The following is a 56995-nucleotide window of genomic DNA, read 5'->3' on the forward strand; positions in this document are numbered from 1 at the left end:
CCTTGTCGACCAGCTCACGATGAATCCCGAGGATCTGAACGTGCTGCAGAAAGAAGATCACCTGGCTCGTTTCGGAGGCCATACGCTCACACATGTGAACCTCAAACGCGTTAGCGTGGAGCGGCTGAAGCGGGAGATCACCGGGTCAGCACAAGCGCTGGAACATCATGTCGGGTACAGACCGACGACATTTGCCTACCCATACGGCTTTGCGGCAGCGGCGGGAGAACGCGAATTCGATGCCGTTAGGGCGGCAGGCTTTTCCGTCGGCGTGACGACCATGCCGGGCCTGCTCGACCCCACGTCGCTCAACCGCCCGACCGGCCTCCCCCGCGTTTCGCTGAATGGCCTTTATCAGCGCAAGCGCTACGTCGGAGCGCTGCTCTCGGGCATTCCCTTCAAATTCTCGGGATCCGGGTGAAGGTGGTCGCAGCCGTGCTTCTCAAGCCGCCCGAGCCGACACGCTAAGGTCGACCGCGGCAAAGGCGCGCCGCAGGACTTCGGGGCTGGCGCCCGGCTTCGTCGCGTCGGTGGAAAGGATCTGCCGGTATCGTCGCGCTCCCGGAAGCCCATGGAAGAGCCCGACCATATGGCGGGTCACGTGGGACAGGCGCCCGCCGGAGGCTATGTGCTGTCCTGCATAGTCGGCCATCGCCTCAATGACGGCTTCGAAGTCGGCCGGGACTGCACCCGCGTTGTAAACCTCGCTATCGATCGAAGCCAGGAGAGCCGGCGTGTGATATGCCGCGCGGCCGAGCATGACACCATCCACGCACTTCAGATGTCCGGATGCCTCATCCAGCGTTTGAACGCCACCATTAATGCCAATGAACCGATCGGGGTGCGCCGCTTTCAGCCGATAAACGCGATCGTAGTCAAGCGGCGGGATATCCCGGTTCTCGCGCGGGCTCAGCCCCATGAGCCAGGCCTTGCGGGCGTGAACCCACAACGCTTCGACCTCGGCTGAGAAGACGCTTTCAGCCAGGCGGTCCAACGCTTCCTCCGGATCCTGCTCGTCTACACCGATCCGGCATTTGACCGTGACCGGGACCGATACGGCCTGCCGCATAGCCGCGACGCACTCTCCCACCACGTCCGGCGTCTTCATCAGGCAAGCACCGAAAGTTCCTGACTGCACACGATCGGAGGGACAGCCGACATTGAGGTTTATCTCGTCATAACCGAAATCGGCGGCAATGCGTGCGGCCTCCGCGAGTTTCCGAGGCTCGCTTCCGCCAAGCTGCAGTGCTACCGGGTGCTCGGCTCCGCTGAACCCGATCAGCTTGTCGCGGTTGCCATGGATCACAGCATCAGCAACCACCATCTCCGTATAAAGCAGCGTACGCCGAGTAAGCTGGCGGTGAAAGAACCGACAATGGCGGTCCGTCCAGTCCATCATGGGCGCAATGGCTAATATTTTCTCTTTGTTTTTCAATGTTTTATGATACATTCTAGCCAGATCACATCATGAACAAACGCGCACTGGTTTGGACCAACTGCACGGGTTTGTAGCTCGTTTGATCTCTCTGTGCACGGAAATCGCACGGAGTAAAAGGATGCAAGGGCCATGGCAATTTGGCCCTGAGAAAGCGTCGCCATAGACTTTTTCCTAATCTGCGGATTTGCATGCTCGGATTAGATTTCTAATATTTCCAGCGCTCAAGAAGCGTTCTCATACCCTCGGTAATAGATGCATGGTGGGGAACGGCACTGCGAAGAAAGATGAAATGCGCCTGTAACTTCCAGTCCTTCAGTTGAAGTTCGCCTTGGCAAATTCGGCCAAGCGGATCTGCGCAGAAGATGAAGAGATCTTCCTTATCGCTTTGTGCGAACCACCGTAGCGCACCTTCTCCGCGGATGAGCGTCAGGCCATACTCCTCGCGTAGTTCGGGATCATCGTAGAGCCTCAACGAGCCCTTTATCATTTGGTCAACTGTCGACTCTCCCAGTTCATACCCAGGCCCGTAATACTTTATTGCCGTGACCTTTATGGCCGACTCATCTGGTCCGGGGTTCGGACGCCCCGTTTCCGCAGGGCTGAATTCCGGCCTGAACCAGAGGTCACGCTCGGGCGCTTGAAGGTCCGGTATCCAATACTGGATACCGACCGAGCTTCGATCCGGATCGCAATTGAGATGCGTTGAGAACGGTCGTGGGTGTATATACGCCCACGGTATCCGAAACTTCAAAGGGCCAAGGTGACGGGCGACCGGGTGCGAGGGGTCGATGAGGCGCTTGCGCGCCCGCTCCTTCTGCATGTCCGGTCCGGTGCAAGGCAGTCGGTAGACATCCGCGGACGTCTCCACCTCCTGAGCGTACGACATAAACACGCCGAATAGCAGGAAGAAGGATGCGAGCGCTGATTTCGTCAGTTCTGTCCGAGCCACCAGGTGTCCCCAAGTATAGGAGGCTTGTTACAGCCGTCAGATCGCCGCCGATTGCACCAGCTTGTACCCCATTTGCTCTTTCTGTGCACGGAAGTCGCACATTTGAAGGACTGAACGAGGCAATGGCTACGACTGTTCGAACTAAGGAGGGAAACTGGAGGATACAAGTCCGACGGAGTCCGGTTATGAGGGCTCACAACACCCGATGCTTCGTTTGCTCGAACAAGGCATACCAAAACTGGCAGCATAAGCGCAGGAAAACAGCACAGCCAGCATTCCGTAACAAACATGCTTTATGAAGGGTGCAGTTATGGCCATGCGGTGTGTGTGGATCGGACCTGAGAGGAATGTCTTGTTGGCACGCGAAATCGAACTGAAGCTAGAGCTCACGCCGGCAGCGGCCGATGCACTGATCAAATCGGATCAGTTCCCCGCCGCGCCCTCCGTTCTTCGACAGCGCACGGTCTACTTCGACACCCCCGCCCGTGACTTGTCAGGGGCTGGCTTCCAGATCAGAATCCGCGAAGCGGGCGGACTACGCATCCAGACAGTGAAGGCGACCGGAACCGAAACAGCCGGACTGTTTGCCCGTCCGGAATGGGAGCAGCCGATCGAGGACGATAGCCCGGTCATCGACGACACGACACCACTCAGGGCGTTGCTGGGTGCGAAGGCGCATGAGATCGGACCCGCCTTCGAGGTCCATGTCGAACGGCGGACCTGGAATGTCACGCAGAACGGAACCGTGATCGAGCTGGTGCTGGACCGTGGCGAAATCGTCGCCGGCGAACGGCGCACGCCGGTGTGCGAGATCGAACTGGAGTTGAAGAGCGGATCGCCCTCGGACTTGTTCGCTTTTGCCCGTCGAATTGACGCTATCGTGCCGCTGAAACTTGGGGTACTCAACAAGTCCGAGCGTGGCTACCGGCTGCTTGGGCCGGCCATTCGCACAGTCAAAGCCGAACCGATTGCCCTTTCCTTGGATATGACGGCCGCGGCCGCGTTCCGTCACATCGCGGGTGCCTGCCTGCGCCAGTTCCGGCTGAACGAGGTGCTGCTCGATTTCAACAACGCCGAGGCTCTGCATCAGGCGCGTGTCGCGCTGCGCCGGCTACGCTCGGCCTTTACGATCCACAAGCCGATGCTGGAGGACGGCAGGTTCGACCATTTGCGGCAGGAGTTGCGATGGCTGGCCAGCGCGTTGGGCGAGGCGCGCGACCTCGACGTACTGATTGCGCGCAGTAACGGCGAGGAGGTTCGTGCCAAGCTGGAGGCGGCGCGGGCCGACGCTTACGATCAGGCCCGGATGGCACTGGCTTCGCCACGGGCCCGCTCGCTCATGTTCGATCTCTCGGAATGGCTCGCACTCGGCGAATGGCTGATGCTCCCATCGGGCGAAGAGGTTCGCGAGCAGCCGGCGCGGGACTTCGCGGCCATGGCGCTCGACCGTTTCCGCCGCAGGGTGAAGAGGAGCGGTGGGGACCTGGCCGACATCGATGACTCCGCCCGCCACGAGCTGCGCAAGGACGCCAAAAAGCTACGCTATGCGACCGAGTTCTTTGCCGCGCTCTTCGACCGCAAGCGTCAAAAGCGACGGCACAAGAAATTCCTCAGCGCGCTCGAAGCCTTGCAAGACCATCTCGGCGCGTTGAACGATCTTGCGACAGCTCCCGAACTTCTGGCACGGCTCGGTCTTGACAATGATCCTGCTGCGGCAGCGCTGCTTGAGCCAGGCAAAAACAGGGCGGAGCTGATCGAGGAAGCGGCCGAAGCTCACGACATGTTTGTCGACGCCAAGCGTTTCTGGCGCTGAGCGAGTCACGGGACGTGCTCGTGACCATCCGCGATCAGCACCTTGTGACCCGATTTTCGTGGCAGTCGACCAGGTCGAGACCGCGGAGGAGGTTTTCTGCGACAGCTAGTTTGTCGCTTTCGACAGTTGGACCTTTTTCGATTGCGGATCGTTGAAGGCAAATGCAGGTACTTTTGCTCCACAACCCCACCGCGGGCATGGCTGATCACCGCAAGGACGAACTCATCGCAGCGCTCGCGGCGAAAGGCATGGAGGTTTCCTATTGCTCTACCAAGGATGATGATTTTCCTGATTGTCTTTCACGGAATGTCGATATGGTGGTGATCGCCGGGGGGGACGGAACGGTAGCGAAAGCCGTCACGAATCTACCCGATCGCACCCACCCTCTGGGAGTTATCCCGCTGGGGGGGTCCAACAACGTCGCCACAAGCCTCGGCTTTGATCGCGGGGAAATGCTGGACGGCGACTGGCCCAAGGGCACGACGGCTAAGAAGTTTCATATTGGATGTGTACGCGGACCGTGGGGCGAAAAGAGCTGTCTCGAGGGCGTGGGTTTCGGTGCGTTGGCGGCGTCGCTCGACACCAAGGCACCGCCTGCGAACAGTGCGCGTGAGAAACTCTTGAACGGGCGCCGTCTGTTCGCCAACGCACTGGCCCAAATTGAACCGATCGATGTCGACGTGATTGTTGATGGCGATGTGGTGGCTGGGCGTTGGCTCATGGCGGAAGCACTGACCATGAGCCATTCCGGCCCTCGCCTTCCGTTGGCTCCGCAAGCCAAAGGACTAGAAGGACAGTTTTCTGTCCTCCTGCTGGAAGCAGATCGAAGAGCGGATATGCTTGAATGGCTCAATAAACCGGAACGGGCCGAGCCGCCAGCGCGTGTAATGGCGGGACGCAGCGTCTCGTTCTGTCTGGATCATAAGACCCCCTTGAGGATCGACGACAGCACCAAAAAGGCCAAAGGACATCGGATTGAACTCGAGATCGAGGACGAACCACTGCGTATTCTGGTGCCGAATGGTTTGCAGAGATGAGGTGACCCTAGCATGCCGAATCTCCACGAGGCCGACACCGCTCCGCCGCCCGACCGAGCCGTGCTGGACGAGATCGAACAGCTCGCGGTCGAGCTAGCGCAACTTGCCGCAGCTGAAATCCAGGGGGCGCTGGGGACGCTGCTGACGGTTCGCTACAAGGGCCTAGATGAGGGACTTGAAACGCTGCGCGATCCCGTTTCCGAGATCGATCAGCGCGTCGAAAGGATCATGCGCATGCGGCTCAACGAGCGTTTCCCAGATCACGACTTTATAGGCGAAGAGTATGACGACCGGCCGGGCCGTGACCATGATTTCGTCTGGGCAGTCGACCCCATCGACGGCACTACGAACTTCGTCAACGGGTTTCCGCTCTTCGCTGCGGCCATAGGTGTTCTCCACAGGGGCAAACCGGTTGTGGGAGCGACATGGTGCTCAACCAGCCACGCTCTTCGACCGGGTATTTACCACGCACAAACCGGCGGCACCCTTCGGTTCGACCAGGAGGTCGTGGAACCGACCGTTAACCCAACCGTCCGCAGACGGTTGGTGGGCCTCCCGCAAATTCCGTCACAGATCGGGCCTCGCGACAGCCGAAAGACCGGCTCGGCAGCAATCGAACTCGCATTCGTTGCCGCCGGAATGCTTGAGGCCTGCCGCATCGATACTCCCAACATCTGGGATGTGGCTTCAGGGGTCGCGCTTGTCGAAGCCGCTGGCGGTTTAGTGGCTACCCGCATGGAATCGGGTTGGCAGTCCTTCGACCGGTTCGTGGCTTCCGAGCAGGAAGGCAGATCCGACCTGCGGCTTTGGAAGCAGCCTATTCTTGCCGGTCGGCTCGACCGCGAGGCTCTGATCGCGGCAGTGGGGATTTGAAGCGCCAGATCAATCATGTCCTGGCGGATCAGCAGGACCCGCCACCAGGATTGCTTCATCGAAATGGATGGGCTGTTAGGGATCGATCGGCGCCCCGGTGTCCAGCGCCAACAGGCTTTCGAGCTGCGCTGCCGCGCCCAGAAGATGCGCCTCGCCGCGCGGGCGGGCGACGATCTGCAGGCCCACGGGCAGGCCTTCGCGCGTGAATCCGCAGGGCAACGATAGCGCGGGCGCGGTGGTTAGGGAGATTGCATAGGCAATAGTCAGCCAGTCGATGTAATTGTCGAAGGTGACGCCAGCGCATTCGCTCACATAGCGCTGATCCACCGGATAGGGCGGGACGATGGTGGCCGGCGTCATAAGGAGATCGTAATCCTCGAAGAAGGCCAGCGTACGGGCGATGATCCGCCGCCGCTCCGTTTCCGCCTGCACGATTTCGGCGACGGAGAGTTTCAGGCCCTTCTCGATATTCCAGATCATCTCCGGCTTCAGGAGATCGGGGTAGTCTTGAAGCTTCTGCCCGTGGGCGGCAGCGAAATTTACCGCACGCAACGTCTGGAAAGCATGCTGTGCCTCGCTCAGGTCGGGATGCGCCTCTTCCACTGCCACGCCAAGCTCGGTGAAGCGCCAGGCGGCGCGCCGGCAGATTTCCGCGACTTCCGGATCCACCGGCGTGATGCCCAGATCGGCGCTAAAGGCGACCTTCCTCAAGCGCGCCGGCTTTCGTGCCGCCTCCAGAAAGCTGACGCTCGTGCGCGGCAGCGACACGGGGTCGGACGGGTGCTCTCCGCACATGGCGTCGAGCAGCAGGGCGAGATCTTCCACCGTGCGCGCCATCGGGCCTTCGACGCTCAAAATATCGTCGACCCTGCTGCCCGGGTCTTTCGCCACACGGCCCGGACTTGGCCGCAGGCCGACGATACCGCAAAAGCTCGCCGGATTGCGTAACGAGCCGCCGAGGTCGGATCCATGCGCCACCCACGCCATGCCGGTGGCGAGCGAGACGGCAGCACCGCCGCTGGACCCTGCAGCCGAGCGGCCGGTGTTCCGTGGGTTGCGCGTGGCGCCAAAGACCTCGTTGAAGGTGTTGGCGCCGGCGCCGAATTCGGGTGTGTTGGATTTGGCATAGACGATGCCGCCCTGCCCTTCCAGATTCTGTACCAGAATGTCGGAGCGCTCCGGCACATAGTCCCGGAAGATGGGCGAGCCATAGGTGGTGCGCACGCCCTCCACCTCTGTCAGGTCCTTGATGGGAACTGGAAGGCCGGCAAGGATCCCGCGCTGATCCACCGGCAGTTCCATCAGCCGCGAGGCATTCGCCCGTGCGCGGTCGAAGCATTGTGTCGGCAACGCGTTGACGACTGGGTCAACCTCGGCGATCCGCGTCTCCAGCGCTTCGATCAGATCTAGCGGCGTCACCGCGCCGGTTTTCAGCTTATCGATGATTGCGACGGCTGACTGTCTCACGAGGTCCATTGTTTCTCTCTCTTTACCGCAGCGCGTTGACGAGGAATTGCGACAGTTCAGGAAAGGCGGCGATGATGGCCACGCCGATGAGGCTGGTCACCAAGAATGGCAGAGCCCCCCAGGCGATACGCTCCAGCGGCAGCCGGGTGATGTTCGCCGCCACGTAGAGGTTGATCCCCACCGGCGGGGTGAACAGGCCGATCGCCAGATTGACCATGACCAGGACCCCGAACCATACCGGGTCCCATCCCATCTCGCGCACCACGGGCAGGAAGATCGGCAGCGAGATGAACATGATGGTGATGGCATCCATGAACATGCCGGCGATCAGGAGCACAAGCAAGATGACGAGCAGGATCACCCATTGGTTGTCGCTGAGGCCGATCAGGAGTGAAGAGTACTGGCCGATGAGATCGTCCACCGTGACGACCCAGCCGAACAGACTCGCATAGGCGACCACCAGCATAACAACGGCGGAAGATGCGCTGGCCTGGACCACGGACTGATAGAGGCCTTGGAGGGTGAGCGTGCGATATGCGAGGCCGCCGACGATGAGCGCATAGACGGTAGCGACGATCGCCGCTTCCGTGGGCGTGAAGGCACCTGAGTAGATCCCGCCGAGAATGACCACCGGCGTCAGAAGCCCCCAAAACGCATCCCGGAAACTGCGCCAAAGGCGCGGGCCATAGGGCAATTCCGCATGGGGCTGCGGCATCAGCCTGTCGAGGCTGGGGGAGCCCGGTCCCACCGCGGCCTTCCCGGCGAAAGGCAGCGTGAGAAACATGAGGAGCCCCATGAAAAGGCCCGGAATGATTGCGGCGATGAAGAGCTGTGAGATCGATGTCTCGGCGATCACACCATAGATGACGAGGCCGATCGACGGCGGGATGACGATGGAAAGCGCCGCGCCCGTGCAGACGAGACCGGCGGCGAAGCCGCGTGAATAACCATCTTCCTCCATGCCCTTAATGATGAGCGGCCCGATCGCCGCGACCGACGCCGGACCGGAGCCGCTGACGGCACCCCAGAACAGGCACACAACCGTACCGACGATGCCCATTCCGCCCGGCAGTGCACCGATAAGCACGCGGAAAAAGCGGATCATGCGCTCGGCTATGCCGAGAGATCCCATCAGCGTTCCGGCCAGGATGAAGAAGGGAATGGCAAGCAGGGAGAATTTGGAAATGCCGGTGGCGATGAGATCGCCCGCCAGATCGAGGCCGAAGCCGAGTACCCACATGGAATAGATGGCCGAAAGGCCGAGCGCGAAGGCAACCGGCAGGCGCAGCGCGAGCAGGATGAAGAACAGGATCAGCATCTGTGTGCCGGCGCCAATCTCAGGCATGGGTCGCCTCCTCCGCGTCCAGTTCCCGCCACGTGTCGCGGGCATGCTGGACATACCGGATGAGCACCAGAGCAAAGGCGAATGGCAGGCCCACGCTGTAATACCAAGCCGGGACCTGGAGCGCGTAGGAACGCGTGCCGCTCGTGACCTGATTGACGAAAAGTTGCCAGCAAAACCAGGTCGAGAGTGCGAGCAGGATGACGGCAAGCGCAGCGGACAGGAGGAGAAGCAGCTTGCGCGCCGGCCGCGGCAGAAGTTCATAGATCAAGGTGACCGCCAGATGGTCACCTGTTCGCGCGGCGATCGCGGCACCAAGGATCGTCAGGAGCAGGAATGCCCTTACCAGCAGCTCCTCGGTGGCAGCGAACGAATAGTCGGTGAGGTAGCGCACGGCAACATTGACGAAGCCAAGTCCCGTCATGGCAAGGAAGAGCACTGCGCAGATGATCTTCTCCGCGTCGCGCAGCACGAACCGCATGGCGCCGCCCCCTCAGGATGAATGCGTGAAAGGGACCGGCCACACCCGGTCCCTCTGTGTCAAATACGAGAGCTTAGTTGGATGCGTTGATCGCATTCTGGAACGACGCGACGAGATCCTCGCCCACCTTGGCCGCCCATGTATCGAAGGCCGGCTTCGTGGCCTCGCGGAATGCCTGCAGTTCTTCCGCCGTTGGCTCATAGACTTCCATGCCCTGCTCGCGCAGGAACTCGATTCCCTTCGCCGTGTCCTCGCGGGTGATCTTCTTCTGGTAGGCCATCGCCTCGGTCGCGGCTTCCTGCACCCCGGCTTGCGTCTCCTCGTCCCAGGACTCCCAAAGCTTGCGGCTTACGCCGAGGAAGACGGGATCGTAGGAATAGTGCCAGGTGGTGAGGTATTTCTGCACCTCGTGGACGCGCTGCGGAATGATCACGGCACCGATCGGGTTCTCCTGTCCGTCGACAACGCCCTGCTGCAAGGCTGTGAAGGTTTCGGTCCACTGCATCTGTTGCGGATTGGCGCCGAGCGCGTTCATCACGTCGATATACATTGGGCCGGCAACGCGCATCTTTAGGCCTCGCATGTCCGCCGGCGTCTTGATCGGATGGACGTTGTTGGTGACCTCGCGGAAACCGTTTTCGCCCCAAGCCAGAACGATGATGTCGTTTTCAGCCATGATCTCTTCCATCCGGTCTCCCGGCGCGCCATCCGTGGTGGCATCGACCTCCTCATACGAGGCGTAGAGATAGGGCAGCGAGAAGGCGGCCATCTCCGGCACCAGCGGGGTGACGTTGATGGCGGAGGTGACGACGAAATCAAGTGCACCGCGGCCCACCATTTCCGCCTGCTTCATCTGATCGCCGCCGGAAAGCTGGGCGTTCGGGAAAACACGCACCTCAAGTTCACCGTCCGTGGCCGCGCTCAGAAGCTCGTTGAACTTTTCCGCACCCTTGTGCCACGTCGTCGTGTCACCGGTATTATGCGACAGGCGGAATGTCTCCGCATGTGCCGCGCCCAGCGCGGCGGCTCCCGCCAACATGGCGCCCAGAGCGACCGCGCCCAGCTTCCGAATGTTCATTCTGAATTCCTCCCTAATCGTGTCGAAATCGACGCGGGAATGACCTCCTCACCCCCACTGCCGACCATAGGTTCATATGGTGGATTGTCAATCTCCCCATAGACCTATGACGTTAACAGCACACTCCGCTTATGCCAAGGCAGTGGGCGTTCGCCTTTACTTCCTCACTGCCGAATGGTAGATTTTTAATTCCATCATATGGACCTTACGTTTTATGCTCGAGCCCAATGGATCACAGAGTGTGGACCGCGCGCTTGGTCTCTTGGCCATGGTGGGCAGGCACGCTGAACGTGGCGCGGGGCTTTCCGATCTCGTCGAGGAAAGCGGGCTCAACAAAGCCACGGCGCGCAGGCTTCTTCTGGCGCTGATACGCTCCGGTCTGGTGCAGCAGGACCATGCAACGCGGCGCTACTATCTGGGCGAAGAAGCCTATGTGCTCGGCAGCCTCGCCTCCCGGCGCTTCGGCCTGTTGCAGGTATCGATGGAAAGCCTCGTCCGCCTCTCCCGGAAAACTGAGGATTCGAGTTTCGTCTCCATCCGCCGCGACACCTTCTCCGTCTGCCTTTACCGCGAGGAAGGCACCTATCCCGTCCGCACCCATGCGCTGCAGGCCGGATTCGAGCATCCGCTAGGCTGCGGCGCCGGCTCGCTCGCCATGTTGGCCGCGCTGGACGACGACGAAGTGGAGGCCATCCTGGCGGCCAATGCGAAGTTCCTGGAGGAGCACTACGCAATGTTGCCGCCTGAGCGCATTCGCCAGGATGTGGCCGCGACAAGGGCCAGGGGCTATGCGCTCAATCCGGGTCTCATCATCCGCAACTCGTGGGGCATGGGTGCCGTCGTGCGCTATCCCGATGGACGGGTGGCAGGCGCTCTTTCGATAGCCGCCATAGATAGCCGCATGCAGGAGCCGCGACAGCGCGAGCTGGCAGTCCATCTCCTCGAGGAGACGGCACGGGTCGAGGAAAGGCTGGCGCAGATGTTCTCATTCAAATATTCGCCGCGCGAGAACGGCGCAGCGGTGGCCAGATAGGAGGCAATCATGTCAAAAGCACAGATCGTCGGCTGGGCGCATGCGCCTTTCGGAAAATCCGAACTGGAGGACACCGAAGCGCTGATGGCGTCCGTGGCTGCGCCGGCGCTCGACCATGCGGGCCTCGGAGCCGACAATGTCGACGGCATCTTCGTCGGCGTGATGAACAACGGCTTTTCCCGGCAGGACTTTCAGGGCGCGCTCGTGGCCATGGGAAATGAAGCACTCGGCCATGTGCCTGCCGTGCGGCTGGAAAATGCGTGTGCCACCGGCTCGGCCGCGATTTACACGGCGATGGACTTCATCGAATCCGGGCGTGGACGCATAGCGCTTGTTGTAGGTGCAGAGAAGATGACGGCCACACCCACTGCGGAAGTCGGCGACATACTGCTCGGCGCCAGTTACCGAAAGGAAGAGGCGGATGTGGATGGCGGGTTTGCCGGGCTCTTCGGTCGTATCGCGCAGAACTACTTTCAGCGTTACGGCGACCGGTCGGAAGAGCTCGCCATGATCGCGGCCAAGAACCACGCGAACGGCCTGGCGAACCCTTACGCCCACATGCGCAAGGATTTCGGCTTCGACTTCTGCAACACCGTCTCCGAGAAAAACCCTTACGTGGCCGAGCCGCTGCGGCGCACGGATTGCTCACTAATATCGGACGGGGCGGCCGCGCTCGTGCTGGCGGATGCCGAGACGGCGGCCACCCTGGAGCGCGCCATCGCCTTCCGTGCGCGAAAACACGTCAATGACGTTCTGGCCATGAGCCACCGGGAGGACGCCATTGCTTTCGAAGGCGCACGCCGCGCCTGGGCTGCCGCACTGGAGGAAGCGGGCGCTTCCCTCGACGACCTTTCCTTCGTCGAGACGCATGACTGTTTCACCATCGCCGAACTGATCGAGTACGAGGCGATGGGGCTAGCCAAACCGGGGGATGGCTATCGCGTGGTGCGCGAAGGCCTGACGCGGAAGGACGGCAAGCTGCCGGTGAATCCGTCTGGCGGGCTCAAGGCCAAGGGCCATCCTATCGGGGCGACCGGCGTCTCCATGCATATCATGGCATGCATGCAGCTAATGAACGAGGCCGGCGAAATGCAGATTCCCGATGCCGGTCTAGCCGGCGTGTTCAACATGGGCGGCACAGCAGTCGCCAACTACGTCTCGCTCATGGAGCGCGCGAAATAATGACAGGCACGCCTGCCGGCGGTGTGGTGCCCTTCACCACACGCGTCATGAACCTCTCACACTTCCTGACGCAGGCGGCACGCCGCCGCCCCGACGACATCGGTTTCGTCTGGGGCGAGACGACATGGACGTGGGCGCAGATGGAGGCCCGCGTCAACGCGATGGCCGCGGCGCTACGCGGCAGGTTCGGCGTCAGTGAGGGCGACCGCATCCTGGTGCAGTCGGTAAACTGTAACCAGATGTTCGAGTCCATGTTCGCCTGCTTCCGACTTGGTGCGGTCTGGGTGCCAACCAATTACCGCCAGTCGCCCGACGAGGTGGCTTATCTGGCGAAGGCCAGCGGCGCGCGCGGCGTGATTTGCGGCGCGCGTTTCGCTGGCCATGCGGATGCCTGCAGGACCGCCGCCGGGCTCGACTTCACCATCTCCATCGGCGAGGCCGCATTCGGGGAGGACTACGACCACCTGGTCGAGGCATATGAAGGCGCGGTGGTGGAGAGCATAGCGGTGGAGCGCGATGATCCATGTTGGTTCTTCTTCACCTCCGGCACGACAGGCAGGCCCAAGGCGGCGGTGCTGACCCACGGGCAGATGGCGTTTGTGGTTACCAATCATCTATGCGATCTGATGCCCGGCACCACACGTGAGGATGCCTCGATCGTCGTTGCCCCGCTTTCGCATGGCGCCGGCATTCACCAGCTCGCCCAGGTGGCACACGGAGTGAAGACGATCCTGCCGCCGGCCGAAAAACTGGAGCCGTCGACGGTCTGGGAACTCGTAGAGAAGTGGCGCGTCACCAACGCCTTTACTGTTCCGACGATCCTCAAGTTTCTGGTCGAGGACCCGGCGGTCGAGCGGTTCGACCATTCCTCGCTGCGCTACATCATCTATGCCGGCGCGCCCATGTATCGCGCTGATCAGAAGCGGGCGCTGGAAAGGCTGGGCAAGGTGCTGGTGCAGTATTTCGGGCTGGGCGAGGTTACCGGCAACATTACGGTGCTGCCCCCTGCCCTGCACCATCTGGAAGACGGGCCGGAGGCGCGCATCGGCACCTGCGGATTGGAGCGCACCGGAATGCAGGTGCAGATCCAAAACGATGCGGGAGAGGAAGTGGCCACCGGCGAAACGGGCGAGATTTGCGTCATCGGCCCGGCGGTCTTCGCCGGCTATTACGATAACCCCGAAGCCGATGCGAAAGCCTTCCGCAACGGGTGGTTCCGCACCGGCGATCTCGGCCACATGGACGAGAACGGGTTCGTCTACATCACCGGCCGCTCCTCCGACATGTATATCTCCGGGGGCTCGAACATCTATCCGCGCGAGATCGAGGAAAAGATCCTCCTGCATCCCGACATCAGCGAAGCCGCCGTTATCGGCGTGCCCGATCCTGTATGGGGAGAAGTCGGCATTGCCGTCTGCGTCACCCACGCCGGAGCCGACACGGCGGGCATCGACCTGCCCTCGTGGCTGGACGGCAGGATGGCTCGCTACAAGATCCCAAAGCGCTTCGTCTTCTGGGACGAGATGCCCAAATCCGCGTACGGCAAAATAGCCAAGAAGATGATGCGCGAGGAGCTGGAGCGCCGCGGGGAATTCAGCCAGAGGCAGCCGGCATGAGCGAGGACGCGAAAGAAAAGGCTGTCCTTGTCACCGGTGGTGCGTCGGGCATCGGATTTGAGACCGCACGCATTTTGGTCGAGCGCGGCTGGTCAGTTTACCTCTTGGACCTGAAGCAGGAAGAGCTCGACGAAGCGTGCGGAACGCTGGCGCTTCCGCGGGAGTGCGGTCTTGCCTGCAGTGTGACTGACGAGGGGCGGGCGTGGAGCGCGCGATCGGTGAGATGGCCGCAGCGAAGCATCTCGCAGGCGTGGTGAATTGTGCCGGGACCGGCATGGACCGGCCACTGCTGGATACCAGCGTCCAAGATTTCCGGCGTATACTCGACGTCAACCTGGCTGGTTCCTTCATCGTCTCGCGCGCGGCCGCACGGCTCTGGCTCGATCGGGACATGCCCGGCTCGATCGTCAATATCAGCTCTATATCGGGGATGATCGGCAATAAGGGCCGCAGCGCCTATGGTGCCTCCAAAGGCGGTCTGAACAATCTGACCATGGTGCTGGCGAATGAACTGGGCCCGAACGGCATCCGCGTCAATGCGGTGGCGCCCGGCCCCATCGATACCCCGCTCGCACGCGCCGTCCACACCGACGATGTGCGCCGGCAATGGAAAGAGCGCGTCCCGCAACGGCGCTACGGCACGCCGCGGGAGGTGGCGGGCGTCATAGCCTTCCTGCTTGCGGAAGATGCAAGCTACATCAATGGTCAGATCCTGGCCGTGGATGGCGGCTTCGTCAGCGCCGGAATTTCGGTGTGACGACGGCCCTGCCGATGCATTGGGCTGCCAATGAAAACTGGGCATCTTCTCATTGGAGAAGTTGTGCTGCCTTGTCGGTAATGCGGGCTCCCGTTGCGCCCGACTTCTATGTCGGACGGGTTAATCGGCATACGTTGAAAGCTCCCTTGCGAGCATAGCCCGCGACAACGTCATGTCTCATCTATTGTCGAACTTCCGTTTCATCGCGGGCTCGCGCCTGACGGGCCTGCTGAATTGTCGAGACGATCACATAGATCACGATGCCCAAAGTGGCGAGCAACAGGATGGCGCTGATAGGTCTCGTGAAAAACATGGAGAAATCGCCACGGCCCATCAGGAGCGCCCGACGTAGATGGTCCTCGATCATTGGGCCAAGAATGAGGCCTAGGAGAACCGGAGCCGCCGGAAAGTCGAGTTTGGCCAGCACGTATCCAACGACGCTGAACAGCGCCAGAAGTCCGATATCGAAGGTCCGATTGTTGATGCTGAAGACCCCGATACAAATGAACAGGAGAATGGAGGGGTATAGTAGCTTGTAGGGAATAGTCAGGACGCGCGCCCAAACTCCGATGAGCGGGATGTTGAGCGCTAGAAGAAGAACGTTACCAATCCAGAGACTTGCCACCAGACCCCAGAACAACTCTGGCTCGTCGACGATTACCCCTGGGCCGGGGGTAATTCCAAAGATCAGAAGAGCGCCGAGCATCATCGCCATGATGGCATCACCAGGCACGCCCAGCGTTAGGGTGGGTATCAGACCGGCTATCGAGGCCGAATTGTTCGCCGATTCCGGACCGGCCACGCCCTCCAGCGCCCCTTTTCCGAACCGGGAAGAATCGCGCGCCACGGATTTCTCTGCCGAATAAGCCACAAAGGTAGCGATCGTTGGGCCGCTGCCGGGAAGTGCGCCGAAAGTAAAGCCAATGCCGAATCCCCGCAGCACCGCGCCCCACATGCGAGCGAAGGAGCGAACCGCAGCGGTCAGGTCGGCCATGGCGAAGCGTGTATGCACCAGCGTCGACCTGCCCTTCTGCTCAAGATTGAATACGATCTCCGTGACAGCAAAAAATCCCATCGCCAAGATAACGAAGTTGATGCCGTCGGCCAGGTTCCAATTGTCGAAGGTGAACCGCTGCACGCCCGAAGTCAGATCGGTACCCACAGTGCCGATCCCAAGACCAAGCAGCACCATCGCAATTCCCTTTATGAAGCTGCCCTGCGACAGACCGGCTGCCGCGGTCAGCCCCAGGATCAACATGGAGAAATATTCGGGGGAACTAAATCTCAGGCCGAACTCTGCGACCATGGGAGCAAACGTCATCACGAGAATAATCGCGAGACTTCCTCCTACGAAAGAGGACAGCGCGCTGATGACGAGCGCCAGACCACCTTGGCCATTCCGTGCAAGGGGATAGCCATCCAGACACACGACTGCCGACGCCGCATGTCCTGGCGTATTGAGAAGGATGGAAGTGATGGCACTTCCATACATGGAGCCATAATAGATGCCGGCCAACATGATCAGCGCGGCGACGGGGTCAAGGCCGAAGGTGACGGGGAGTAGAATAGCGATTGTCGCCATCGGTCCAATCCCCGGCAGAACACCGATTAAGGTCCCGACCGTCACCCCGACGAGGCAATAAAGCAAGTTCGCCGGTGAAAGGGCGACGCTGAATCCGAGCGAAAGGTTTGCGAATAAATCCATGACTACGGCCACAATTGTAGCGGCAGCTTAAGGACGTACCAGAAGAGGTAGCCGACGAACGCCGACAGTACGGCCGCTAAGACAGCTGTCGGCAACCAACCCAGGCGTTCATCTCCCGCAAAACGCGAGATCGTAACGAGGAGAACCGTGGATAGGATAAGCCCGAATTTATCGATTGAAATGGCGAAGGCACCCAGTGCCGTGATTACAAGCAAGAGTGGGCGAACGCTTGCAACAGAAATGGTGCCGACAGCCGGATGTTTGGAAGTACACGCCTGCCCGAGGAAAACAGCGCTAACCAGGCACATCAAGATCCCGATTACCATCGGGAAGAACCCCGGCCCCATTGCGCTTACCGTTCCCAGTCGCAAGCCGGTGGCGTGAGCGATCATGAAACCGCCCAGGCTCAGAAAAATCAGTCCGGACAGAAGAGGTTTGGAAAGTGACATGCTTCTGCTTTCTCGACCTTCAAAACGAGGCGCTGTGAGCGGGAGCTAATTCTCCCCGCGCACAGCATTGAGGCAGCAAGGAACTATTGCAGTTCCACTCCGGCTGATTTGACGACGCCCTGCCATTTCTCGATTTCGTCCGCGACGAATGTTTCGAAATCGGACCCGACGAGCTCTCCGGGTTCCACGTTCAATTTCTTGAACGTCGTTGCGATTTCCTCTGACCCCAGGAGCTTGGTCAGCGCCGCATCCAGAGATGTCCGAGCGTCTTCGGGCAACCCGGCCGGACCGTAGAGACCGAACCAGGAGGCAGCCGCGTATCCCGGGACGCCTGCTTCAGCAATCGTTGGCACATCAGGCAGGGAAGAAACGCGTTCAGCGGTGGTGACGCCGAGGATGCGCAACTTCCCGGATTGTACATGCGGGACGACTGTCGGCAATGAATCGAACATTACCGGTATATGGCCGCCCAAGAGATCGGTCATGGCTGGAGCCGCACCCGGATAGGGCACGTGCAGCATGTCGATGCCGGTCATCGACTTGAAGAGTTCACCGGAAAGATGATTGGAGCCGCCAACACCGGAAGATCCAAAATTGAGGCCGTCCGGATCCTCCTTTGCGAGTTCGATCAGTTCCGCGACCGAGTTTGCCGGAACATCGGGATGCACCACCAAGGCATTCGGCACGAGCGCTATGAGTGCGACCTCGCTAAAGTCTTCCATCGTGTCGTAAGGCAGGTTGTCGCGGAGGCCCGGATTGATAACGTGATGGGTCGCCGTGAGCAGTAGCTGCGAGCCGTCGGCATTTGCGTGAGCAACATAGTTGGAGCCCACGGTTCCGCCGGCCCCGGGCCGGTTCTCAACGATTACCGTTGCCCCGAGTTCCTCACCCAGCGGGCCGGCCAGTTCACGGGCCAGAATGTCGGTTGTTCCTCCCGCCGGAAACGGTACGGTGATGTGGATCTGGTCGACCGGATAGGACTGTGCCTGGGCGGACGCTGCCAAACCCAGCGCCAGCAAGCCGGTTGCGGCCAATGTTTTGAAACCATTCATTTGATATCCTCCCTGGAATCCGTTTATGCGGTCGTTGCGCTGACTGCAGTGGATGCGTCAGCTAGTCTTCTGCGTAGTTCTCTGCGCAGAATTTTACCCACCTCGTTACGCGGCAAGGAATCGGTGACGATGACGCGCTTTGGGATCATGTAATTGGGCAAGTAGTTGCGGCAGTGATCTGTCACCTCGTGCTGGATGACCTCTCGTCCGCTTTCCGGAACGACAAAGGCGACGACCACCTCGCCCCATTCCTCATCCTGTTCACCTACCACGCCTGCTTCAGCCACACCCGGCAGCCGACGAATGCATTCTTCGATGTCATTGGGATAGATGTTCTCGCCGCCGCTGATGATCATGTCCTGCTTGCGGTCGACGAGGTAGAGGAATCCATCCTCATCAAATCTACCCATATCACCGAGGCTAAACCAGTCGCCGCGATGCGCCGCGGCGGTGCGTTCGTCGTCGCGCCAGTAACCCGAGAAGAGGCCGGGACCGCGTATGAATACCTCTCCGACTTTGCCGGCGGGCAGATGTTCTCCTTCTTTTCCGAACACTGCTACCTCGACATCGAGGACCGGCCGTCCGACAGAACGTTCCCGCACTGCCAACTCGTCCGGAGTTATAGTCGTGACAATCCTCGTCTCGGTAGCGCCGTAGAACTCGGTCAATGCCGGACCGAATTTCTCGAGAACACGCTCCTTTGTCGTGCTAGGCAGAGGGGCTCCGCCCGAAATAAGACACCTCATCTTGGAAAGGTCGCGCCGATCCAGATCGGGTTCGCGCACGATACGCTGCAGCATTGTGGGAACGAGGAATGAATTGGTGGCGCTGTATTTTTCAGCTAGCTCCAGGTAGGTTTGCGGTTCGAATTTCCGTGGAACGACCGAGGTTCCGCCCAGATAAATGGCAAGGGAGGCGAAGTCGCGGGGCGCGGAGTGCCAATAGGGGCCCGCGTTGATCGTGACGTCTTTGTCTGTCAGACCATACTCCAGCGCCTTGTAAAGAAACCCACCGACAATCGCTCTATGGGAAACCAGCGCCCCCTTCGGCGTTCCCGTCGTTCCAGACGTGTAGCCGACATAAAGCACGTCTTCGGGCGAGATTGAGACGTCCGGCGGAATAGGTTTGGCGGTTTCGAGCAGTTCCTCGAGCGCCCATCCGCGATCCGTGGGCCCACCCATCACGACGATACGCCCATCGATTTGCTTGCGGGTTTTAGCTGCAAGTCCATCGTAAACGGGCAAAAATTCCCGGTCGACGAAAAATGCGCTGACCTCGGCATGGCTCAGGCGAAAATCGATATCGGCCACCTTGAGCGCCGTATTCAATGGCACAAACCAGGCACCAATGCTGCCAATGGCAAAGTAAGCCGCGAGATAATCGGCGCTGTTGCGGGCGAGCATTCCTACCCTGTCGCCTTTTTGAATTCCCAGATGCTTCATTCCGTCAGCGATCCGGTAGACCCGTTGCGCGAACGCCTTGTGCGAAATCTCCCCTACCCGCTCACAGGCTACAGCCGTTCGATCAGCAAAGCGTTGTGAGGTGAAGAGAAGGCTGCGGCCGAGAATCATGCGGCCTCCCGGACGGGGAATTCGACCTGCGCCTCACCCTGCGCTACCTTTTCACCGCCTTGGTTCAGCACTTCGATCTCCAGAACGGCCCAGCGCGACTCATCCGTCGTTTTCATGGACTTGACGGTGGCAAACGGTTGAATTGTGTCGCCGGGCTTTACGGGGATAAGCCAGCGCGTCTCAAGACGGCGTTGAATGGCTCCCCACTCGTGCGCCCAGTCGGTTATCATGCGCGTTATCAACCCGAAGTTGGTCATGCCATGCATGATGATGCCGCCGAATTGGGTCCTGCCGAAGCTGCCCTTCATGTATTCGTCATCCAGATGCAATGGATTGTAGTCGAGCGAGGCGTCGCAAAACTCGCGGATCGTTTCCCTCGTGACGGCGAATTGCGAGCCTTCTACGCGGCTTCCAACATCGATTGCGCTAAAGAGGTCGTTCATTCCCTGCTCCTCAATTGGGTCGAATGGTCCAGCCGCGGCCCGAGCAGATGACCTCGCCGTGCTGATTGAAAAAAACGTTGTCATGGATGACGAAAAGGCGGTCTCGCTTGATAAACTTATCGAGCGCGCGCGCCTGCAACGAGATCGTGTCCCCTGGGCGAGCCGGGATGTTGTAGGTCCAGGATTGTCCGGCATTGATCGTTCCGGGACTGCGCATCCAGTCAGTCGTCGGCGTGCACGAAAACATGAGCAGGATGTGGATGGAGGGCGGCGCGATGAGTCCGCCATAAACGCTTTCTTTCGCGTACTCCTCATCGAAGTAGAGCGGGTGCATATCCCCGACCGCCCTGCAGTACTTCTGAATAGCCTCCAACGTCAGCACGTACGGAACCGTTTCACGCGGTTCGCCGGGCACGATCGCATCCCAACTCTTGCGCTCCGCCGCGTCCCGCCAGAAATCCGTCTCAAACTCCATTGCAAGTTCCTATTTACATTGTTCATTGAGTGAACATAATAGCCACTATTGAAACGTAGCCGAATCTAACAATGTAGGCAACAAGGATTTTGAGGGACTAGTAATCATGAACGAGAAAGCGGGCCCGGATATCGAACACGACCCCCAGAGCTTTGTGCGCTCCCTTGCACGTGGCTTGGCGGTGATTGAGGCCTTGGGGCGTCCACCGGGTCGGCACACGCTTGCAGAACTCGCCGCGGCCAGTTCGCTGAATCGCGCGGTGGCGCGTCGCATTTTGCTGACGCTTGTAGAGCTCGGCTACTGCACCGTCGACGGGCGATACTATCAACTTACGCCGCTGACGCTGAGCCTGGGCTTATCCTACGCCCGCAGCCTTCCCTTTTGGGGCTACGCACAGCAGGTGCTTGAGGAGGTCCGCGCTGAAATAAACGAATCCTGCGCGATGGCGGTGCTCAACGTTCCAGACATCGTCTACATTTTGAGGCTTCCCGCTCGTCGAATCCTACCGACCAACCTCGCCATTGGCAGCCGCCTGCCAGCTTTTGCCGTTTCCCTGGGTCGAGTAATGCTGGCTCATCTTAGCGACGCCGAACTGGAGGAATATCTGCGTAACTCTGAACGCCAAGCCTTCACCCCGAGTACACTGACCGGCGACGCCGAATTGCGCGCCGAGCTCGCACGGGTGAAGGAGCAGGGATACGCCTGGATCGATGCGGAACTCGATCCCGCCATTTCAGGCATCGCGGTGCCTGTACGCGACCAACGCAACAGGGTCATGGCGGCACTAAGCGCAAATTTCGTCGCTGGTTCTATCGACGAGGAACGCGCCAAGGCAGAAATCCTGGCACATCTCAGGCGCGCCGCGGCCGACATCAGGGCCAATATGCCGCCTTCATAATGCGCGTCGTTCAAGAAATCAGTTGCGCGCCAGCAATGACAACAAGGCAATCGAGGCAGTGGTAATGGCTGAAAACAAGCCTGAGGAACAACGCAAAGAAAATAGTGCAAGTGCGGTATTTGCGAATGCCCGCAATCGGTTTCCCGATTTGGTCGGTGTAAAAACGGAACGTGCGGTGAAGGGAAAAGCGCGCTGCACTTTGGAGCAGCGCGATGGCAATTCGAACGCATTCGAAAGTATACATGGAGGCGCGGTGGCAAGCCTTATTGACGTGGCGGCAACCGCGGCCGCACGGTCAATGGCCGTGGACATTGCGCGTGTGGCAACATTGAGCCTGACGATCACCTATATGCTCCCTGCGAGGGGACCCGTGGCGGCAGAGGCTGTCGTTCTTAGTTCCGGGAAGCGAATTGCAAATACGAGAGTAGATGTGTCGACAAGCGATGGAACCTTAGTCGCCACGGCGCTGGCGAACATACGATTGCAATGCACTAAACCCGAAGACCCGCCGGCACCTCGCGTTCGATGCGATTGAGAAGCGGGTGCACTCCTGATGGCCGCGGCGCTGGCATGTTTCTGGCAAGAAAGGCGCGGACTTGGGAATTTCCAACTGACCGTGCCACCAACAGACGGTTCTGCGACGAAGTCTGATCTCGGTCGCGCAAAGCGCGCTCCCGCAAGATGGCTCTGTAGGATGGCTCGCAAAGATTTGTCATAAAGCGCAGCGGAAAGGCTTTTCGCCTCTATGGCTTTAGTTCAAGCCGCCGCGTTGGGGGCATTGAAGATTTCCTTGGAGATAATGGAAGGCCGGCAACAGCATGATGCTTGTCCATGCCCCCGACTGGAATCATCGCCAGTCGGAGGCATTGGTGCGGTGGCTATGTTAAGCGGACGGACATGCCGCCGTCGGCAATCATAGGGCTTCCCGTGATGAAGCTCGCCCGATCGGAAAGCAGGAACAGGGCCGCCTGCGCAATCTCCTTTGCGGTCGCCATCCGCTTCATTGGATGCAGGTTCGCGATGAACTCTAGCGCGGCCGGATTCCCTTCTCCTCCGCTTGGCGTGATCGTACCTCCCGGCAACAGCGCGTTGACACGGATACCCTCGGCGGCATGGTCGGACGCCAGCGACTGCACAAGGCCTATCAGTCCAGCCTTAGATGCTGCATAGGCCCCCATTCCCGGCATTCCGCCATTGCTGAAGCCGACGAAGGACGAGGTGAAGACAATCGAGCCTCGCCCTTGCTTCCTGATGACCGGTATCTGCGCCTTGGCAGCCAGGAAGGCGCCTGTGAGGTTGACCGAGATGACATCGCTCCAGTTGCCGATCTTCATGTCAGGGATCGGACCCATCTCCCCCACGATGCCGGCGTTGTTGAACGCACCGTCCAGCCCGCCGAACTCTTTTTTGGCGAGATCGACAAGGGCATCGGCATAGCCATCATCCGTTACGTCGCCGGCTAGGTATACGGCTCTGCCATTGTCACGGTTGATCGTCCCCGCGAGGGTTTCGAGTTCCGCCGACCGACGTGAGCCAAGGACCACATTGGCGCCTTCGGCCGCGAACAGCAAAGCCGCGGCTGCGCCGATACCACTGCTCGCCCCGGTGATGATGATCGACTTGCTTTCCAGTTCCATGACGTCGTTTCTCCTAAACGTTGTGTCATGGTTGCCTAGCGGCTGCACAGACAGCGCGGCCACCCGATTCACGTGGCGCCAACGTGCCGCCGAACCTGATCCGCTGAAAATTAGGCGCAAGACCGAACATTCCTTCTTCCACACAGCTGCAACCATCGGCACCGCCCGCACCCCGCACCATAGGCATGTCCTAGCGGGAGCGACCGCTAAAGATCAGGATAATTTTGGATGATAGTCTCAAAACCAAGGACGAGGCGCTGATGAAGCGGCTTGTTGAAAGTTGGGATTCCCTTTTACGGCGAAAGATGCAGGTCATGGAGCGGATGTCAGCGGACGGCGCCGGTAGAAGTTCAATCGAACTGTTTGCCGACGATATCCGACTCCATCAGATGCCGTTCCACAGCGCGCAGATGGCGATACATGGCCTGCCTGGGCCGTCGAGATCGCGCAGCTCAATAGCTGCTATGATGCGGTCGTGTTCCGGGAAAGAGTGATGATCGGCCGGCGCTCACGCTTCGGCCTCGTCGGCCGGCTGGAAATAGAGTAATACGCAGGAGCCAGGAGCTGATAATGTCCGAGACCGCCTACAACAACGCCACCCAGTCCTATGTAATTGCACCACCCGCCATGGCGGTGTTGCCAGTGGAGGGATGCGACCGGCTTTTCCCAGTCAACCGCATTTTCTGCATTGGCCGCAACTATGCAGCCCACGCGGTGGAAATGGGTCACGACCCGGACAAGGAGCCGCCTTTCTTCTTCTTAAAGCATCCGAGCAATCTCTCTGTCGGAGAAGACTTCCCCTATCCAACCCAGACGAACGACGTGCATCACGAAATCGAGATGGTGGTGGCTCTCGCCAAGGGCGGGACAGACATCAGCGTCGAAGACGCGCTCGACCACGTCTTTGGCTATGGCGTGGGACTGGACATGACGCGGCGCGACTTGCAGGGCGAGGCCAAGAAACTAGGGCGTCCTTGGGAGGTTGGAAAATCCTTCGAGAAATCGGCACCTTGCGGCCCGCTTGTCCCGGCGTCCCGCATCGGCCATCCGGCCGGAGGCGCCGTGACGCTGGACGTCAACAGCGAAAGACGCCAGAGCGGTGATCTCAACCAGATGCTCTGGAAAGTGCCTGAGATGATCACCATCCTGTCGCAATATTTCGAATTGCAGCCAGGCGACTTGATCATGAGCGGTACGCCGGCCGGTGTCGGGCCGATCGAACGCGGCGACGTGATACACGGAAAGGTGACAGGTGTTGGCGAAATCACCGTCAAGGTGGTGTAGACCTGTGGACGCGGTGGCATTCCGGTACGCTCTATGCCGAAGCTAGAATATAGAGGCGGAAATGCCGTTGATGGCAGCGCTCACGGAGCGCGTGCCGCTGCGATTCATACCCAGCCCATCAGTTCCTGACATGACGCCGCAGAACGCGTACAGCAGTGTAGCGTATAAACTCCGCAAATGAACCGGCGAGCAGGCCCCAGAAGGGGTCTATCCACACGGTGACACCCGCCGTGACCGCGATCACTGGCCAGCAGGACGGCTTGCAGTCAAACAGGCGTTTTGTGAACGCGAGTTCGCCGGAGGCCATCAGGAGCAGCGCGCCCAGCCCCGCCGCCGGTATCGCGGCAAGCGTGGCCAGCCCGAGTCCTCCTGGCAGAATAGCGAAAAACAAGAGGGCCAGACCCAAGACGAACGGCGCTGTGCCGCTGCGGGCACCAAACCTATAGTGCGCTGCCAGCCCTCCGGCTCCGTGGCACATGGGCAGCGCACCGAAAGGCGTCAGCAACAGGTTGGCAAGACCGCTTGTCACCGACAACCGCGCGGGCGTGACATGGGCGGCACGATCACCGAAATAATCGCCGGCGATCAGAGCAGTGAGCAGAACGGCATTGGTGAGGGTGAGCGAAAGCTGCGGTAGCACGAATTGCGAGACAGCGCGCTCCAGTTCCGCCGGAGTCGGCAACGACGGGACAGAGAATGTCGCCGACGCCGATCCCAACTCCATACCCGGCGCATTGAACAGCTGCGCCAACACAATCGCCAGCACGAGTGCAATCAAGGCGGCAGGATAGCGCGGCGCCAGCAGCAGCCCCAGAAGCAGACTGAGGGTCAGCACCGCGACGTCCGGTGCCGTGGCCATCAAGTCAACGCTTACCAAGGCGAGCGCCAGACCGAGCCCCAGTTGCAGTCCGGCCAGAACCGATTGCGGCACGATACGGGCAAGCCGCGTGATCCATCCGGTCAGGCCCAAAACCAGCAACACCAGGCCGATCATGACACCGCTGGCCACCAGCCCGGCCGGCGCTATACCGGCCGTAAGCAGCACTGCCGCAACAGCCTTCATGGGCTGCACTGGTATGGGAAGACGGTAGTGGACAGCCGTTGCAATATAGAAGACGGCGAACCCTAGAAGCACCGGCGTCGGCGCCAGTCCAACCACGGCAATGGCGCCCAGCATCAGAGGCAGCAACGTGCCAAGGTCGCCCAGTGCGCCGCTCAGCTCGCGCAGGCTAAAGATGAACCTCTCACCCCTCGCCCGCATTTCTCGCACTCCTTGAACCCCGCGTCACATTCCGGCGGCTGCCTGCAAGTCAGCTCTTGGCATCGCTCACGATCATCTGGGGTGGGGGCGATTGCCAGGACATCCAGAAGACCCATGGACAGTGACCAATCCTGAAGCCTACCGTCAGCGGGATTGCGGAATTTTGTTGGCAGCAGCTTCTATCTGTGCCGCACAATATTTGAATTCCGGAATCTTGCCGAAAGGATCAAGCATCGGGTTGGTCAGCTTGTTGGCCGGGCTTTCGTTGAAGCAGAATGGCATGAAGATCATACCGTCAGCCACTTCCCGGTCAGCACGCAGGATCGCCTCGACCGTGCCGCGCCTGGTTTCAACCTTGACCATATCACCCTGCGACAGCCCGCGCCTGGCGATTTCGCGTGGGTTCATCGCCGCGATACCGAAGGGCTCGATTGCATCGAGCACACCAGCCCGTCGCGTCATGGCGCCGGTATGCCAGTGCTCGAGCAGGCGGCCCGTGGTGAGCACCAGCGGGTATTCCTCGTCGGGCACTTCATCGGGCGGCAGCAAGTCGGCCGGCGTGATGCGGCCGCGGCCGTCGGATGTCGGGAAGCCGTTAGTGAAGATGATCTCGTTGCCGGGCTTGTCTTCGGCGTCCGCCGGATAGATGATTGAATCTTCGCGCTCGATACGCTCCCAGGGAATGTTTTGGAGCGAAGGCATGACGCTCGCCATTTCGGTGTAGACCTCGGAAACGGACTTGTAGGTCCAGTCCAGCCCCATGCGCCTGCCGATCTCGACAACCAGTTCCCAGTCCTGCCGGGCTTCGCCGGGCGGGTCGAGAGCGGGACGACCGATTTGTACTTGACGGTTAGTGTTGGTGTAGGTGCCGAGCTTCTCCGCATGGGCTGAGGCCGGCAGCACCACATCCGCATGCCAAGCGGTCTCGGTCAGGAAGATATCCTGCACTACAAGATGCTCGAGCTTGGCCAACGCTTCGCGGGCATGGGTTTGGTCGGGATCCGACATGGCGGGGTTCTCGCCCAATATATACATGCCCTTGATCTCGCCTTCATGGATGGCGTCGATGATCTCCACCACGGTCAGGCCGCGCTTGGGATCCAGCGTCTGGCCCCAGAAGTTTTCGTACTCGCCGCGAATGTCGACGTTTTCGACCGACTTATAGTCGGGGAAATACATGGGGATCAGCCCGGCATCAGAAGCGCCCTGGACGTTGTTTTGTCCACGTAGCGGATGCAGGCCCGTGCCGGAGCGGCCAACATGGCCGGTGATCAGAGACAGCGCGATCAGGCAGCGCGAATTATCGGTGCCGTGGGTATGCTGCGATATGCCCATGCCCCAGAAGATGATGGAGCGTTCGGATGTGGCATAGGTTCGCGCCACATCGCGCAGCACCTCGGCCTCAATGCCACAGACTTCCGCCATCGCCTCGGGCGAGAAGTCCTTCACCTTTTCCTTCAGCGCCTCAAAGCCGGAGACATTGGCCTGGATATATTGTTCGTCATAGAGTTTCTCCTCAATGATCACGTGGATCAGCGCATTCAGCAGGGCAACGTCGGTGCCCGGCTTGAACACCAGCGAATGACTGGCATGGCGCATCAGGTCCTGCCGGCGTGGATCAATGACGACCAGTTTGGCGCCAAGCTTGGCGGCCTGCTTGAAATAGGTTGCAGCAACAGGATGGTTCGTTGTCGGGCGCGCGCCGATGACGATGATGCAGTCGGCCTTCATGGCATCATTGAAGGGGGCCGACACGGCGCCGGAGCCGACGCCCTCCATCAGGGCGACAACCGAGGAGGCATGACAAAGCCTGGTGCAGTGATCGACGTTGTTGGTGCCGAAACCCTGCCGCACCAGCTTCTGAAACAGATAGGCCTCCTCGTTCGAACCCTTGGCCGAGCCAAAGCCGGCGAGCGATTTGCCACCATGGTTCTCCAGCAGGGACTTTAGCCCGCCGGCAGCACGCGAAAGTGCTTCTTCCCAGGTCGCCTCGCGGAAGACGGTGAGCGGATCGACGCCGCGCATGTCAATGTCGCCTGTTTTCGGCGCGTCGTCACGGCGAATGAGCGGCTTGGTAAGGCGATCGGGCGACATGACATAGTCAAAGCCGAAGCGGCCTTTGACGCAGAGCCGGTTCTCATTGGCATAGCCATCACGGCCGTCGACCTGGACGATCTTGTTGTCCTTCACCGCGACCGTGGTCTGACAGCCAACGCCGCAGAACGGGCAGACACTGTCGACCACTTTGTCGAAGGATTGGACGGCGCGGGTCTTGCCCGCCTCGTCCATCAGCGACTTTTCATAAAGCGCGCCGGTCGGGCACGCCTGAACGCATTCGCCACAGGTGACGCAGGTGGAAAGCCCCATCGGGTCATGCATGTCGAAGACCGGAACCGCATGATTGCCGCGATTGGCCATGCCGATCACATCGTTCACCTGCACCTCGCGGCAAGCGCGCACGCATGCCCCACAGGAGATGCAGGCGTCCAGGTTGACCGCAATTGCCGGGTTGGAAACATCGAGCTCCGGCTCGACATCGCCGGAGGAGAATTTCGAACCGAACCGCTCGCTGCCCGAAATGGCCATGGAGGACGCCCACTCCCAGAAGGCGGACTGATTGTCCGGCCCCTCGTCGGCGGGGCGCATGTTGCTGGCCAGGAGCTCGAACACCATCTCACGCGATTTCTCGGCACGTTCGGTATCGGTTCGCACGACCATATCCTCGGCCGGCTTGCGGATGCAGGAGGCAGCAAGCACGCGCTCCCCCTCGATGTCGACCATGCAGGCACGGCAATTGCCGTCCGGCCGGTAACCGGGCTGATCGACATGGCAGAGATGCGGGATGCGATTGCCCTCTCGTTTCGCCACGTCCCATATGGTGTCGCCCTCGGAGGCTGTTACCGATTTACCGTCGAGCGTGAAGGTGATCTTGCTGGTCATCTCAAAGGTCTTCCCGGAAATGGGTCAGAAGGTGGGTGACGGGATTGGGCGCGGCCTGGCCCAATCCGCAGATGGAGGCATCCCGCATCACAACTTCGAGGTCACGAACAGCGGTCTCGTCGAGCTTGCCTTGCTTCTTAAGCAGCGTGACCATCTTCTCGGTACCCTCGCGGCATGGCGTACATTGGCCGCAGCTTTCGTGCTTGAAGAAATTCAGAAGGTTGAGCGTCACGTCCTTAACGCTGTCAGCCTGCGAAAAAATCACGATCGCATGCGAGCCAACGAAAGCGCCCTGCTCGGCGAGTTCGCCGCCGAAATCCAGCGGAATGTCGCCCATCGATGCAGGTAGGATACCGCCTGAGGCACCACCAGGCAAATAGGCCTTAAACTCGTGGCCTTCCGCCATGCCGCCGCAGTAGTCGTCGATCAGTTCACGCGCGGTAACGCCCGCGGGCGCCAGTTTCACTCCCGGGTCACGCACTCTGCCGGAAACCGACCAGGATCGCGCACCGGGGTGATCCGGCTTGCCCTTGCTGGCGAACCAATCCGCACCCTGCTCGACAATGTCGCGGACCCACCACAGGGTTTCGACATTATGGTTGAGCGTCGGGCGGCCGAACAGGCCGACCTGAGCGATGTAGGGCGGGCGATGGCGTGGCAGGCCCCGCTTGCCTTCAATGCTTTCCAGCATGGCGCTTTCCTCGCCGCAGATATAGGCGCCTGCGCCGCGTCTGAGTTCGACGAACCCAGGCTCAATGAGACCGGCGGCCTCAAGAGCGGCGATCTCCGTTCGGAGGATCTGCAGGACCGCGGGGTATTCGTCGCGCATGTAGAAATAGATGCGCTCAGCCTCGACCGCATGTGCGGCAATCAGGGCACCCTCGAACGTGCGGTGCGGGTCCCGTTCAAGATAGATGCGGTCCTTAAACGTTCCCGGTTCGCCCTCGTCGCCGTTGATCGACATCAGCCGGGGGCCGGGATAGGAGCGCACGATGCTCCACTTCCTGCCAGCGGGAAAGCCGGCGCCGCCAAGTCCGCGCAGGCCGGCGCTCTGCATGGTCTCGATCAGCGTATCCACGCTGATCTCACCCGACCGCACCTTTTCCAAAAGCTGATAGCCACCGGACGCGCGATAGGACTCATGTCCGGTATAGTCGGGAACGACCGTCTCCGTTGCACCGTCGCTGGCCATCTGTAGCAGGCTTTCGGCGCTGGCGTGATCGACCTCACGATTGCCGATCCGCGCCGCCGGCGCCGTATCGCAGCGGCCCATGCAGGGCGCACGCACGACGCGAATCGCGGTGGGATCAGCTTTTGCGCCCAGTCCACTGATCAACGACTCCGAGCCGGCCAGCATACAGCTCACCGAGTCGCAGACACGGATCGTAAGCGGGGGCGGAGGCGTCTCGCCCTCCTTCACGATGTCGAAGTGGTCGTAGAAAGTGGCGACCTCGTAAACCTCGGTCTGCGACAGGCGCATCTCTTCAGCCAGTGCGCGAAGATGAGCGGCGGAAAGATATCCGTAACGGTCCTGCACCAAATGCAGGAATTCGATCAGGAGATCGCGACGACGTGGCCGGCCGCCCAGAAGGTCACGGATCTCTCTGAACGCCCCATCATCAAGTGCACGTCCTTTAGGTCCACGATCGCGAGGACGCCGATCTTTCATCATCAAACCCTTCATCTTTCGATCTTGGTAAGCACGCGCACGACGATTTGTACCAACAGTACTATAGGCCAGGAATCGCTCACTTCGCTACGGGGGACGAACGCTACGATCTTGTACAGATGTGATCCATCTCCTCCCTCAACTGCGCGATGATGTCAGCTCAGCTTCACCGATTGCAGATGCAGTAACGCCATCGCAAGTCGCAGATGCAGCAACACCACCGAATTTCTGGCATTTTGTATTCCAGAAGCGCTTCCTGTCAAGCCTAATACCAAGGTCCCCGGATTTTTGATTTATCTGACCGGAGCTTTCACGTGCGTAGCACGGCGCTCCACCGCACTCCGAGGCCACAGGCGTGCCGCGGTCGAACAATAACGGATTTCTTGGGCATTCTACCCAATAATTTCCTGGTATAACGGACAGAAAGGAAGTATCGACTGATTATGCATGATTTCGCATCATCGCTCTCACTGGCCGTCAACCTGATCCTGTCGGGCGATGCCGAGTTGTGGTCGATCGTTCTACTCTCTTTAAGAGTGTCACTGACGGCTGTTGCCGTTGCCGCGGTCATCGGCATGCCGGTTGGTGCAGCCTTGGCGGTGGGACGCTTTGCCGGCAGGCGGGCCCTCATCGTTCTGATGAACGCGCTCATGGGCCTGCCACCGGTGGTGGTAGGCTTGATGGTCTATCTCATGCTGTCGAACAGCGGCCCGCTCGGGGTGTTGCAGCTGCTTTACACGCCCACGGCCATGATCATCGCGCAGGTCGTCCTGGTCACTCCGATCGTCGCCGCCCTGACGCGGCAGGTGGTTGAGGATATAGATGCTGAGTATGCCGAGCAGTTGCGCTCGATTGGCGTATCGCGCTTGGCGTCAGTTCCCACCCTCCTATGGGATGGACGTACCAGCCTCCTGACAGCGGTTCTCGCCGGCTTTGGCCGAGCAACCGCCGAGGTCGGCGCGGTCATTATCGTCGGTGGCAATATCAACCACGTCACGCGCGTCATGACTACGACAATCGCGCTCGAAACTTCAAAGGGCAATCTGGCACTGGCGCTGGCGCTCGGGGCAATCCTGATGCTCATTGCCATTTCGGTGAATGCGGCGGTCGGACTGCTGGGTGCGACATCGGAGCGTGCCGCTCATGCCTGACACCACCATAGCGCATTCCTTTGATGAGTCCCACATTGCTCAGGCGGAGCGTTCTGTCGCGTCTCATACGGACTCCATCCTGCCGGTGAGCGTGACAGACCTGGCTTTCACCGCGGACGGCAAACGCCTGGTCTATATTGACCGTCTGACGTTGCGGGCGGGCGGGTCGACCATCATCATGGGGCCTAACGGCGCAGGCAAGAGCCTGCTCTTGCGCCTTCTGCACGGCCTCATCGGGGCAAGCGAAGGTACGGTGCTGTTCAATAGCCAACCGATGAGCGCCCGTGTGCGACGCCGTCAGGCCATGGTTTTTCAGCGTCCGGTGGTCTTGCGCCGCTCCGTGCGCGCCAACATAGACTATGCGTTGTCCGCACACGGATATCGTGGGTTAAACCGTCGCGAGCGGCTGCGCGACCTTCTTGAGATGGGCGAGCTTGCGGATATGGCGAGGCAGCGCGCACGCACGCTTTCCGGCGGGGAGCAACAGCGGCTCGCACTGGTGCGCGCGGTCGCCGCTTCACCCGATTTGCTCTTCCTGGACGAGCCAACATCGAGCCTCGATCCCGCTTCGACGCATCGGATTGAAGCTCTGATCCGCCGTTTTGCGGAAGAAGGCACGAAGATAGTGATGGTGACTCATGATCTTGGCCAGGCGCGCCGTCTCGCCGACGAGATCGTGTTCATGCATCACGGGAAGGTAACCGAGCAGACGCCCGCAAACGTATTTTTCGACAGGCCCTCATCTCCCGCAGCCCGCGACTTCATCACTGGTGGGCTGCTGGTTTGAGAAAGTTCAGGTTGGAGGAAACTATGATTAATCCGCGCAAATTGCTCGCCTTTGCCACTGTACTGACCGTCCACCTTGCATTCGGATCAGCCACGAGCATGGCGCAGGATCGGTTTATTATCGTGCAGTCGACGACCTCGACTGAGAACTCCGGCCTGCTCGACACGATTCTCCCAGCATTCACCGACAAATCCGGCATAGAGGTGCGTGTTGTTGCGGTTGGCACGGGTCAGGCGATCAAAAATGCCGAGAACGGTGATGGCGATGTGCTTTTGGTCCATGCCAAGCTGGCGGAGGAGGAGTTTGTCGCCGACGGTTGGGGTGTGAAACGGTTTGACGTTATGTACAATGACTTCGTCGTGGTCGGACCGGAGGATGACCCTGCCGGCATCGCGGGATCAAGGGATGCTGTCGCCGCGCTGCGGAAAATCGCCGAGAGCGAGGCGCCCTTCGCCTCGCGCGGCGACGATTCGGGTACCAATAAGGCCGAGTTGGGCCTGTGGAAGGAGGCCGGCATCGATGTCAGGTCAGCGTCAGGTGGATGGTACCGCGAAACCGGCTCCGGGATGGGGGCGACGCTCAACACCGGGACTGGCATGGGCGCCTATGTGCTGACCGACCGCGCCACCTGGATCTCGTTCGGCAACAAGGAAAACCATAGAGTGCTGGTCGAGGGCGATCCGAAGCTTTTCAATCAGTATGGGGTCATTCTCGTTAATCCGGACAAGCATTCCAACGTGAAAGCAGAAGAGGGGCAAGCCTTCATCGACTGGCTTACGGGCTCCGAAGGTCAGGCAGCCATTGCCGACTTCACGATCGACGGCAAGCAGCTCTTTTTTCCGAACGCCCAGTGACGGATCACCGTGCATCGCCGTTGAAATGGACGCTTCCCAGGCCGCTGATATCGTAGCCCATCAGTTCGCCGGCGCGGTCGGCAAATGGTTTCCCCGCAAGGAAGCGCATAAACGCCTGAAACGGCGCTTCGAAATAGTCACGGCGCCAGATCAAAATATCGAACCGCTCCTCGAGAAGCGGCACGAAACCAAGTCGATAGCGTGCCGCCATAGCCGCCAGTCCGAACGCCACCTGGGCTTTGCCTTCCTGCACCTGGAGCGCGGCCTCATCCTCCGTGAGTGCCGGAGAGGCAGGCCCCTCCAAAGCTGCAACGTCTATTCCCACCTCATCAGCCAGCGCCTCCAACAGGCGCTGGCTGCCGGCGCTCCGCTGGCGGCGCACAACGCGGAGACGGGCGATGTCGCTCAAGCCCCCGACGGCCTCGGGATTGCCTGCAGCGACGATCAAACCGCGCTGCCGGCGAGCAAACTCTATCAGCACCGCTGGCCGTTCACCCACCGCGCGCCTTGCCGTGTCCGTATTCCATGCCCCCTCGCCCTCATGCACATGCATGGCGCAGGCAACCGCCTCCCCGCGAACGAAGCGCTCCACACCGTCCAGACTACCATCGAAAAAAGCGGCGATGCCGCTGCCAGATTCGCGTAACGCCCATTCGAGCAGCGGATCGTGGCTGCCGGCCAGGATGAGCGGCGCGGGTGCACTCGGTGCGGCCGGCCCGGAGCGCGAACCCGCGATCCAGGCCGCAACCTCGCCGCGCGGAAACAGAAGTTTGCCGACGACCCGAACGCAAGGCACCTCGCCACTGGCCGCGAGATCGTAAACCTTTCGCTCCTTGATGCGCAGCAGATCGGCGAGTTCGCGCGTCGTCAGATAATCGGGCTCTGTCGCCGTCATTCCGCTCCGGCTTTCTCGATATCGAAGATGAGACGGTCACCGTCACGACGCGAGTCCTTGAGCCGGTCGCCGGTTTCGTTGAGGAGATTGGGAATGTCGATAGCCGCCAGCGGATCGGTGCAATGGACTTCTAGCCGGCTGCCAGGCGCCATGCGACTCAGCACCTTGCGCGTCTTGAGAGCCGGAAGCGGGCATTTCAGCCCGGAGAGGTCGAGAATGTCGGTTGTCATGACGCGACGTTGGTCCAGCCTCGCGCGCTTGTCAATTTCGTCGTGCGCCATGGTTAAAGTATGCTCGAATAAGGCAGGAAACGCACTATGTCGCCGCTGCTCACCTCAACGGTCTCTTCATCGAGTTCAATCAGCCCGTCCGTTTCAACGAGCGAAGACAAAAGACCCGCGCCCTCGCGAGGAAACTTGATCGCTTCCATAACGCCATCTGCGCCAGGGCGGAGATTGGCGCGCACATATTCCCTGCGCCCCGGCTTCTTGCGATAGGTGAATGATGCGCGCAGCGGCGTGAACAGCGGGGGCGGATCGATTGCACCGGCGAGCGCCAGAACAGCCGTACGCGCAATATGGGCGAAGGTCACGAAGCTCGCCACCGGGTTACCGGGCAATCCGATGAACGGCAGGCCCCTGACAACACCCATGGCAACCGGTCGACCGGGCTTGATCGCCACGCGCCAAAAGACCAGCGAACCGACGCTCTCAACAGCGGCCTTCACGTGATCGGCGTCACCGGTCGAAACACCGCCGGACGCGAGAATCAGATCGTAACCCGCGGCGGCGTCCTCAAGTGCACCCGCAATGCGGGTTTGATCATCCTCCAGAATGCCGAAATCGCCGACGACGCAGCCGAGCCGTGCGAGCATTGCCGTCAGCATGAAGCGGTTGGAATCGAAGAGTTGGGCAGGCCCGCGCGCGGCACCCGGCTCCACGATCTCGTTACCGGTCGAAAATACGGCCACGCGGACGGGGCGGCGAACTTTCACTGCGCTCACCCCCAGTGCAGCCGCCAACGCAATGTCCTGTGGTCGCAGGTGCTGCCCCTGCCGCAGTACCGTCTGTCCCTCGGCAATGTCCTCGCCTTGCGGACGCACATTGGCCCCGCGGCGCAGACCGGGCGGCAGGATCACGCGGCCCTCCCCGGCCGGTTGCACATCTTCCTGCATGAATACCGTGTCGGCACCTTCCGGCATCGGCGCGCCGGTGAAGATGCGCACCGTCTGCCCGGCCGTGACCTTCAGGCGCTCAGCCGAGCCAGCCTGCAGACGCCCGGAAACAGCGAATTTGCGGGGTGCATCCTGTGGAATCTCGGCTCCGTCAAGCGCATAGCCATCGACAGCTGAATTGGTGTAGGGCGGCAGCGCAATGGGCGCGACGATATCCTCAGCCAGAACCCGGCCATCAGCCGAGGCAAGCAGAACAAGTTCTGTATCCAGGACAGCGCCGAGCCGTGACCGGATCAGCGCAACGGTTTCGTCAACCGGCATCAGCGGGCCGCCGAAGGCAAAACAGTCGTCGGAAAGTTGCGCCATGAGGCTATCGGTCTCCTTACCGCGAGATACCTAAGGGCATCGAAATTGGAACACTGCCCTGCATCCACGAATCCTCCAACAGTGATCGGTCCATAGCAAGAACCATGCATGCACTAGCAAATCATTTGCCACACCCCACATGCAATAGGAGCGACACGCCAAAGCATTTTCGTTTCCCGGGCGGATGCTCTAGTCTTAACCCCAGACGGTGACTGCTGGAGGAGACATGCACGAGTCAATCGCTAGAGACGAATCCTTGCGGGTCATGCCCCGGCCCGAGGATCCGCGCCTGACGGAACGCGTGGCGGGCATCGATCACACTGGACAGGCGGTCGAGGTCAACGTCCCGGTCGAGCGCGCCCTGACGCTTTTTCTGAATTCCCAGGAGATCGTCACGATGATGACGATCAACGACTATCCCGAATATCTGGCGCTTGGATATCTGCTCAACCAAAACATGCTCAAGCCGGACGACGTGGTGACCGGCGTCGATTATGACGAGGACATCGAAACCGTTATCGTGCGCACCGAACACAACACCAATTTCGAGCAGAAGCTGAAGAAAAAGACGCTGACCTCGGGCTGCGCCCAGGGCACCGCCTTCGGCGATCTCATGGAGGCCCTCGAACACGTCGTGCTTCCGGCGGCCGAGCTGCGCACCTCCTGGCTTTACGAGATGACCCGCACGATCAACACGACACCGTCACTCTATCTGGAAGCCGGAGCGATTCATGGCTGCGTGCTTTGCGTGAAGGGCGAACCGGTCTGCTATATGGAGGATGTCGGCCGCCACAATGCTGTCGACAAGATCGCCGGCTGGATGCTCCGCCACGATATCGACCCTGCCGACAAGATCCTCTACACGACCGGCCGGCTCACATCGGAAATGACGATCAAGACGGTGCGCATGGGCATTCCCATCCTGGTGTCGCGGTCCGGCTTTACCGCCTGGGGTGTGGCGCTCGCTAGAGAGGTCGGCCTGACGCTTGTCGGGCGCGCCCGCGGCAAGCGTTTTTCCGTTCTGTCCGGCCAGGAGCGCCTAGTCTTCAATCAGGATCTTGAGAAAGTCGAGGAAGAATCTCCCCGCCACCAGCGCAAGGCCGGCCGCAATGCAGACTGAAAGCACGGCGGTAGGCGTCATTCTGGCCGGTGGGCTCGCCCGGCGCATGGGCGGTGGCGACAAGACGATGCGCAAGGTTGCCGGTCGGCCGATTCTCGACGTGATCATCGAGCGCCTGCGACCGCAATGCGATGCGCTGATCCTCAACGCTAATGGCGATCCGACGCGCTTCGCCGGTTTCGGTCTGCCGGTGGTGGCCGATAGCGTTGCTGACTTTCCCGGCCCTCTCGCCGGCGTGCTTGCCGCGCTCGATTGGACGGCAGAAAACCTGCCCGACAACAACTGGGTCGTGAGCGTAGCCGGCGACAGCCCGTTCCTTCCACGTGACCTTGTCAACCGTCTCCATAAGGCACAGCGTGAAAACGGCACTGAGCTGGCGGTGGCGGCCTCGAACGGGCGGGCGCACCCCGTGGTTGGGTTGTGGAACGTCAGGCTTCGCGATGCTTTGCGGCAGGCACTGGTCGAGGAGGGAATTCGCAAGATCGACCGCTGGACCGCCCGCTACCACATTGCCGAAGTTAGCTGGCCGACCGACCCCTTCGATCCATTTTTCAACATTAACACCGTCGATGACTGGGGCGAAGCGGAACGCGCAGCCGCGATTGCGCTGAAATAAAAGCGCCCCGGTTTCTTTCAAGATATGAGGATAACCTGCCGCCAGCCGACCAGGGCCGGCTGCTCCTGCCCCACTCCGCCCCTGCAAACGCAAAACGTGTACTGGGTGCAGAAGATTCTCACGCGTTGCCGACCGGCTCAACAATACCTCTCCGGACCGGACCATTGCCCATCGGAATATCGGTCACCGTGCGCCCAACCAACGGGAAGGATCTCTTCGAGGCGCGCCAGAATCTCTTTCGAAAGCTTCAACTCGACCCCGGCCGCCAGTTCTTCCAGGTGTTCCAGATTACGCGTTCCCGGAACTGGAATGACTGAAGAGCTGCGCATGAGCAGCCAAGCAGTCGCGAGCGAGGCCGCCGGCACCTGCAACTCCGCCGAAAAGGCGCGGAAACGATCCGTCGCGGCGATATTGGCAGACAGATTGGGCTCACGAAAGCGGGGATTTTCTTTCAGGAAGGACGAGCGTGATACGCTTTCGGCAGTCGGGCGCCTGTCGGTCAGCAGGCCGCGCCCGACCGGCAAAAATGCGACGAGCGTGGTTCCCAATGCTTCACAGGCCTGCACAAGGCCTAACTCCGGCGCACGCGTGGAGAGAGAATATTCCGACTGCACCGCCGCCACCGAATGCACACACGCGGCCCGGCGCAAAGACGCCGGCGAAATCTCGGAAAACCCGAACGCCTTCACCTTGCCCTGCGCCTTGAAATCCGCGAGGGTTTCGGTCACTTCCTCGATTGGATCTCGGCATCGGCGGCGGTCGGAATGCCGAGCGAAGCCGGGCGGCCTGCCACGGCGCGGATCTGTTTGGGACCCCAATCAGGAACTGCGAAATCATAGGCACCTTCGGACACGAAAAAGGCTTCGGTGGCGAGAAACCCGTAATCGGCGCGGCTGAGTAGGATCGGTTGCAGACGACCGATACCGCTGCCGGACGGCTGAATGCGCACCTTGGTACCGAACTCCTTGCCGAACGCATCGGCAATCGCGGAGGCCTCGGCATAGCCCGCCGACCCGACATCATAGGAGCTCCACACCATCGTGTTGGGCAGGTCCTGGGCGTTTGCGCCGGTTGTTCCGAACGCCAGCGCGCATGTAAACCCCGCAAGCAGGTTAATTTTTCTCATTCTCTCCTCCTTCCCTGATTATCGTTGTGTTCCGGCCCACGCCCGGTAGTGTCCCCTTATTTTCAAGCCGCCCGCTCTGTGCCCCGGCCTTCAGGCGCCGTTGCCGCTAGAAAGGCATGCACATTCTCCACATGCTCGAACTCCAGAACTTCATCGGCAAGCCGAGCGGCATTTGCTCCAATCACCGGCGCTGCGAGTGACTGGAACTTCGCCCTGAAGGAAGGATCGTCGGGAAACTCGTCGGGTTCCCCGGATGGCAAGTTCCGCGCCCCTTTAAAGGTGCCGCGCGATGTTTCGATAATGACCGCACCGCTGAAAAGCAGCTTTGAATCGCGGTCCAGCGTCTTATCCGTCCGCACGGAGAATCGGTCCGCGACCGACAGGACCTCGGCATCGGAAAGCAGCGCATAATCATCCCAGCCGAAGCGTCCCTGATGGAGCGCCACCGCACCCACAAACGGCATCGAAAATTGACCGTCCACGATGGATTGCGGGTTTTTCTTCGCAGCAATCGGCTCTCCCGTCAGCCGCACGCCATTGGAATGCATGGCGACTTCGACGGACTGCACCTCATCGGCCGTAAGCCCGTGTTCCTCGCGCAGGGCGAGCAGAAGATCGATGGATGCATGGGTGTAACGGCAGCTTGGGTACGGCTTCACGCCGATTGCCAGCGTCTCGTAGCGCTCTCCGAGCCCGGCGACCGCTTTCTCGGGGTGTGGTTCGTCCGTATACATGGCCAGCAAGCCATGCTTGCCCTCGACGGCCGCTGTCGCGCCCACAAAACCGTCAAGCGCCAAGCGCGCGCCCATGATGCCGTTCATGGCAGCGGCTCCCACCTGAAAGCGCTTGTTCCATGAGCCATTTTCCAGAAACTGTAGCGAACCGGCGGCCAGGCTTAACACCGCGCCTAAGGCTGCCTCCTGCTGGCGCGCGGAAAGACCCATGAGTTTTCCCGCTGCTACGGCGGCACCAAACGCGCCGGCCGTTGCTGTTGGATGATACCCGCGGCGGTAATGAGCAGTAGGATCCAGGGCGAGCCCGAGCCGGCAGCACACCTCGAACCCAGCCACAATCGCCGCGAGTGTCGCCTTGCCATCCGCGCCCGTCATCTGAGCTGCCGCGAGGGCCGCCGAGATCACGGGCGCGCTTGGGTGCAGCGAGCTTTCCCCGTGGGTATCGTCGAAATCCAGCGAATGGGCATAAATGCCGGCAAGCATCGCCGCCGCAGCGGGCCCGTGTCCTTCCGCCGAACCGGCTACGCGAAGATCGCCGCCGTTGTGAATCCCCAAGGCCGTTAGCGTTTTACGAAAGACCGGCGAGGAATCGCTCAGCGACGCGCCGCGCACCGCATTTCCGAGATAGTCGAGCAGGAGCCGCTTGGCGCGCTCACGCACCGAGCGGGGAAGCGTGTCCCAGTCGGCGCTGGCCGCATAGTCGGCGATGCGCTGCGTAAGCGCCATTCTCATCCTCCCAACGTCTTACCTCCCGCTCTTCTCGCAGACTGAATGCTTGCAAGCCATATTGCAAATGCATACTGCATATAGCTGCTATAGCGTTGAGGCATCTATGGAACTGAGACAACTGCGCACCTTTATCAATGTCGCGGAGCTGAAGAGCATCAGTGCTGCGGCGGAACGTCTGCACATCGCCCAACCCGCCCTCAGCCGCCAGATCCAATCTTTGGAAGAAGAGCTCGGGGTTTGCCTCTTGCGGCGACACGGCCGCGGCGTGGAACCGACTGAGGAAGGCGAGTTCCTGGTTGAGCGGGCTAATGTTGTCCTCAAGGAAATCGAGCGAATCTACAGCGAGATCAAAACGGACGACCCGGTGCTACGTGGGTCAATCAGCCTTGGTCTGCCGCCGACCGTCGCAGACGTACTGGCTACGCCCATCATCGAACGTACCTACTATAACCATCCGGACGTTCGCCTGCGCGTGGTTTCCGGCTTCAGCGGCTTCGTCCAGGACTGGCTGCAGCGAGGCACAATCGACATCGGCGTGACCTATGAGGGTCGCGAGGTCCATTCGGTCCGCTCTCATCCGCTGTTGCTCGAAGAGCTGTTTCTGATCCAGCCGGCAGAGGCGAGCCACGACGACCAGCCCGTGTCATGTGCTGATGCACTACGGCAAAAACTCATCTTGCCAGGCAGTCCCCACGCGCTCCGCAAGCTTCTCGACATGACGGCGAGCAATCACGGCGTGACATTGAACGTCGTTCTCGAAGCTGATACCCTGCCAACACTGCTCGAGCTCGTTCGCCGCGGCCTCGGCAGCACGGTGCTCCCGCTAGTGAGCGTATTTGATGAAGTGCGCAAGGGCCGCTTGAGGGCACGGCGCATCGTCGATCCCGCAATCACGCGCAAGCTGGTGCTCTGGACACCAATTGACCGCCCCTCTTCGCGCCTGACCCAGCAATTCACAGCGATGCTTATTGATGAAGTGTATGCGCTCGTGGCTAGCAAGCGGTGGCCCGGAACCACATTATAGGGCGCTATACCTCCCCATTATGTCATTGCCCCGCTCTAATGCCGGCTTAGCATATCTGAAATTCACACTCGGCTTTTCACGATCGCGGTTCCATCCTCTAACGTCCCCGGAGAACACAATCGGGCGAGGCGTATGAGCGGGCTTATCGAGGACAGTGACGACATTAGGGAGATCCGTGCGGCGGTGCGCAAACTGTGCTCGGGATTTCCTGGCGAATACTGGCGGGCGCTCGACCGCGAGATGGCCTATCCGACGGATTTCGTGGAGGCGCTTACCGAAGCTGGCTTCCTGAGCGCGCTCATTCCTGAGGAGTATGGCGGCTCGGGACTCACCTTCTCAGCGGCTGCGGCCATACTGGAAGAGGTACAGCATGCCGGCTGCAACGGTGCCGCGTGTCACGCGCAGATGTACATCATGGGCGCCATCCTGAGGCATGGCTCGGAGGAGCAGAAAAAGCGCTTTCTGCCGAAAATCGCTTCCGGCGAGGCGCGGCTGCAGGCCTTTGGCGTAACCGAGCCCACAAGCGGCACGGATACGTCCTCGCTGAAGACGACCGCCAAGCGCGATGATGATAGCTATATCGTGAATGGTCAGAAGATCTGGACGTCACGCGCCGAGCATTCGGACCTCATGCTGCTTTTGGCCCGGACCACTCCAAAGGAGGAAGTGAAGAAAGCGACAGACGGGCTGTCCATCTTCATTCTCGACATGAACGAAGCTCGCGGCAACGGTCTGACCATCCGCCCCATCCGCACCATGATGAACCACGGAACGACCGAAGTCTTCTTCGACAATGTTCGCGTGCCGGCGGAAAATCTGGTCGGCGAGGAAGGCAAGGGCTTTCGCTACGTACTATCCGGCATGAATGCCGAGCGCATCCTGATCGCTGCCGAATGCATCGGTGATGCGAAGTGGTTCATCGACAAGGCCTCTGCCTATGCGAGCGAGCGGCATGTTTTCGGCCGCCCGATCGGCAAGAATCAGGGGGTTCAGTTCCCAATTGCAAGGGCCTATGCGGAGATGCGCGCGGCGGAGATGATGGTGCATCAGGCTGTTGCGCTCTACGACCAAGGCGAGAATTGCGGCGAGGAAGCCAATATCGCCAAGATGCTTGCCGCCGAAGCCTCCTGGCATGCCGGCGAGGCCTGCATTCAGACCTTTGGCGGCTTCGGCTTCGCGGAGGAATACGACATAGAGCGCAAGTTCCGCGAGACGCGGCTCTACCAAGTGGCGCCTGTCTCGACCAATCTCATCCTCAGCTACATCGCGGAGCATGTTCTCGGCATGCCACGCTCCTATCGGTAGAGGCTTCACAATGCGACCTCTCGAAGGAAAGCTTGTCGTGGCGATCGAACAGGCGGTCGCCGCTCCTTACTGCACCTCGCGCCTGGCCGATGCAGGTGCGCGCGTCATAAAGGTGGAACGGCCGGAGGGTGATTTCGCCCGTGGCTATGACGAGGCCGCCAATGGTCTCAGCAGCTATTTCGTCTGGCTTAATCGCGGCAAGGAATCTCTTCGTCTCGATCTGAAAGACGACAGGGAGCGAGAAGTTCTGAAGCGAATAATTGCCCAAGCCGACGCTGTGGTACAGAATCTGAAGCCTGGCGCGCTGGAGCGCATGGGGCTGGGACCGGAGAGCCTGCGCCGGGAGCGCCCCCGCCTTATCTACTGCTCGATCAGCGGCTATGGAGAGAGTGGCCCATACGCCAAACGGAAAGCCTACGACCTCCTCATACAGGCGGATGCCGGTCTGTGCAGTATCACCGGCGGGCCTGAGGAGGCTTCGCGCGTAGGCATTTCCATTGTCGACATTGCCACCGGCTCTGTCGCCCATGCCGCAATCATGGAAGCGTTCCTCAGCCGGGCCGCAACAGGCAACGGCGAAGACATTCGCATTTCCATGTTCGACGTGATCGCCGACTGGCTTTCTGTGCCCTATTTGCACGCCCGGTCCGGCAACCCACCCAAGCGGATCGGCCTCGCACACCCGTCCATCTGCCCCTACGGCGTCTTCAAGACCAGTGATGGCAGGGACATTCTCATCTCCATCCAGAACGACCGAGAGTGGAAGGCGCTCTGCGAAATTGTCCTGGAAGACCCGCCCATGGTCGAGGATCCACGCTTCGCCACAGGGGTTGCCCGCGTGGAAAACCGGCAGGTGACGGATAACGCAGTGGCCGAGCGCTTCGGAAGCCGTACGCGAGAGGAATTGATCCCGCTCCTGCTGGAAGCAAACGTGGCTTTTGCGGACGTGAACGATCTCGACGGGCTGGCGCGCCATCCGCATCTTGTCCGCACGGCGTTGCAATCCCCCGCCGGCGATATCGACCTCCCTGCCCCGGCCGCGGTACATAACGGTGTGCGGCGTGGCGGCGGGCGCGTTCCTGAACTGGGAGGGGACAATGCGGCCATCCTGGCCGAATTCGCGGCGGATCTGAGCGAGGAAGAGAAATGAACGCCATACTCGATCCCGGTATCGACCACCTGCGCCAATGGATCGGGTGCACGCAGGAAGCCGAAGAGCTCTTGACGCCGCGCGTGGCCGGCTTGTTCGAGGCCGTTCTGGGCAGCGAGCAGACGGAAAAGCGCGATGGGGACACCGGCTCGCCTGGCATACACTGGTGCATAACGCAGCCAATTGCCCCGATGTCGGCGCTGGGGCAAGACGGCCATCCCGGCCGTGGCGGTTTCCTGCCGCCGGTGAGCCTGCCCCGGCGTATGTGGGCCGGCTCCGCTCTTGAGATAAAGGACGATATCCGCGTTGGCGACAAAGTCCGCCGCATCTCGCGCGTGGAAGACATTGTCCTCAAAGAGGGCCGTAGCGGTCCACTATGCTTCGTCACGGTTGCGCATGATTTTTCCACCCATCGCGGCATTGCCGTGAGAGATCAACAGACCATCGTCTATCGTGGCACGGGCGAGCCACCTGCCGCGAAGACCGGTGGCGTACCGGCGGGTACTGACTCGACAGCACGCGAGACACGAAATGCTGATGCCGTACTCCTGTTCCGCTATTCCGCCGCGACCTCCAACACCCATCGTATCCACTACGACCGGCGGTACTGCACGGAGGTAGAGAACTATCCGGGTCTCGTTGTTCACGGCCCGCTTCAGGGCACGTATCTCTGGAACCTGGCAGCAAAACTGAACGGGCGTGCGCCCGCGCGTTTCGAGTTTCGGGGTGTCGCTCCCCTCTTTGACGGACAGCACTTCACGCTCCACTCCGACGAGGCGGAGGATGGCACGATGCAACTGTGGGTGGCGAACCGGGAAGGCACCATCACAACAAAAGCAACCGCTGGCTGGTGATCCGCTATACCCAGCCCAAATACACGGCGAGCGAGAGAATACTGCTCCACAGGATGAGCATGGTGAGGCTGTAGGGGCCATTCCACCGCATCCCGACCTCGACCGGAGATCGGCCGATCAGCGCCCCCGTATAGACGACCGTTGTGATGAACGGCGAGAACGGGATCGCGCTACCCCAGCCGCCGAGCAGTGCCAGCGCAGCGGCCAGGCTGGAAAGGCCCGGCAGATCCAGAGCATAGGCGAGGCTACCGAGGATCGAGGCCGTAATGATCGGGTTTATGCCGATGCAGCATAATGCATAGACGGTGAGGCTCATAGTCACCACGATGAGAGCCGGATCGAGCGACAAGCCGATGATCTTATCCTGGAGCCATGGCATCGGGATTAGGGCCAGCACAATCACGGCGAGAAGCCCGGCGGAGGCAAAGACCCCCACCTCGCTTGCCGAAGCGGGAAACCGGCGCACCGTTGTGCTTACGGTTGCCGCCATGGTGGACACAGTGCCATAGACTGAACGCGCCTGCAGGAAAGACCAGAAAAGACAATAAAGAGGCACGACCAGAAGCAGGGCCTTCTGGAAGCTGAGGGCGGATAACTCCTCCACCGCAATCACCGCCCCGCCCAATACCAAAACATGCAGAAAGAGCAGGAAAACAGGCCCCAGCCCGCCCTGCGTCCCAGATGTGCCTAAACCTCGGCTGCGACGTGGCGACCCAAAATAGTCGAAGGTCCATCCCATGCCGATCAGCAAAAAAGTGGCGGCAAGGCCGATGGGGGCGATCTCGACCAACTGCAGGTCGGGTATGTTGAGCAGCACGATGTTGATGGCAAAGCCCAAAGGCGACCAGAGTGAAATGAGACTGAAGCCGCGGATGATTGCAAGTGTCATGCGGCGCAGACGCCATTCCGACACATAAACCGACATGTTGCCGCGTTCGCGGGCAAGCGCGCGTGTGGTCATATCGAGGAGAATGGCCAGACCACCGAGATTAATGAGGGTGCCGAAAATATGCCCGCCGACAGTGAGGGCGAGATAGCGCCTGCCGGGCGGCTGTGATGTGAGGAACGCGCCTGCATCGGCGACTTCCCGGGCCTTGGCGGCTGCCGAGCGCAACAACCCCAGCACGCTCAACAGCGCGGACAGAAAGATCATTCGGCTGAGGCCGTCCAGAATGGTTGGCCCGTTCACATCGAACCAGAAGGCCGCCGAAAAGGTCGCGATGGCCAGCGACAGAAGGAAGCGTGTGACACGACTAAGCGCGTTCCAACAGAGAAGGAAATATACCAGAAGTGCCAGTGAGGCTGCGCCGATCGCCATCCCCACCTCAAAGAACACGTCTAAATAGGCCGCCGATATGACGAGCGACAGGCACGCCATGGCGGCCTTCTCACGCCGATTCGCGAAAGCCGGGAAAGCGGCTTCCGCGTTATCGTCGTCCGTTATTTCTGCAGGTTGGAGCGAGTCCGTCACGGCACCTTGCCAGTGGGATCAGATCGGATCCCAGCTAAACACATCGCCGCTACGCTCTGTCGGAGTGAGACTGCCGCGGAAAGCCGGCAGTGCGCGCTCGGCCAGCGCCTGTGGCGTCCAGCCTTCCGAAGCATGGACACTGCGGATCGGACCGGTCTGATTGAACAGGAATACCTCATTGAGCCGTGCCGCGAATATCTGGCCGGTAATCTCGCTGGCGGCATCGGAAGCGAGAAAGACCGCCAGCGGCGCATTGGTTTCCGGTGTCATGCGCTTCAGTCGTTCGACCCGAGCCTGCTCCTCAGGTGTCTTGGCGGGGATGGAATCGGTCATACGGCTCCAGGCAAACGGTGCAATGCAGTTCGAACGCACATTGAAACGCGCCATGTCGAGCGAGATCGACCGCGAAAGACCGGCAATGCCAAGCTTCGCGGCCGAGTAGTTCGCCTGGCCGAAATTGCCAATGAGCCCGGAGGTGCTCGTCATGTGGACGAATGCACCGCTCGACTGCTTGCGGAAATGTTCCGCCGCCGCCCGGCTGACATAGAAGCTGCCGTTCAGGTGAACGTCGATGACAGCCTTCCAGTCCGCCGGATCCATCTTGTGAAAGATGGAATCGCGCAGAATGCCGGCATTGTTGACCACCACATCTATACGACCGAAGCTATCCAGCGCGCATTGCACGATCTTCTGCGCGTTTTCCCATTCCGAAACGCTGTCCGTATTGATCACGGCCTCGCCGCCGAAATCCTCGATCATGCGTTTGGTTTCTTCCACCGGCGTCGTGGAGCTGCCCTCGCCCTCCAGCGACACGCCGATATCATTGATGACGACGCGCGCTCCGGCCTTCGCCATTTCCACTGCGATCCCCCGCCCGATGCCCCCGCCGGCACCCGTGACGACCGCAACTTTGCCTTCCAGACCCAAGCCGTTCGACATACTCATTCCCCTGTTCTGTTCACTCATGTCTTGAAGGAAAGCCCCAAGACCTGTTTCGCAACAATATTGCGCTGGATCTCGGATGACCCGCCATAGATCGAGGACGGCCGCGCCTGGATGAAAACACTCGCCGGATAAAGCGAGGTGTCGTCGGGCAGCGGATCGAAGAGAGCGGCGTTTTCGCCTGCCAGATCAACGATGTGATCGGTGATCTTCTGGTAGAGCGCCGATTGGTTGATCTTCAGCATGGAAATATCCGGGCCGAGCTGCTCGCCGCGGCGCACCTGGTCGGCGAAGGTGCGATAGAAGGATTTGTGATCTTCGAGCTCCATATGCAGCCGCGCATAAAGCGCCTGAAAATCCTCATCATCAAACCGGCCGAGCTTGCGCGCGAGACGCGCGAGATGTTCCAGCGCGCCGGCTGCCTGCGCTGGAGAGCCGAGAAAGATGCGCTCAAAACCCAGCAGGCTCTTTGCAATCTTCCATCCCTCATTGACCCCGCCCACAAGTGCGTTGGCAGGCACCCGGACGTCCTTGAAGAAAACCTCGGCAAACTCGTCATGCATGTCGAGATTGATGATGGGCCGCACCTCCACGCCGGGTGTATCGATCGGCACCAGAAAGAAACTGATGCCACGCTGCTTCACCGCGTCGGGGTCGGTGCGGGCCAGCACATATATCCAGTTGGCATCCATGCCCAGCGTGGTCCAGATCTTCTGACCGTTGATCACCCAATCCTCGCTATCGCGCACGGCACGGGTTCTCAGGCTGGCCAGGTCGGATCCGGCATTGGGTTCGCTGTAGCCCTGACACCAGATGTGTTCGCCGGACAGGATCTTCGGCAGGTGGAATTCGCGCTGCTCCTTCGTGCCGTAGCGGATGAGCAGCGGGCCGATCATCGTCATGCCCTGATCGTTGGTGCGGGCGCAGCCGTGCCTTTCCTGTTCCTCAATCATGATGAGGAGCTTTGACGGCGACAGGCCCATGCCGCCATGCTCGCGCGGCCAAGCCGGCGCCAGCCAGCCCTGCTCCGCCAATTGCGATACCAATTTTCGCTCTGGGCGAAGTGCAGCCGCTTTGGCGGATTGCAGATTTCGGGCGGATAGCTCTCCTCGAACCACCGGCGAACGACGAGACGAAAAACGTCATCCGGAAGAGGATTGAAGTCCTCAAAGGGTTCTGGCGTCGGGATGGACATGCTCATGCTCCCTTGAATTTCGGCGGGCGCTTTTCAAAGAACGCCCGGCGCCCCTCTTCCGCGTCCGCGCTGCGCAGCAGGAGAGCTTTGAAAGCATTTCAGCCAGGGCACCAATGTCGACCGGAGACTGACCGCGCGCCCCGTAGAGGATCGAGGCGCCCTTGATCGACTCGATCATCGAGCGCGCCTCCGCGGGCGTGAAGGGGCACGGCCGGATTGCCACATCGTTCAGAATCTCGACATAAATCCCGCCGAGCCCGAACACGGCCACAGGGCCGAAACTCGGATCCCGCTTTATGCCCATGAAGCATTCAACACCGCCGCCCAGCTGGCGTGAAACGAGCACGCCATGGACATCCGCCTTCGGCGCCTTCTCGGCGGCAGCCGCCAGAATCGCGTTATAGGCCTGCATCGCCTGGTCACGGCTTTCTATGCCGAGTTTCACCCCGCCTATATCGGATTTTTGTGCAGGATGTGGGGCGACAGGATTTTCATGACCACTGGAAAGCCGATCTTCTCTGCCGTCTCGGCCGCATCCTCGGAGCTTCTAACGACCAATTCCGGTGCGACTTGCAGCCCCGCTTCGGCCAGAAGGCGTTTGGCTTCGAACTCGTCCGGCGTGGTGGCGGCAGTTGCACCGGCTGCACCGGTTAGGCGCAGATGACGTCGATGCTGTCGCTCTCGGCCATCCAGCCAATGACGTCGCCAACCGAAATATCCGCCTCGTTTCCCGTCGCCACCAAGACGGGGGCACCGATATTGCGCTGGCGGGCCACTGCCGCCAGATGTCCCCCGTAGGCGCCTGACTGGCTGGCAATGCCGATGTTGCCTTTCAGTGGAAAGGCAAGTTCCAACGAAGACGAAAACGTGCCGTAATAGTTGATTGTGGCGTTGAAAACACCGAGACTGTTGGGCCCGAGCATGCGCATGCCGTGACGACGCACCGTCTTCAGGAGTTGCTCCTGCATGGTACTGCCTTCTGTCCCGAGCTCCGCGAAACCGGCTGTGAAGAGGGTTACACTCCGGCAGCCCTTCCCGCCGAGATCCTCGACTGCCTTGAGAGCATGCGCCGGCGGCACGGCAATGATCGCGGTATCCGGCACTTCCGGGAGGGCATCCACCGACGGGTAGCAGGCAAGCCCCTGCACCGTCACCCTGTTCGGGTTGACCGGCAGGATGCGCCCCTTAAACCCCGCCTTCAGCATGGCGTCTATGGGCCGTCCGCCGATCCGCTGCGTGTCCCCCGATGCGCCGACGATGGCGACGGAGGACGGTGCAAGAAGACTATCTAGGGACGAAAAGTCGTAGTCCGCGGCATCGCCGTCGCCGGTGGCTCCAAAGCGCATTTTCAGACCCCAAAAAGGCTGTGACCTGGCTGGAAAGCGTGCCGCCATTGCCGTGCAGCAGCGCCACATCACATTCGCCAAGCTGTCGCTCGCCGGCTTCGCCGCGGATTTGGGCCACGGCCTCTGCGATCAGGAACATACCGTACATGCCGGGATGCACGCAGGACAGGCCGCCCCCATTCGTGTTGACGGCAAGCGAGCCGCCAGGTGCGATATTTCCGTTCTGCACGAAGGAACCGCCCTCACCCTTTGGGCAAAAGCCAAGATCTTCCAGAAATAGGATCGTGTTGATGGTGAACGCATCATAGAGCATCACAAGGTCGACGTCGGAATGCGTGAGGCGGGCCATTTCGAACGCGCGCGGTCCGCTGTCGGACGCCGCAGTCACGGCTAGGTCCGGCATGGTCACGATGGACCGGTGCCAATTGGCGCCGGCGGCGCCGAGGAAGTAGACGGGTTTGCGTTTCAGGTCGCGTGCCCGGTCGGCCCGCACCAGAACGCATGCCGCCCCGCCATCGGTGACCAGGCAGCAATCGGCCTTGGTCAGCGGGTCGCTGATCATACGGCTGGAAAGCACGTCATCCCGCGAAAGAGGCCCGCGGGCAAAGGCTTGTGGATTGAGGTTGGCCCAATCACGCGCGGCAAGGGCAACATCGGCCAGCATCTCGCGCGTCGTGCCGTATTGATGCATATGCCGGCTCGTCGCCAGTGCATAGGCAGTTATGGGGTGGCGCGGACCATAGGGCGTTTCATGCCATTGCGGCTCACTCATCGAGACCAGCCTGCCGCCGGCGGTGCGCTGGTTTGAGCCGTAGCAGATAAGCGCGGCATCACACAGACCCGCCTCAAGCGCGAGCGAGGCCTGCAGCAGATGCATTTCGAAACTGGAGCCGGCAACATTTGTGCTGTCGAAATATTTGGGCTTGAGGCCGAGATACTCGACCGTGCTCATGGACGCGAAAGCATGCTGGCTGGTTGCTGCGAAAACCGCATCGATGTCGGATACCGCAAGCCCGGCGTCATCAATGGCAGCGACGGCCGCTTGCCCAAGGAGTTCTATCGCCGAAAACCCTGGAGCTTCGCCCATCCCGGCTGTACCCATACCGGCGATAGCTGTCTTGCCGCGCAAAGAGCTCATTGGACCATTTCTCCGCCGGCTGCGGGTGTGAAGACAATCCGCGGCGGAGCGGCAAGCCTCTCGTGTAAGGCTACAACGAGGCTCATTCCCGAGTCGCACAGGCAGTCAAAGGAGGGGTATTCTCGTTACGTCTCAGTGGCTTGCAAAGCTGCTGGTTCGATTCAGCTATTGCCCCAGTTCTTAACGCATTGATTCAAGTAGTGAGCGGTGCGGATCACTTACCAAGGGATTCGATGAGAGTTACAGCACCCATCATGTCCCGGCGGCGGGCGGCGCGGCGCTCCGAAGCTTCCGCGTCTTCACCCCATTGTGCGATATTCCAGTCCTCGTCCACATGAGCCGCTTTCCAGGCCTCGTCCGCAGCGATTGCGTTAGCCTCAACCGCGAGCGCGAGAATAGCGGATCCGGTCAATGTCGTCATGAGATGAAGCGCCGCGATGCGAAAAGGGTCGCGGCGTGGACGCAGATGCGCGCTCACGGCGGCAATCGTCTGGCGCGGCTGCTCGACATGCATGACGCCTTCGGCAAGAACGAAGCGCGCGCCCATCTCGGCTTCGGCCCAGTCGAGCACCGGGTCCCAGGCTTCGGCCTGTAGCGCTATGAGACGCTCCGGACCTTCCGCGCGGTAGCACAGGAGATCACTGGAGGCGAAGCGCAGTATATCCTCCGCGACTGCCTGTACATCACTTGCCACGCCGTCGATCGCTGTATTGACCAGACGTGTAATCGGCATAGTCATCGGATTGATTTGCTCTTCCTGAGCGTCATACTCATGCGCCACAAGCTCTGCCGCTTGCTTTGTCGGCAGAGCCATTTCCGAGCCGGCGGGCGTGCGCACGACGCGCCCGTCGAGTTCAGCCGTGTAGCGTTCCCCATCGCTGCCAACACCCGCCTTCTTGTAGAAGCGCTTCGACAGAGATGGCCGCATTTGCTTTTGTGCACGCCGCACGGGATCGGGGTCGGAAAGCTGCCGACCATTTTCGAGGTCTGTCAGAATATCACGCATGGCACTCATATAGGATCTGAGGCGGACCGCGTCACCCGTGGCCGGGGGCTTATACGGTTTCTTCCGCCAGTGTTTCGTCAAAGCCAAGCAGGTTCCAGCTTTGCTGCATATGCTGCGGCAACTCCGCCGCCACGTCGATCTTGCCGCCATCGGGATGAGGAATGGAGATGCGACGTGCATGTAGGTGAAGACGGTTCTGCATGCCGCCCGGCAACTGCCAGTTCTGGTCGGCCTCAAAGTATTTCGCGTCTCCTATGATCGGGCAGCCGATCGAGGCGGCATGGACGCGCAACTGGTGGGTCCGCCCAGTGAACGGCTCCATGTGCAGCCAGGAAAGCGCCGTACCCGCCTGCTCTATGAGGCGATAAGTGGAGATGGCGTGGTCGGCATCCGGCTCACCATGGCGCGCGACGCGCACGCGATCGCCGTCAGCGGTCTGCTCTTTCAGAAGCCAGGTTGAGATACGGCCTTCCGGCTTTTTCGGTACGCCTTTGACCAGCGCCCAATAGATCTTCTTGGTTTCGCGAGCGCGGAATGACGCAGCAAGGCGCATAGCTGCCTGCCGGGTCCGCGCCACAACCAACACCCCGGAAGTCTCCCGGTCAAGTCGATGCACAAGGCGTGGCTTTTCGCCTTTCCTGTTCCGCCAGGCTTCCAGCATGCCGTCCACGTGGCGATTCACACCAGACCCGCCCTGCACCGCCAGCCCCGCCGGCTTATTGAAAACGAAGACCTTGGGATCCTCGTAGAGCAGCATGCGAGACAGCACATCGCCATCAGCCTGATCGCGCACGGTGCGCATGGTCACGGGCGCATTGTCCTTGCGGTCCACCGCCAAGGGCGGCACACGGATCACCTGCCCCGGCTGCACTCGGGTATCGGCCTTAGCGCGGCCGCCATCCACCCGAACCTGGCCCGTACGCAGCAGCTTCTGCAATTGCCCGAAGCCAAGACCCGGATAATGGGTCTTGAACCAGCGGTCGAGCCGCATCCCCGCCTCGTCCGCTTCCACCGGCACTTGTTCTACGCCTGTCATCACTTCACCTTTCGGGGCGCAATAGCACTAGAGCACGCTTCTGGCGAGCCATAATCCTGCGAACAGGGCGAGGATCGCGCCCGCCACGCTGGCCGCGACATAGGCTGCCGCCGGCGCTAACGCACCACGTTCCCATAAGATGGCGACATCCAGTGAAAAAGCAGAAAAGGTGGTGAAGCCGCCCAGTATGCCGGTGGCAACGAACAGACGTACCTCCTGCGAAGCACCTAAACGGCGGGCAAGCGCCTCAATGAACAGCCCCATGATGAAACTTCCGGCAATGTTCACCGCCAGCGTTCCCCAGGGGAACGCCAAGCCGAACGCCCGTCCGGCTGCCGATACACTCAGGTGACGAAGGCCCGCACCCAGTGCGCCGCCGAGGCAGACAAGGAATAGCTGGTACATGTGCAGCTCAGCTAGGCGCGTTGGTGCGGTTCTGAACGAAGCCGATCACCGACCAGTTCACTGTCCTCTTTCGCCTCATTTTTGTTCACCCGACAGACGTTGACAGCACCAGCCGCTAAACGGTGCTAACTGTTCTCCCCTGCCCTGTCACGACGCAGCTTCGCCCAGTAGTCCAGCCGCTTGCGAATCTCGCGCTCAAATCCGCGCTCGGGTGGACGGTAAAACAATTGCCGACCCATCGCCTCAGGAAAGTAATCCTGTCCCGAAAAGGCTTCCGGCATATCATGATCATACTGGTATCCGCCGCCATAGCCGGTCTGCTTCATCAGCTTTGTCGGCGCGTTGAGAATGTGCTTCGGAGGCAAAAGGGATCCGTGCTCCTTCGCCGCGCCCATGGCTGCTTTAAAGGCGGTGTATACCGCATTGGATTTGGGGGCCGTTGCCAGATAGACGCAGGCTTGCGCAAGTGCCAATTCGCCCTCCGGTGAACCGAGATAATCATACGCGTCCTTCGCGGCGTTCGCGATGGACAGCGCCTGCGGATCGGCCAACCCGATATCCTCGACCGCCATGCGCACCAGGCGCCGCCCGAGATAGAGCGGATCCTCCCCCGCATCGAACATGCGGCAGAGATAGTAAAGCGCGGCATCGGGATCCGAACCGCGCACCGATTTGTGAAGCGCCGAGATGAGGTTGTAATGCCCGTCCTGGCTCTTGTCATAGACCGGCGCACGCCGCTGCACGATCCGCTGCAGCGCCTCGGCATCAAAGATTTCGCCATCACCTGCAGCGCGCCAGATCTCCTCGGCCAAGGTCAAGGCCGCGCGCCCATCCCCGTCAGCCATGCGAAGAAGCACTGCTCGCGCCTCCTCGTCCAGCGGCAGCGGGCGTTCTTCAGCAGCCTCGGCGCGCTGAAGGAGACGCTCCAGGCTATCGGATTCAAGCGTGTGAAAAAGCAGAACCCGTGCGCGGGAGAGGAGCGCGGCATTGAGCTCAAACGACGGGTTTTCGGTGGTCGCCCCCACCAGCACGACTGTACCGTTCTCCATCACTGGCAGAAACGAGTCCTGCTGGGCGCGGTTGAAACGGTGGATTTCGTCGACAAACAGCAGCGTCTGGCGTCCTTGGGAGCGGCGCAGTCGCGCTGCCTCGAACACCTTCTTCAGTTCTCCCACTCCGGAGAAGATGGCCGAAATCTGCTCGAAGGCGAGCGAGGTTTCATTTGCCAGCAGGCGCGCAACTGTGGTCTTTCCCGTTCCCGGCGGTCCCCAGAAGATCAGCGAACCGAGGGAGCCGGCACGGATCATACGTGTCAGCGCCCCATCCTCACCCGTCAGATGCTCCTGGCCCACCACTTCATCGAGTCGGTCAGGGCGAAGCCTGTCGGCGAGCGGCTTTCCAGGTTCGGGTGGCTTGGAGTCGCCTGTGTCGAAGAGATCACTCATTGATACGCTAAAATCGCATGGTCTGCCGGATTATGCGCCCGTCGCGCTCGATGGTAAATCGCCACCAGCGCGTGTCGCTTTCGGCCACTTCCTTCATCCGGTCGACGCTGGTCATTTCCTCGCCGTTGAGCTCACGTACAATGTCGCCCGGACGCAGCCCGATCCGAGCCGCCGGAGAATTTCGCTCGACATCCACGATCACGATGCTTTCGCCTTCCGCTGAAACGCGAAGGCGCTGAGCGAGCGCTGGCGACAATGCCGCGACATGCGCCCCGGCAAAGGGGCCTCTGCCGCCAACTTCGACTTTCCGTCCATCCCCTTCTGGTGCACGCTGGATGGCAAGTTTCAACCGCTGGCGTTCGTCATTGCGCAGGACTTCGATCTCGGCGATTTCTCCGATATTCCGGGTGGCGATCCGATACTCTAACGCCTCAGGTGTCTCCACCGGTCTACCATCTACAGCAACCACAACATCGGCGCTCCTCAGTCCTGCCTCCTCCGCGGGGCTGCCCGCGGCCACATCGGTCACCAGAGCGCCCATCGGTCGCTCCATACCGAGCGCCTCGGCTATGTTCGGCGTTACCCGATCGAAGCTCGCTCCGACATACGGACGCTGGAAATACTCGGCCCCCGCCTTGGCCGCTTCGACCACAGCCTGCACAATGTTGGCGGGGATAGCGAAGCCGATGCCGTTCGAGCCGCCAGAACGGCTGTAAATCGCGGTGTTGATGCCGACGACTTCGCCATTCATGTCAATAAGAGCGCCGCCGGAATTTCCCGGATTAATCGCTGCGTCGGTCTGGATAAAGAAGCCAAAATCGGAGATGCCCCCCGGCGTACGAGCAAGTGCGGAGACGATACCGCTCGTTGTCGTCTGCCCGACGCCGAAAGGATTGCCGATAGCCAGCACGAGGTCCCCCACCTCGAGCGACTCGGAATCACCAAAGCGGGCGGCGGGAAAGGGCCCCGTTCCTTCAATCTTGAGAACCGCGAGGTCGAGACCTTCGTCCTGGAGCAGGACCTTGCTGGAAAATTCCCGGCCATCCGATAGCGCGATCTTCACCTCGTCTGCAGAACGGATCACATGATGATTGGTGACAATGATCCCGGAGGGATCGACCAGTACGCCGGAGCCAAGCGACGATTGCAGGCGCGGGGGCATTTGAGGCAGGTCGAAAAAGCGTTCGAAGAAAGGGTCCCCGCTAAACGGCGACCGGGAGCGGACGCGCGAAGATGCATAGACGTTGACGACAGCGGGCGCCGTCTCGCGCACCAGTGGTGCGAAGGAGAGTTGGATTTCTTCCGACGAGAACGGAACGCGCCGTTCCGGTGACGCCGATTGCTCCTCATCGTCGCGCGGACCGCGCAGGAAGTCCTGGAGGAAATTCCTGTTGATGATGCTTTCCTGAGCGCCTGCCGGCGCTACGGCCGAACTCCCGCCACCAAGAATGGCCAACCCGCAAAGCGCACCGCGTACGAAACGTATCAGCATTGAACGGCCCGTCTCCATCAAGATCGCCCCTTCCACAGATGATTGTTTTCACAGATGATTGTGCATTTTGAAAGGCCGGGAATGCGGCAAACAACTCCCATCAAAAATAAAAAAGGGGCCCCGAGAGGCCCCCTCTTTCAACACAAAGCTGAAGGACGCGCTTATGCCGCTTCGGCTTCCTCGTTCTCCGTCTCGGCGGCAAGGCGCGCGCGGTCCGCGGCACCCTTGGCTTCCACCTCGCGGTCGACGAACTCGATGACCGCCATTGGGGCGCTGTCACCATAGCGGAAACCTGCCTTCATGACCCGTGTGTAACCGCCATGACGCTCCGCATAACGCGGCGCAATCGTATCAAAAAGCCGGCGCACGAGAGCTTCATCGCGAATGGCTGCAATGGCGCGCCGACGCGACGCCAGATCGCCCCGCTTGCCAAGCGTAACCAGCTTCTCGACGATGGGCCGCAGCTCCTTCGCCTTCGGCAGCGTTGTAACGATCTGCTCATGCTCGATGAGCGACGCCGCCATGTTGGCGAACATGGCTTTACGGTGGCTCGACGTCCTGTTCAGCTTGCGGCCGGATTTTCCGTGGCGCATGGCTCTATCTCCTTACATTCCCTTCGGCCCGCTTGCCGCAGGGGTCAATACTGATCTTCATAGCGCTTGGCGAGCTCTTCAATGTTGTCCGGCGGCCAATCCGGGACGTCCATTCCGAGATGAAGGCCCATGGACGCCAGAACTTCCTTGATCTCGTTGAGAGACTTGCGGCCGAAATTCGGCGTGCGAAGCATCTCGGCTTCCGTCTTCTGAATCAGATCGCCGATATAGACGATATTGTCGTTCTTCAGACAGTTTGCAGAGCGGACGGAAAGCTCCAGCTCGTCGACCTTCTTCAAAAGCGCCGGGTTGAAGGCAAGCTCGGTCACCTGTTCGGCGGGCTGCTCCTTCTGCGGCTCTTCGAAATTGACGAACAGGCCAAGCTGGTCCTGCAGGATACGCGCGGCGAAGGCCACGGCATCCTCACCGGAAACGGAGCCATCGGTTTCGAGAGTCATGGTCAGCTTGTCGTAGTCGAGAACCTGTCCCTCGCGGGTGTTCTCTACCTTATAGGAGACCTTCTTGACCGGCGAATAGAGACTGTCGACCGGGATAAGCCCAATCGGCGCGTCGTCGGCGCGATTGCGGTCG

55 protein-coding genes and 1 pseudogene (2 of these 56 running past the window's edge) are annotated in these 56995 nt (G+C 60.6%); 20 read left to right on the forward strand and 36 right to left on the reverse strand.

Annotated elements, in window-relative coordinates:
• Nucleotides 1–421: the final stretch of a polysaccharide deacetylase family protein gene (locus tag LY631_RS18645; protein ID WP_274427102.1), read on the forward strand. The gene continues 638 nt to the left of window position 1, outside the view; the window shows 421 of its 1059 coding nt (coding positions 639–1059); the start codon falls outside the window, past its left edge; it ends in the stop codon at nt 419–421.
• A gap of 21 nt (nt 422–442) precedes the next feature.
• Here LY631_RS18645 and dusA read toward each other — a convergent pair whose 3' ends face one another.
• Entirely contained in the window at nt 443–1450 is a 1008-nt protein-coding gene (dusA, locus tag LY631_RS18650; RefSeq protein ID WP_274427103.1) for a tRNA dihydrouridine(20/20a) synthase DusA, read from the reverse strand.
• A 193-nt stretch (nt 1451–1643) separates the two neighbouring features.
• On the reverse strand, nt 1644–2387 hold the full coding sequence (locus tag LY631_RS18655; protein WP_274427104.1) for a hypothetical protein: 744 nt from the start codon (nt 2385–2387) through the stop codon (nt 1644–1646).
• Between the two features lie 355 nt (nt 2388–2742).
• Here LY631_RS18655 and LY631_RS18660 point away from each other — a divergent pair, with 355 nt between their 5' ends.
• From LY631_RS18660 to LY631_RS18670, 3 genes are all read left to right on the forward strand, one after another.
• Nucleotides 2743–4200 (forward strand): CYTH and CHAD domain-containing protein, encoded by a 1458-nt coding sequence (locus tag LY631_RS18660; protein WP_274427105.1) that lies wholly within the window; start codon nt 2743–2745, stop codon nt 4198–4200.
• Between the two features lie 161 nt (nt 4201–4361).
• Entirely contained in the window at nt 4362–5237 is an 876-nt protein-coding gene (locus LY631_RS18665; protein WP_274427106.1) for a diacylglycerol/lipid kinase family protein, read from the forward strand.
• Between the two features lie 12 nt (nt 5238–5249).
• A complete protein-coding gene (locus tag LY631_RS18670; protein WP_274427107.1) occupies nt 5250–6110 on the forward strand; it encodes an inositol monophosphatase family protein in 861 nt (286 codons plus the stop codon).
• A gap of 75 nt (nt 6111–6185) precedes the next feature.
• Here LY631_RS18670 and LY631_RS18675 read toward each other — a convergent pair whose 3' ends face one another.
• The 4 genes from LY631_RS18675 to LY631_RS18690 all read right to left on the reverse strand — a co-directional run bounded on the left by LY631_RS18675 (nt 6186) and on the right by LY631_RS18690 (nt 10478).
• The gene (locus LY631_RS18675) at nt 6186–7586 is read right to left on the reverse strand and encodes an amidase (protein ID WP_274427108.1); all 1401 of its coding nucleotides are present in this window, start codon (nt 7584–7586) and stop codon (nt 6186–6188) included.
• A gap of 13 nt (nt 7587–7599) precedes the next feature.
• Entirely contained in the window at nt 7600–8922 is a 1323-nt protein-coding gene (locus tag LY631_RS18680) for a TRAP transporter large permease (protein ID WP_274427109.1), read from the reverse strand.
• Complete coding sequence (locus LY631_RS18685; protein WP_274427110.1) at nt 8915–9400, reverse strand: TRAP transporter small permease; 486 nt, start codon at nt 9398–9400, stop codon at nt 8915–8917. The genes LY631_RS18680 and LY631_RS18685 overlap by 8 nt, the downstream gene beginning before the upstream one ends.
• Nucleotides 9401–9473: 73 nt before the next feature.
• Nucleotides 9474–10478 (reverse strand): DctP family TRAP transporter solute-binding subunit, encoded by a 1005-nt coding sequence (locus LY631_RS18690; RefSeq protein WP_274427111.1) that lies wholly within the window; start codon nt 10476–10478, stop codon nt 9474–9476.
• 214 nt (nt 10479–10692) lie between these two features.
• Here LY631_RS18690 and LY631_RS18695 point away from each other — a divergent pair, with 214 nt between their 5' ends.
• The 4 genes and pseudogenes from LY631_RS18695 (at nt 10693) to LY631_RS18710 (ending at nt 15066) form a co-directional block, all read left to right on the forward strand.
• Nucleotides 10693–11511 carry an IclR family transcriptional regulator gene (locus LY631_RS18695; protein ID WP_274427112.1) on the forward strand — a complete coding sequence of 273 codons (819 nt, stop codon included), beginning with the start codon at nt 10693–10695 and terminating at the stop codon, nt 11509–11511.
• Nucleotides 11512–11520: 9 nt separating this feature from the next.
• On the forward strand, nt 11521–12693 hold the full coding sequence (locus LY631_RS18700) for an acetyl-CoA acetyltransferase (RefSeq protein WP_274427113.1): 1173 nt from the start codon (nt 11521–11523) through the stop codon (nt 12691–12693).
• Nucleotides 12693–14309 (forward strand): acyl-CoA synthetase, encoded by a 1617-nt coding sequence (locus LY631_RS18705; protein ID WP_274427114.1) that lies wholly within the window; start codon nt 12693–12695, stop codon nt 14307–14309. Before LY631_RS18700 ends, LY631_RS18705 begins: the two co-directional genes overlap by 1 nt.
• Nucleotides 14306–15066, forward strand: a pseudogene (locus LY631_RS18710) (SDR family NAD(P)-dependent oxidoreductase). The gene LY631_RS18705 and the pseudogene LY631_RS18710 overlap by 4 nt, the downstream one beginning before the upstream one ends.
• Before the next feature lie 181 nt (nt 15067–15247).
• Here LY631_RS18710 and LY631_RS18715 read toward each other — a convergent pair.
• From LY631_RS18715 to LY631_RS18740, 6 genes are all read right to left on the reverse strand, one after another.
• On the reverse strand, nt 15248–16771 hold the full coding sequence (locus LY631_RS18715) for a tripartite tricarboxylate transporter permease (RefSeq protein ID WP_274427115.1): 1524 nt from the start codon (nt 16769–16771) through the stop codon (nt 15248–15250).
• A gap of 2 nt (nt 16772–16773) precedes the next feature.
• Nucleotides 16774–17220 carry a tripartite tricarboxylate transporter TctB family protein gene (locus LY631_RS18720; RefSeq protein ID WP_274427116.1) on the reverse strand — a complete coding sequence of 149 codons (447 nt, stop codon included), beginning with the start codon at nt 17218–17220 and terminating at the stop codon, nt 16774–16776.
• An 83-nt stretch (nt 17221–17303) separates the two neighbouring features.
• The gene (locus LY631_RS18725; RefSeq protein WP_274427117.1) at nt 17304–18272 is read right to left on the reverse strand and encodes a Bug family tripartite tricarboxylate transporter substrate binding protein; all 969 of its coding nucleotides are present in this window, start codon (nt 18270–18272) and stop codon (nt 17304–17306) included.
• Between the two features lie 23 nt (nt 18273–18295).
• Nucleotides 18296–19843 (reverse strand): class I adenylate-forming enzyme family protein, encoded by a 1548-nt coding sequence (locus LY631_RS18730; RefSeq protein WP_274427118.1) that lies wholly within the window; start codon nt 19841–19843, stop codon nt 18296–18298.
• Entirely contained in the window at nt 19840–20286 is a 447-nt protein-coding gene (locus tag LY631_RS18735) for a MaoC family dehydratase (protein ID WP_274427119.1), read from the reverse strand. Before LY631_RS18735 ends, LY631_RS18730 begins: the two co-directional genes overlap by 4 nt.
• Before the next feature lie 10 nt (nt 20287–20296).
• Nucleotides 20297–20761 (reverse strand): MaoC family dehydratase, encoded by a 465-nt coding sequence (locus LY631_RS18740; protein WP_274427120.1) that lies wholly within the window; start codon nt 20759–20761, stop codon nt 20297–20299.
• Between the two features lie 106 nt (nt 20762–20867).
• Here LY631_RS18740 and LY631_RS18745 point away from each other — a divergent pair, with 106 nt between their 5' ends.
• Both LY631_RS18745 and LY631_RS18750 read left to right on the forward strand, forming a co-directional pair.
• A complete protein-coding gene (locus LY631_RS18745; RefSeq protein ID WP_274427121.1) occupies nt 20868–21659 on the forward strand; it encodes an IclR family transcriptional regulator domain-containing protein in 792 nt (263 codons plus the stop codon).
• A 64-nt stretch (nt 21660–21723) separates the two neighbouring features.
• Nucleotides 21724–22194: a PaaI family thioesterase gene (locus tag LY631_RS18750; RefSeq protein ID WP_274427122.1), complete on the forward strand. Its 471-nt coding sequence runs from the start codon at nt 21724–21726 to the stop codon at nt 22192–22194.
• Between the two features lie 343 nt (nt 22195–22537).
• Here the strand turns inward: LY631_RS18750 and LY631_RS18755 are convergent, their stop codons facing one another.
• Nucleotides 22538–23296: an SDR family oxidoreductase gene (locus LY631_RS18755; protein ID WP_274427123.1), complete on the reverse strand. Its 759-nt coding sequence runs from the start codon at nt 23294–23296 to the stop codon at nt 22538–22540.
• Nucleotides 23297–23866: 570 nt separating this feature from the next.
• Here LY631_RS18755 and LY631_RS18760 point away from each other — a divergent pair.
• Nucleotides 23867–24580: a fumarylacetoacetate hydrolase family protein gene (locus tag LY631_RS18760; RefSeq protein WP_274427124.1), complete on the forward strand. Its 714-nt coding sequence runs from the start codon at nt 23867–23869 to the stop codon at nt 24578–24580.
• A 118-nt stretch (nt 24581–24698) separates the two neighbouring features.
• Here the strand turns inward: LY631_RS18760 and LY631_RS18765 are convergent, their stop codons facing one another.
• From LY631_RS18765 to LY631_RS18775, 3 genes are all read right to left on the reverse strand, one after another.
• The gene (locus tag LY631_RS18765; protein ID WP_274427125.1) at nt 24699–25841 is read right to left on the reverse strand and encodes a putative sulfate/molybdate transporter; all 1143 of its coding nucleotides are present in this window, start codon (nt 25839–25841) and stop codon (nt 24699–24701) included.
• A 144-nt stretch (nt 25842–25985) separates the two neighbouring features.
• Nucleotides 25986–28781 carry a formate dehydrogenase subunit alpha gene (gene fdhF / locus LY631_RS18770; RefSeq protein WP_274427126.1) on the reverse strand — a complete coding sequence of 932 codons (2796 nt, stop codon included), beginning with the start codon at nt 28779–28781 and terminating at the stop codon, nt 25986–25988.
• Nucleotide 28782: 1 nt separating this feature from the next.
• The gene (locus tag LY631_RS18775) at nt 28783–30450 is read right to left on the reverse strand and encodes an NAD(P)H-dependent oxidoreductase subunit E (RefSeq protein ID WP_445082915.1); all 1668 of its coding nucleotides are present in this window, start codon (nt 30448–30450) and stop codon (nt 28783–28785) included.
• Nucleotides 30451–30893: 443 nt separating this feature from the next.
• Between LY631_RS18775 and LY631_RS18780 the strand changes: the two genes are divergently transcribed.
• Genes LY631_RS18780 through LY631_RS18790 form a run of 3 tightly spaced genes read left to right on the forward strand, consistent with a single transcriptional unit; the run spans nt 30894 to nt 33242 of the window.
• Nucleotides 30894–31601, forward strand: coding sequence for an ABC transporter permease (locus LY631_RS18780; protein ID WP_274427128.1), 708 nt, complete (start codon nt 30894–30896; stop codon nt 31599–31601).
• Complete coding sequence (locus tag LY631_RS18785) at nt 31594–32388, forward strand: ATP-binding cassette domain-containing protein (protein ID WP_274427129.1); 795 nt, start codon at nt 31594–31596, stop codon at nt 32386–32388. The genes LY631_RS18780 and LY631_RS18785 overlap by 8 nt, the downstream gene beginning before the upstream one ends.
• A 23-nt stretch (nt 32389–32411) precedes the next feature.
• Nucleotides 32412–33242 (forward strand): substrate-binding domain-containing protein, encoded by an 831-nt coding sequence (locus LY631_RS18790; RefSeq protein ID WP_445082911.1) that lies wholly within the window; start codon nt 32412–32414, stop codon nt 33240–33242.
• A 4-nt stretch (nt 33243–33246) separates the two neighbouring features.
• On the opposite strand, the gene LY631_RS18795 is transcribed toward LY631_RS18790, so the two are convergent.
• From LY631_RS18795 to LY631_RS18805, 3 genes are read right to left on the reverse strand one after another with little or no spacing between them, the layout of a single operon-like run.
• Entirely contained in the window at nt 33247–34137 is an 891-nt protein-coding gene (locus LY631_RS18795) for a helix-turn-helix transcriptional regulator (RefSeq protein WP_274427130.1), read from the reverse strand.
• Nucleotides 34134–34418, reverse strand: a complete 285-nt coding sequence (locus tag LY631_RS18800; protein WP_274427131.1) for a sulfurtransferase TusA family protein — start codon at nt 34416–34418, stop codon at nt 34134–34136. Before LY631_RS18800 ends, LY631_RS18795 begins: the two co-directional genes overlap by 4 nt.
• Before the next feature lie 2 nt (nt 34419–34420).
• Nucleotides 34421–35677 carry a molybdopterin molybdotransferase MoeA gene (locus tag LY631_RS18805; protein ID WP_274427132.1) on the reverse strand — a complete coding sequence of 419 codons (1257 nt, stop codon included), beginning with the start codon at nt 35675–35677 and terminating at the stop codon, nt 34421–34423.
• Between the two features lie 226 nt (nt 35678–35903).
• Between LY631_RS18805 and fdhD the strand changes: the two genes are divergently transcribed.
• Nucleotides 35904–36797: a formate dehydrogenase accessory sulfurtransferase FdhD gene (gene fdhD / locus LY631_RS18810; RefSeq protein WP_274427133.1), complete on the forward strand. Its 894-nt coding sequence runs from the start codon at nt 35904–35906 to the stop codon at nt 36795–36797.
• Nucleotides 36787–37413 carry a molybdenum cofactor guanylyltransferase MobA gene (gene mobA / locus LY631_RS18815; protein ID WP_274427134.1) on the forward strand — a complete coding sequence of 209 codons (627 nt, stop codon included), beginning with the start codon at nt 36787–36789 and terminating at the stop codon, nt 37411–37413. Before fdhD ends, mobA begins: the two co-directional genes overlap by 11 nt.
• A gap of 137 nt (nt 37414–37550) precedes the next feature.
• Here the strand turns inward: mobA and LY631_RS18820 are convergent, their stop codons facing one another.
• The 3 genes from LY631_RS18820 to LY631_RS18830 form a co-directional block, all read right to left on the reverse strand.
• Nucleotides 37551–38141, reverse strand: a complete 591-nt coding sequence (locus tag LY631_RS18820; RefSeq protein WP_274427135.1) for an aldo/keto reductase — start codon at nt 38139–38141, stop codon at nt 37551–37553.
• Nucleotides 38138–38539 (reverse strand): hypothetical protein, encoded by a 402-nt coding sequence (locus LY631_RS18825; protein WP_274427136.1) that lies wholly within the window; start codon nt 38537–38539, stop codon nt 38138–38140. Before LY631_RS18825 ends, LY631_RS18820 begins: the two co-directional genes overlap by 4 nt.
• 62 nt (nt 38540–38601) lie before the next feature.
• The gene (locus LY631_RS18830; protein ID WP_274427137.1) at nt 38602–39999 is read right to left on the reverse strand and encodes an MmgE/PrpD family protein; all 1398 of its coding nucleotides are present in this window, start codon (nt 39997–39999) and stop codon (nt 38602–38604) included.
• A 106-nt stretch (nt 40000–40105) separates the two neighbouring features.
• On the opposite strand from LY631_RS18830, the gene LY631_RS18835 reads away from it, so the two are divergent.
• From LY631_RS18835 to LY631_RS18850, 4 genes are all read left to right on the forward strand, one after another.
• Nucleotides 40106–41026, forward strand: a complete 921-nt coding sequence (locus tag LY631_RS18835; RefSeq protein ID WP_274427138.1) for a LysR family transcriptional regulator — start codon at nt 40106–40108, stop codon at nt 41024–41026.
• A 132-nt stretch (nt 41027–41158) separates the two neighbouring features.
• Complete coding sequence (locus LY631_RS18840; protein ID WP_274427139.1) at nt 41159–42331, forward strand: acyl-CoA dehydrogenase family protein; 1173 nt, start codon at nt 41159–41161, stop codon at nt 42329–42331.
• Between the two features lie 10 nt (nt 42332–42341).
• Nucleotides 42342–43481 carry a CaiB/BaiF CoA transferase family protein gene (locus LY631_RS18845; protein WP_274427140.1) on the forward strand — a complete coding sequence of 380 codons (1140 nt, stop codon included), beginning with the start codon at nt 42342–42344 and terminating at the stop codon, nt 43479–43481.
• Nucleotides 43478–44335, forward strand: coding sequence for an FAS1-like dehydratase domain-containing protein (locus tag LY631_RS18850; protein WP_274427141.1), 858 nt, complete (start codon nt 43478–43480; stop codon nt 44333–44335). Before LY631_RS18845 ends, LY631_RS18850 begins: the two co-directional genes overlap by 4 nt.
• Before the next feature lie 4 nt (nt 44336–44339).
• Here LY631_RS18850 and LY631_RS18855 read toward each other — a convergent pair whose 3' ends face one another.
• The 14 genes from LY631_RS18855 to LY631_RS18915 form a co-directional block, all read right to left on the reverse strand.
• Complete coding sequence (locus tag LY631_RS18855; protein WP_274427142.1) at nt 44340–45806, reverse strand: hypothetical protein; 1467 nt, start codon at nt 45804–45806, stop codon at nt 44340–44342.
• 18 nt (nt 45807–45824) lie between these two features.
• The gene (locus tag LY631_RS18860; RefSeq protein ID WP_445082912.1) at nt 45825–46745 is read right to left on the reverse strand and encodes an SDR family NAD(P)-dependent oxidoreductase; all 921 of its coding nucleotides are present in this window, start codon (nt 46743–46745) and stop codon (nt 45825–45827) included.
• Nucleotides 46746–46768: 23 nt separating this feature from the next.
• Nucleotides 46769–47794 carry an acyl-CoA dehydrogenase family protein gene (locus LY631_RS18865; RefSeq protein ID WP_445082913.1) on the reverse strand — a complete coding sequence of 342 codons (1026 nt, stop codon included), beginning with the start codon at nt 47792–47794 and terminating at the stop codon, nt 46769–46771.
• A gap of 120 nt (nt 47795–47914) precedes the next feature.
• Nucleotides 47915–48388, reverse strand: coding sequence for an acetate--CoA ligase family protein (locus LY631_RS18870; protein WP_445082914.1), 474 nt, complete (start codon nt 48386–48388; stop codon nt 47915–47917).
• A gap of 5 nt (nt 48389–48393) precedes the next feature.
• Nucleotides 48394–48636, reverse strand: a complete 243-nt coding sequence (locus LY631_RS20540; RefSeq protein ID WP_445082916.1) for an acetate--CoA ligase family protein — start codon at nt 48634–48636, stop codon at nt 48394–48396.
• Nucleotides 48594–49289 carry a CoA-binding protein gene (locus LY631_RS18875; RefSeq protein ID WP_274427145.1) on the reverse strand — a complete coding sequence of 232 codons (696 nt, stop codon included), beginning with the start codon at nt 49287–49289 and terminating at the stop codon, nt 48594–48596. Before LY631_RS18875 ends, LY631_RS20540 begins: the two co-directional genes overlap by 43 nt.
• On the reverse strand, nt 49228–50427 hold the full coding sequence (locus tag LY631_RS18880; RefSeq protein WP_274427146.1) for a thiolase: 1200 nt from the start codon (nt 50425–50427) through the stop codon (nt 49228–49230). Before LY631_RS18880 ends, LY631_RS18875 begins: the two co-directional genes overlap by 62 nt.
• A 214-nt stretch (nt 50428–50641) precedes the next feature.
• Nucleotides 50642–51433: an ATP12 family chaperone protein gene (locus LY631_RS18885; protein WP_274427147.1), complete on the reverse strand. Its 792-nt coding sequence runs from the start codon at nt 51431–51433 to the stop codon at nt 50642–50644.
• A gap of 49 nt (nt 51434–51482) precedes the next feature.
• A complete protein-coding gene (locus LY631_RS18890) occupies nt 51483–52469 on the reverse strand; it encodes an RluA family pseudouridine synthase (protein WP_274427148.1) in 987 nt (328 codons plus the stop codon).
• Between the two features lie 27 nt (nt 52470–52496).
• Nucleotides 52497–52874, reverse strand: a complete 378-nt coding sequence (gene crcB / locus LY631_RS18895) for a fluoride efflux transporter CrcB (RefSeq protein WP_274427149.1) — start codon at nt 52872–52874, stop codon at nt 52497–52499.
• A 125-nt stretch (nt 52875–52999) separates the two neighbouring features.
• Nucleotides 53000–54319 carry a replication-associated recombination protein A gene (locus LY631_RS18900; RefSeq protein ID WP_274427150.1) on the reverse strand — a complete coding sequence of 440 codons (1320 nt, stop codon included), beginning with the start codon at nt 54317–54319 and terminating at the stop codon, nt 53000–53002.
• Between the two features lie 7 nt (nt 54320–54326).
• Nucleotides 54327–55811: a DegQ family serine endoprotease gene (locus LY631_RS18905; protein WP_274427151.1), complete on the reverse strand. Its 1485-nt coding sequence runs from the start codon at nt 55809–55811 to the stop codon at nt 54327–54329.
• A 161-nt stretch (nt 55812–55972) separates the two neighbouring features.
• Nucleotides 55973–56404 carry a 50S ribosomal protein L17 gene (gene rplQ / locus LY631_RS18910; protein WP_274427152.1) on the reverse strand — a complete coding sequence of 144 codons (432 nt, stop codon included), beginning with the start codon at nt 56402–56404 and terminating at the stop codon, nt 55973–55975.
• Between the two features lie 44 nt (nt 56405–56448).
• Nucleotides 56449–56995 carry the 3' portion of a DNA-directed RNA polymerase subunit alpha gene (locus LY631_RS18915; protein WP_274427153.1) on the reverse strand. It continues 464 nt past the right edge of the window, so only the last 547 of its 1011 coding nucleotides appear in the window; its start codon lies beyond the right edge, outside the window — the gene reads right to left on this strand; the stop codon is at nt 56449–56451.

The organism is Chelativorans sp. YIM 93263 (genome assembly GCF_028767125.1).
GTDB lineage: Bacteria > Pseudomonadota > Alphaproteobacteria > Rhizobiales > Rhizobiaceae > Chelativorans.

Coding starts and splice junctions, on each gene's coding strand:
- dusA (WP_274427103.1), bottom strand. CDS start 1,450: ATGTATCATAAAACATTGAAAAACAAAGAGAAAATATTAGCCATTGCG.
- LY631_RS18665 (WP_274427106.1), top strand. CDS start 4,362: ATGCAGGTACTTTTGCTCCACAACCCCACCGCGGGCATGGCTGATCAC.
- LY631_RS18670 (WP_274427107.1), top strand. CDS start 5,250: ATGCCGAATCTCCACGAGGCCGACACCGCTCCGCCGCCCGACCGAGCC.
- LY631_RS18675 (WP_274427108.1), bottom strand. CDS start 7,586: ATGGACCTCGTGAGACAGTCAGCCGTCGCAATCATCGATAAGCTGAAA.
- LY631_RS18680 (WP_274427109.1), bottom strand. CDS start 8,922: ATGCCTGAGATTGGCGCCGGCACACAGATGCTGATCCTGTTCTTCATC.
- LY631_RS18685 (WP_274427110.1), bottom strand. CDS start 9,400: ATGCGGTTCGTGCTGCGCGACGCGGAGAAGATCATCTGCGCAGTGCTC.
- LY631_RS18690 (WP_274427111.1), bottom strand. CDS start 10,478: ATGAACATTCGGAAGCTGGGCGCGGTCGCTCTGGGCGCCATGTTGGCG.
- LY631_RS18695 (WP_274427112.1), top strand. CDS start 10,693: ATGCTCGAGCCCAATGGATCACAGAGTGTGGACCGCGCGCTTGGTCTC.
- LY631_RS18700 (WP_274427113.1), top strand. CDS start 11,521: ATGTCAAAAGCACAGATCGTCGGCTGGGCGCATGCGCCTTTCGGAAAA.
- LY631_RS18705 (WP_274427114.1), top strand. CDS start 12,693: ATGACAGGCACGCCTGCCGGCGGTGTGGTGCCCTTCACCACACGCGTC.
- LY631_RS18715 (WP_274427115.1), bottom strand. CDS start 16,771: ATGGATTTATTCGCAAACCTTTCGCTCGGATTCAGCGTCGCCCTTTCA.
- LY631_RS18720 (WP_274427116.1), bottom strand. CDS start 17,220: ATGTCACTTTCCAAACCTCTTCTGTCCGGACTGATTTTTCTGAGCCTG.
- LY631_RS18725 (WP_274427117.1), bottom strand. CDS start 18,272: ATGAATGGTTTCAAAACATTGGCCGCAACCGGCTTGCTGGCGCTGGGT.
- LY631_RS18730 (WP_274427118.1), bottom strand. CDS start 19,843: ATGATTCTCGGCCGCAGCCTTCTCTTCACCTCACAACGCTTTGCTGAT.
- LY631_RS18735 (WP_274427119.1), bottom strand. CDS start 20,286: ATGAACGACCTCTTTAGCGCAATCGATGTTGGAAGCCGCGTAGAAGGC.
- LY631_RS18740 (WP_274427120.1), bottom strand. CDS start 20,761: ATGGAGTTTGAGACGGATTTCTGGCGGGACGCGGCGGAGCGCAAGAGT.
- LY631_RS18745 (WP_274427121.1), top strand. CDS start 20,868: ATGAACGAGAAAGCGGGCCCGGATATCGAACACGACCCCCAGAGCTTT.
- LY631_RS18750 (WP_274427122.1), top strand. CDS start 21,724: ATGGCTGAAAACAAGCCTGAGGAACAACGCAAAGAAAATAGTGCAAGT.
- LY631_RS18755 (WP_274427123.1), bottom strand. CDS start 23,296: ATGGAACTGGAAAGCAAGTCGATCATCATCACCGGGGCGAGCAGTGGT.
- LY631_RS18760 (WP_274427124.1), top strand. CDS start 23,867: ATGTCCGAGACCGCCTACAACAACGCCACCCAGTCCTATGTAATTGCA.
- LY631_RS18765 (WP_274427125.1), bottom strand. CDS start 25,841: ATGCGGGCGAGGGGTGAGAGGTTCATCTTTAGCCTGCGCGAGCTGAGC.
- fdhF (WP_274427126.1), bottom strand. CDS start 28,781: ATGACCAGCAAGATCACCTTCACGCTCGACGGTAAATCGGTAACAGCC.
- LY631_RS18775 (WP_445082915.1), bottom strand. CDS start 30,450: ATGAAAGATCGGCGTCCTCGCGATCGTGGACCTAAAGGACGTGCACTT.
- LY631_RS18780 (WP_274427128.1), top strand. CDS start 30,894: ATGCATGATTTCGCATCATCGCTCTCACTGGCCGTCAACCTGATCCTG.
- LY631_RS18785 (WP_274427129.1), top strand. CDS start 31,594: ATGCCTGACACCACCATAGCGCATTCCTTTGATGAGTCCCACATTGCT.
- LY631_RS18790 (WP_445082911.1), top strand. CDS start 32,412: ATGATTAATCCGCGCAAATTGCTCGCCTTTGCCACTGTACTGACCGTC.
- LY631_RS18795 (WP_274427130.1), bottom strand. CDS start 34,137: ATGACGGCGACAGAGCCCGATTATCTGACGACGCGCGAACTCGCCGAT.
- LY631_RS18800 (WP_274427131.1), bottom strand. CDS start 34,418: ATGGCGCACGACGAAATTGACAAGCGCGCGAGGCTGGACCAACGTCGC.
- LY631_RS18805 (WP_274427132.1), bottom strand. CDS start 35,677: ATGGCGCAACTTTCCGACGACTGTTTTGCCTTCGGCGGCCCGCTGATG.
- fdhD (WP_274427133.1), top strand. CDS start 35,904: ATGCACGAGTCAATCGCTAGAGACGAATCCTTGCGGGTCATGCCCCGG.
- mobA (WP_274427134.1), top strand. CDS start 36,787: ATGCAGACTGAAAGCACGGCGGTAGGCGTCATTCTGGCCGGTGGGCTC.
- LY631_RS18825 (WP_274427136.1), bottom strand. CDS start 38,539: ATGAGAAAAATTAACCTGCTTGCGGGGTTTACATGCGCGCTGGCGTTC.
- LY631_RS18830 (WP_274427137.1), bottom strand. CDS start 39,999: ATGGCGCTTACGCAGCGCATCGCCGACTATGCGGCCAGCGCCGACTGG.
- LY631_RS18835 (WP_274427138.1), top strand. CDS start 40,106: ATGGAACTGAGACAACTGCGCACCTTTATCAATGTCGCGGAGCTGAAG.
- LY631_RS18840 (WP_274427139.1), top strand. CDS start 41,159: ATGAGCGGGCTTATCGAGGACAGTGACGACATTAGGGAGATCCGTGCG.
- LY631_RS18845 (WP_274427140.1), top strand. CDS start 42,342: ATGCGACCTCTCGAAGGAAAGCTTGTCGTGGCGATCGAACAGGCGGTC.
- LY631_RS18850 (WP_274427141.1), top strand. CDS start 43,478: ATGAACGCCATACTCGATCCCGGTATCGACCACCTGCGCCAATGGATC.
- LY631_RS18860 (WP_445082912.1), bottom strand. CDS start 46,745: ATGTCGAACGGCTTGGGTCTGGAAGGCAAAGTTGCGGTCGTCACGGGT.
- LY631_RS18875 (WP_274427145.1), bottom strand. CDS start 49,289: ATGCGCTTTGGAGCCACCGGCGACGGCGATGCCGCGGACTACGACTTT.
- LY631_RS18880 (WP_274427146.1), bottom strand. CDS start 50,427: ATGAGCTCTTTGCGCGGCAAGACAGCTATCGCCGGTATGGGTACAGCC.
- LY631_RS18885 (WP_274427147.1), bottom strand. CDS start 51,433: ATGCGTGATATTCTGACAGACCTCGAAAATGGTCGGCAGCTTTCCGAC.
- LY631_RS18890 (WP_274427148.1), bottom strand. CDS start 52,469: ATGACAGGCGTAGAACAAGTGCCGGTGGAAGCGGACGAGGCGGGGATG.
- crcB (WP_274427149.1), bottom strand. CDS start 52,874: ATGTACCAGCTATTCCTTGTCTGCCTCGGCGGCGCACTGGGTGCGGGC.
- LY631_RS18900 (WP_274427150.1), bottom strand. CDS start 54,319: ATGAGTGATCTCTTCGACACAGGCGACTCCAAGCCACCCGAACCTGGA.
- LY631_RS18905 (WP_274427151.1), bottom strand. CDS start 55,811: ATGCTGATACGTTTCGTACGCGGTGCGCTTTGCGGGTTGGCCATTCTT.
- rplQ (WP_274427152.1), bottom strand. CDS start 56,404: ATGCGCCACGGAAAATCCGGCCGCAAGCTGAACAGGACGTCGAGCCAC.